This window comes from Streptomyces sp. NPDC039465, from assembly GCF_055639315.1.
Genome location: NZ_JBVKAP010000003.1, coordinates 115,344 through 171,935, shown reverse-complemented (window position 1 = coordinate 171,935; position 56,592 = coordinate 115,344). Strand labels below are relative to the sequence as shown.

The following is a 56,592-nucleotide window of genomic DNA, read 5'->3' as shown; positions in this document are numbered from 1 at the left end:
GGTCGCCGCTCGCGTCGGCGGTGTGGTTCATGGAGACGAACCGCCACCGGGCGGCTGTCATGCCCCGGGCGTCGCCGCCCATGGCCCGCACGTACTCCTCGTACGGGGCGCCGCGCCCGAGCAGCTCCAGGCCGGTCTCCCGGCGGCGCAGCGCCGCGGCGACTTCGGCCCCTGAGGCGCCGTCACGGCGCAGCTCCTGGAGGAGGTGGTAACGGCCCTGCTGATGCCAGTTGACGGCCGGTGAGACGGCGATCGCGAACCGCACTCCGCGGTCCTTGGCCGCGATCTTGGGCAGCACCCAGCCTGCCTGGCTGGCGCCCCACAGCCCGATCCGCCGCCCGTCGATGTCCGGCCGCTGACGGGCCCACGCGATGGCATCGACGGCCTCCGCGGCCCGGTCGTCCATGGTCTGGTCGAGCCAGTCGCCCGGCGAGCCGCCCACACCCGGCTTGTTCCAGGACAGCGAGGCGTATCCCGCGCGGGCGAAGGACTCCCAGATCGGCCGGTAGAAGGTGTCGTGCGTGGCGTCGACGGGCCCGTCCCCGTGCACGAAAACCACCAGCGGGAAGGGTCCCTTCCCCTGCTCGGGCAGGGCGAGTACACCGTCCAGGGTCCGGCCGCCGTGCCGGACCGTCACCGCCTCCTCGCGCAGGTCGTAGGTGTTCTGCCAGACCACAAGCCCGCCGAGGCCGGCCGCCAGGACCGCCATCGCGGCCAGCGTCCCGAGCACGGCCCGCACCACCCTCCGGCCACGCCCCGTTCTCGTGCGTATCGCGCCCATCGGCATCCAACCCCCAAGGAACTATCATTTCTGAAACGCTCGTTTCTCATCCGACCGTACTATGCTTGTCCACACAACACGAGGAGCCATCGTGAACGCAGGAGTCGTCATCCAGCACGGCGTACCGCACGGAGCCGAGGCGCGGGTCGCCGAGCTGTACTGGGAGGCCTTCGGCCGCAAACTCGGTACCGCCCTCAACCCGCCCGAGCGCGGGCGCGCCTTCATCGCCCGCCACCTCCACCACGACCGCGCCGCCGTCGCCCTCGCGCCCGGCGGCGACCGCGTCGTGGGCGTGGCCGGCTACCAGCTCGGCGGACGCGGCCTGACCGGCGGTGGTGTGCGCGACATGCTCGCCGCCTACGGACTGTTCCGCGCCCTGCCCCGGCTCGCCGTGCTGGCGCTGCTCGAGCGCACTCCGCGGCCGGGGGAACTCGTCATGGACGGCATCGCCGTCGACCCCGCCCACCGGGGTTCGGGCATCGGGAGCCTGCTGCTGACGGAGATCGCGGCCGTCGCCGCCGAACACGGCTGTTCCCGGGTCCGCCTGGACGTCATCGACGTCAACCCGCGCGCCCGCGCCCTGTACGAGCGGCACGGCTTCAGCGCCGTACGCACCGAGCAGACCCCGTACCTCCGGGGCCTGATGGGCTTCGGCGCGGTGACTACGATGCATCGCGCCGTCCCGGCCCGCCCGGGAGACGACGTATCCGGCGCCGCCGAGGAGCAGCGATGACGACCAGCAGGCCTGCGGCGGAGCCCGCCGCGCCCGAGATCGGCACCCGGACCCTGGTGTTCGCCCTCGTCCGTGAAGACGGCACCGTCGACGCCGGCGAGTTGTACGCCGTCGCCGAGGCCCTCGGCATGACCGACCAGCAGGTCCGGCTCTGCGTCAAACGGCTGGTCGCGGAGGGCCGGTTCACCCAGGAGGGGCGGGGCCGCAAGGCCCGGCTGCACGCCACCGCCGACGCCACCGGCGCCATCGCACCGGACGTGGAGTACGTCCGCCACGCCTACCGGCAGGACCAGGGACTCGCTCCCTGGGACGGCACGTGGCACGTGTTCGCCTTCGCCATCCCCGAGACCGCCCGGCAGGCCCGTGACGCCTTGCGCGACACGCTGCTCCACCTCGGCGCCGCGCCCCTCCAGGGCGGGCTCTACGTCAGCGCCAACGCGATCGGCGACATCGTCGAGGCCCACGCCCGCCACCTCGGCGTCCTGCCCTCCCTCACCCGCCTGACCAGCCGGGACCTACGGGTCGGGGACGAGGACGACCCGGCCCGGCTGGCCGCCCTGCTGTGGCCGCTCGGGGCGGTCGCGGAACGCCACGAGGCACTCGCCGCCCTCGCCGCGGCCCGGCTGTCCCAGCTGTCCGCACCGGCCCGGCCCACCGCAACCGAGCGGCTGACGTACGCGATCGAACTGGCGACGGCCTTCACCACCGCCATGGAACCCGACCCCCTGCTCCCCCTCGAACTACTCCCCCACCCCTGGCCCGGCACCCGCGCCCGCACCCTGGCCGCTCACTGCTGGCAGACCCTCACCGACGAGAACACCCAGCCCCCTGTCCGCCTGAGGCTGTTCCGCCTCTACGCCGACGCCCTCACCGCCACAGCGCCCGCGGACTCCCCGGCAGGGGCTCCCCCGGAGCCGGGCCGGAACTGACACACATAGACATCCTGGGGGCCGCTGACCGTGCGGCGCCGGTCTTTCCACGCCGTGGTCAGCGGCTCGACCAACCGCCCCTGCCCATCGGCACGTCGCCCGGGCATGGCTTGCGTTCAACACCCAAACGCTCACGGACCGCCCTCTTGACCTCCGCCCGCATGAACACCGGCCTGCCCTGGCACCGGCCTTCACCCTTTGCACGACCGAAGTTGACGGGTTCTCACCGGCCGTAGCAGGGCCAATTCGGCTCGTAGTAATTAGATGAATCCTCGACTGAATTGCCGTCAATAAGGGCTCAGAGCTTATCTCGATTCGATAACGAGATCACCTAAAAGGCCTGGACCATCCCCGGTGCAGTCGACTAACTCCCCTAATTTTAAAGGGAACTGACTGTTCATCAAATAGATAGGGCGAGGTAACGGTCAGATATCTTGAGCCTAATTCCCGTTTGCCCGAAATCTCCACCGCACCCGTCTGGCAGGCTTCCGCTCACCCACTCCTTCGACCAGGGATTTGAGGTGCACATGACGAGTCATCGTCGAAAGAGACGTGAACATCGGCGCAGACCGCGTAGGTTGATACTTCTCACCGCCGCCATGGCTTCGGCAGCGGTGATAGCGGGGGGTATCGCCTACTCCGGTCTTGGTGACCACGCCGAGGCGGGAACGCCTGCGCAGGCCAGACCTGCCGAGAACGCCCTGTCACCGGCCGCCGCACCGGCCCGTGAGGCGGAACCGGAGCCGATCGCGGGCAGACCCGCCAACGACACGGCGCGCGGCATGGTCTTCGACGGCCTCAAGGCCGCGCCGAAGGGCGATCATTGCGTCGGGGTCTACCGCACGGCGGCTGGGCACTGCAGCCACGGTCCCGACGCGCCGCCCAAGGGCGTCGACATCAAGAAGGACGTTCCCCCGGCTGTGAAGACCCGGGCCGTGGCGTCCGATCCGGCCAAGCCCGAAGGCGGCGCCGCGACGGCGGAAGGCAGCGGGCGTCCTCAGGACGCGCCAGCCGCCGACGCGAGCACCGCGAAGACTCCGGCCTCGAAGGCCCCGGCCCCCGCAAGCGACAGCCGCCAGGCCGTCGCCGCCGGGCCCGCAGGCCAGACCGTCCAGTGCGACGGTGACGGCAGCTCCGGCAACCGCGTCCAGGTGGTGTACGTCCACGGCCCCGGCCAGGACCGGTACGCCGAGTACGTCGCTTCGTTCCGCAAGTGGGCGGCCGACGCCGACCTCATATACTCGGCGAGCGCCCAGGAGACCGGCGGAGTACGCCACATTCGCTACGTCACAGCCGCGGACTGCACCCCCACGGTGCTCAACATCGAGGTCCCGGCCTCCGCCCTGGCCGAGTTCAGCGCGACCAACAACGCGCTCGCCGCCAAGGGCCTCGACCGCCGTGACCGCAAGTACATGATCTTCGCCGACAGCAAGGTCTACTGCGGCATCGGCACCTTCGCCGGCGACGAGCGTCCCGGTCAGGCCAACCAGAGCAACTTCGGCCCCTCCTACGGCCGTACGGACTCCGGCTGCTGGGGCGGCCACACCGCCGCCCACGAACTCGGCCACAACCTTGGTGCGGTCAACAACAGCGCCCCCAACACCAGCCGGGGCGCCCACTGCACCGACGAGTTCGACGTCATGTGCTACTCGGACACGCCGTACTACCCGCAGATGCGCAACGTCTGCACCAACAAGGCGTCCGAGAACATCCTGGACTGCAACCACGACGACTACTTCCACACCAGTCCCAAGGCCGGAAGCTACCTGGCCACGCACTGGAACATCGCCGACAACCAGTTCCTGATGAAGACCAAGGGCGGCGGCGTCGATCCGGGGCCCGGCCCCAACCCCAAGCCGACCCCCAGCCCGACCCCGACCAAGAAGCCCACCGACGGGCTGACGGTGACGGTCGGTCAGATCCAGTCGAACTCGGCCGTGGCCAGCTGGCCCAAGGCTGACGGCGCCGCCTGGTACCAGGTCCTGCTGAACGGCAAGCACCTGACGTGGGTTCAGTCGCAGGCAGTGCGCATCTACAACCTCCAGCCGGGCACGGAGTACAAGGTCGCCGTCTCCGTGCGTGACGCGTCCGGGCGCGACAGCGGACCCGGCAAAGCCACCACCTTCCGTACGGCGGGCGCCGACGACCGCACCACTCCTGGCGCCCGCTACACCCTCAGCAACGGCAGCACCGGCATGGCCGCCGAGCTGTGGGGCGGTCGCAGTGCCGACGGCACGGTGCTCGTCGGAGCGCGCGCCAACGGCTACGCCCACCAGCAATGGCTCTTCGAGGATGCGGGCGGCGGGCTGGTCCGCATCAAGTCCGCGGTCTCCGGCAAGTGCCTGCAGACGGGCGGCGCCCCGGCCCAGGGCACGTGGATCGCGCAGCAGCCCTGCGGCAACGGCTCCACCCAGCGGTGGAAGCTGAACACCAAGGGCGGCACGACCACCATCACGGACCCGAGTGGCGGATACGCCCTGACGGTCAGCAAGCGCCCGTACTACGGCGAGTGGCTGCTCGACCTCCAGCGCGCGGACGACCGCGCGACCCAGATCTGGACGGTCCAGAAGGTCGGCTGACCTTCCTCCGGCCGGCATCCCCACCGGTCGGCCGTCCACCGGCGGGCGGCTGCCCCAGGCAGCCGCCCGCCGGGCCCTCGGATCCCAGCGCACCAGGAAGCACACCACAACGATGCGTACACGCCACGCCTTTCCGGTCCGCACCGGACTCGGAGCCCTGTTCCTGTTCCTCGCCCAGCCGCTGGCCCTGGCCGTGCCGACGGCGGCCCACGCCCACGGCGACACCGTCAAGGTCGTGGTCACCGGGCAGCGGGAGGGCCACGTCACCACCGAGATCACCTGGGAGAACGACGGGGACCCCATCGACGAGGCGGTCGCCGGCACCGTGAACGCGACCAGTGTGGACGGCACCCGCACGATGGGGCCCTGGCGGCTGGTCCGCGATGCGGGCAGCAGCACGCGCAAGGGCTGGAGCACGACGGAGGTCCTACCGGCCGGCACCTGGAAGGTGCATGTTCACGTCGGATTCCCCTCGCTCGGACAGGGCGAGAGCGAGGTCGCCGTACCGGTCGTCGATCCGGTTCCGCCCACCGGACAGGTCACGCCCACCGCCCCTGCTACAACCGGCCCCTCGGCCGCAGTCGTGCCATCGGTCAAGGCCCCAGCGCCCACCGGCACGTCGGCGTCGCCTGCCCCGGCCGGCGACAGGAGCCACAGCACCTTCCCCTGGGTTATGACGGGCATGGCTGTGGCCGTCCTCATGGGGGCGGCCGCCGGGGTGGTGCTCATCCGGCGCGCCCGAGCCCGCCGGCCGTAACAAAGCGACGGGGCGGTCGAACCGCATCGAGCCGTGTGAACTTCGCCCGCTGCCCTGGAGTGACGGCGCACTTCAGGGGCGGACAGCGCCTGACTGACTGGCCATCAGTTATCGAATCAACGCCGAACCGAGGGGCCGCAGCCGCAGCCCCCAGCATCTGCGCCGCAGCCCCGGACGACCGGGTTGCTGGGCAAGCAGGTTCCCCCACATTTTCGGATCAAGGAGCATGATGCACAGACGTCGCACGTCCCGCCGCAAGAAGGCGCTGATAGCCGCGGTCACCGCCGCAATCTCCGGCGGTCTGCTGTTCGGCTTCGGTGCCCTCGCCCAGGCCGATACGGTCACCGGCACGGTCATCGGCGGGCCGAACAACTACAAGGCCATCAACCACCGGGCCAAGCCGTCCCTCTCGGCCCAGGTGAAAGGCTCCTCGAAGGTCGGCGACAAGATCCAGATGTCCTGCCGGACCACCGGCGACACCGTGGAGAACAACCCGCGGTGGATCTACACCGGCTCGTACTACATCGCGGACGCCTTCATCAAGGAGAACACCACCACCCTGCCGGTCTGCGGTTCGAGCCGACCCACCCCCACGACCGCGAAGACGATCAACATCGACATGCAGAAGCAGGTCAGGACCCAGTGGTGCTGGGACGCCTCCGGCGTGACCATCGCCAAACACTGGGGCTACACCGTCAGCCAGGAGCGGTTCTGCCAGCTCGCCGCCCAGGGCACCTGGGTGAACTGCAACAACCAGCCCGCGACGCTGGAAGACATGGCCAACGGTCTGGCCAAGCTGGGACTGGGCAACAGCGGCCGCAGCCTGTACCGCAACGCCTCGTTCAACGAGTCCGCCGCCGAGATCGCCGCAGGCCGGCCGTTCGCCGTCCGGTTCGGCTGGCGCACCGGCGGCGGTCACATGAACGTCATCTACGGCTACGACAGCGCCACCAACATGATCGCGGTAGGCGACCCGTGGCAGACCACCCAGACCTACACCTGGTGGAACTACTCCACTTACGCGAACAACAACTCGTTCCAGTGGACCCACTCCCGCATCGGGATCCAGGGCTGAGGAGAAGACCGACCATGCAGACCATGCGACGCACCAAGCGCGCGGCCGTCCGGGCCGCCGTCCTCGCCACGACCACGCTCGCCGCCGTCTTGTGTGGAAACGTTTCCGCACAAGGCGCGGAGGGCGACGGCATCGCGGGCTACCAGTCCGCCCAGCACACCCTCCGCAGCGACCAGCTCCGGGACACCGTCTCCCGCTTCCTGGTCTCGGCGCGACAGCGCGGCACTGCGGCCGCCGCGGACGGCGGCACCGTCGGCGCACCCAAGAACGCACCCGCCGCGGACTCCGCGCCACCCGGGTTCGAACTCAAGGACCCGGTGCCCATGTTCGAGATCAGCCCTGAGCTCGTGGCCGGCAAGACCCGGGCCACTCCGCAGACCGCGCTGCGGCTCTCCTACCTGGCCTCCCGGGTGACCGCCTCCGACGGCAAACACGCCGCCGTACTGCTCGCACCCAAGGGAAACGCCACCGCGACGGGAAGCGGCCCGCGGAACGTCGGCGCCGAAGGCTGGGAGCTGGCCGGCATCCGGGACGGGGATAACGATGTCAGCCTTGCCGAACGCGGCACCCCGCAGGCCCGCACCTTCATCGAACCGCAGATCCACGCCTGGTACCGGCTCACCGCCAAAGGCATGATCGAGCCGCTCAACAAGGAGGCGACCAGCGGTCTCGGCGGAAAGCGCTCCATCACCCTCGCCGCCTACCAGAAGCTGGTCACCGCCCGTTACGGTGACAAACTGCCCGGCTCGAAGTACGACCGCAAGGGCATGGCCGGCGGGTACGGCGGCCTCGTGGAGGACCAGCCGGCCCAGGCCGCCGCCGTGTCCGCGAGACCGGCAGCCGAGGCGTCCTGGCAGCCGATAGCCGGTACCGCGGCCGCGGCCCTGGCGGCGACCGGCGGTGCGGTGGTCTTCGCACGCCGCCGGAGGACTGCCGGCGTGCGCTGACCTGACCCCGTGAAAGGCCGGGCCCCTCCCGTGCACAGCCTGACGACTTCCCTCGTCGGATACGCATGGGCGCGGGAGGAGGCCCGGCCGTACGGTCCGGACGGCAACCAGACCCGTTGAGTTGCGAAAGGGCCTGATGAGACACAGAACGATCGAGCGCTGTCGCCGACAGGTCGCACAGCACCACAGCCTCGGTACCCAGGGAGCACGATGATGACGATCAAGCCCACGAGGGGCCCCGTGACCGGCAAGGTGATCGCCGTCTGGGTAGGAGCCGTGGCGGCAGCAGCGTTGCTGACGAGCGGGTGCAACGGCGGTGGCGAGTACGGGCGGGACGACCGGGCTGCCAAGAGCCCGTCGGCGCCGGCCTCGGCGACAACGGGTCCGGGCGGGATGGACGCTGACGAGACCCCGCCGGGCCCCAAGGTGCCGAAGCCCGAACTCACCCCCGCCACCGGGTCCTTCACCAAGGGACAGAAGGAGTACCTGACCGAGCGGGTGCCCGAGGGCACCGACCCGGCAGCCATCCTGGAAGCGGGCCAAGAGGTCTGCGAGCGCATCACCCTCACCACCAAACACGACCGCAAAGCTGCCATCGACGCAATCCGGAGTGGCGGGATCACCGGCGCCCGGGACGCCATCACTCACCTCTGTCCAGAGCACAAACCGCTCCTGGAAACAGCAGGGAAAAAGACCACGGGGTGACGGAACTCCCCATGGCCGTCGCGATACCGACCACGAACGAGGCCGAGAACATCGGGCATCGGTCGACGTGGATGTGCCGAGGCTTGAGACGAAATGAGCCGGGCTCCGTATCGACGGACGACCACTAACGATCAACTGGATGATTGGTGTAGGTGCAATGGTGCCGATCAGGTCACATGTGTTCGGGGCGGTAGCGCTACGCCGCCGTGACACAGGATGCAAGAAGAGGTCAGGGCGGCGTATTCGCTCGGTGGGGGCGTACACGGCCGCTCTGGCGGTAGCGGCCGGGTCGCTGGTCGGGGTGGCGACGGCGCCATCAGCGGCCGCGCGGACCGCGCCGGTTGCCATGACGGCGGACGAGCTGCCGGCGTGGCAGACCAACGGCATCGTGTGGGCGATGGCCCATGCCGACGGGGTCGTCTTCGCCGGCGGCACCTTCTCCACCATCAGACCGCCCGGCGCACCAGCCGGCAGCAAGGAACAGCAGGCGGTCAACTTCGTGGCACTGAACGCGGCGACCGGGAAGCCCACCTCCTGCAAGCTGTCGTTCACCGTCCGTTCCGGACTGGCGACGGTACGGGCACTGGCGGTGTCACCAGACCAAAAGACCCTCTACGCCGGCGGCCGCTTCGGCGCCGTCAACGGCGTCGGCACCAGCAACGTGGCCGCCATCGACATCGCCACCTGCAAACCGAAGACGAACTTCAGGCCGGTGATCAATGCCACTGTCCGAGCCCTGGCCGCCACCGACGACGCGGTCTACCTCGGTGGCGACTTCACCACCGTCGCCGGCCAGACCCGCCGCCACTTCGCCTCCCTCACCAGCGCATCCGCCGCACTGCGTCCCTGGACGGCGAACGCCGACGAGCCGGGCCGGGCAATCGAGGTCACCCCGGACGGCCGGAACATCATCCTTGGCGGCGACTTCTTCACCGTGAACGCGGCCGACTCCAAAGCCCTCGCCGTCGTCAACAGCAACAGCGGAACTCTGACCAAGGCTTACCCGCTGGGATTTCTTGCCGGCAACATGAGGGTGAAGGACATCACCACCGACGCCACCGGCTTCTACACCGCCATGGAGAACTACGCCATTCCACCGGGTGGCCGTCCCGCCAACGCAAACGACCCCATCGCATATGACGGCCGAATGGCCTTCGATCTCAAGGGCTTCAAGCAGCGCTGGCGGGACACCTGCTTCGGTGCGACCCAGGCGGTCGAGGTCTACAAGGGTGTGCTCTACTCGGCCTCGCACGCGCACGACTGCCGCGGCATGGACGAGTTCACAGAAATATGGGAGCGCCAGCACCTGCTGGCCCAGCCGGTGGACGCCCCCGCCCCCTTCTTCGGCTGGTTCCCTGACACCAACGACGGGCTCGGCGAGGGGATCGGGCCACGAGTGATAGCCACCGCCTCCAGGAACGGCACCGACTACATGTGGGTGGGCGGCGAGTTCACCAAGGTCAACGGCAAGCCGCAGCAGGGGCTGACCCGGTTCGCCGGCGCCCCGGACACGCGTGCACCCTCAGCCCCGCAGGTGACCGCCGCCAGCACCACGCCCGGCAAGATCGATGTGCGCTGGCAGTCCAGCCTCGATCTCGACGACAGCAAGCTGACCTATCGCGTCTACCGCAACGGCTCCAGCACCCCCATCCACACCGTCACCGGCTCCTCCCTGCTCTGGAAGCGCCCCCAGCTGACCTTCACCGACACCAACGTCACGCCCGGGTCCACGTATACGTACCGGATCACGGCGAGTGACGGCAGCAACAGGAGCGCGCTGTCCACGCCCGCCAAGGTCACCGCGACCGCACGAGCGAGCCAGTACGCGCAGCGCGTCGTGGCCGACGGCGCCAACCTGTACTGGCGGTTCGAAGAGACCGCCGGCACCTTCGCCGCCGACACCACTGGCACCAACAACAGCGGCATCCACAAGGGCGGCCCCACCCGCGGCGTGACCCCCGGCGCGGTACCGGGATCCACCGCGGCCATCGGCTACCTCGGCATCGACGAGTACACCTACGGCGACCGCCCCAGCCGCACCCCTTCCGCATACTCAATCGAAACCTGGTTCAAGACCACCACGACCTCGGGCGGCAAGCTCATCGGCTTCGACAGCAGCAACTTCATGCTGGGCCGCGCCTACGACAAGCACATCTACATGGGCAATGGTGGCCATCTGTGGTTCGGGGCGTACAACGGTGCGGTCCAGACCATCCACAGCAGTGCGCCCCTCAACGACGGCAAGTGGCACCACGTCGTCGCCACCCAGGGCCCCGGCACCGGAATGCGTCTGTACGTGGACGGAACCCTGCAAGCGAGCAACCCGCAGGTGACCACCAGCGCTGACTACACCGGCTACTGGCACGTGGGCGGAGGCAGGCCGGGCGGACTGGCCGGCTGGCAGGTCGGTTCCGGTAACCCGTCGAGCGAGTCCTTCAACGGGCAGATCGACGAAACGGCCATCTACCCACACGTGCTGTCCCCCGCACAGGTGGCACAGCACCACAGCCTCGGCACCCAGGGGGCACCATGACGAGGTCAAACGCCCCGGAACCCAGCCTTGGGCGATTGCGCCGTCCGTAGAAGAAGGTCAGGTTCTCGTGGTGGGCGTCCGTCAACGCTCTTCGCCCGCCTCTTGTCGCGGCAAACAGGGCCGCCACCGGGCTGCCCACCCCGGCACCCGATCCGCCGGGAACGCCCCGTTTCCGAGAATCGCTCACAGTCGGGCGGGTGACTCCAGCGACTTGTGCGACATCTGGTGAGTTCCCCTGAGGCCTCGCCCCCGTGGCGCGGCGGATCTTCCTCAGTCGTTGAGTAGCCGCCATGCGGTGAGGGCGAGCCTGGCCCGTGTCAGTCCGGTGGGGTCGGTGAGTTCGATGCCCAGGGTCTGTGTGATCTGTTCGAGTCGACGGGCGACGCTGCTGTGGTGCAGGTGGAGGAGGTCGGCGGCCTGGCGTAGGGAGCCGGTGGCGCAGTAGGCGTCCAGGGTCTCCAGGTCTTCCGGGCTGCCGGCAGTGCGGGCGATGGCGGCCACGTCGGCGTTGTCGCGCGAGGCGTCCTGGGGTATCTCGGCCAGCAACGCCAGCGCGCCCAGGTCGTCGTAGGAGACGACCGTCTGGTACGGGGTGGTGAAGCGGAGGGCGGTGCGGGCCTGCCGCCAGGAGCGGTCAGGGCTGTCGGCGGCACCGATGCCCGCGCGTACGCCTGCCGGAAACCGGGCAGAGTCGATGGCGGTGGCCAGGATGACGCCCACGTCGGCGAGCGCTGCCGCCTTGACCAGGCGGGCCGGGCAGACCAGGCCGCCGACTTGGTCGAGCGGGAGCTGCGAGCGTACGGCGACGACGCGGACCTGCAGGTCGGCGGCGAAACCCAGGAGTCGTAGTGCTCGGGCTCTGGCCGCCTCGTCGCTGTCGGAGCTGATCACCAGTTCGACGAGGGCGGGGTCGGCCATGGTGGTGAGGGCCGGGCCGTACCGCTCGGCGACGGCCGCGGCGGCGATGGCGAGCCGGTCAAGCAGCACGTCGTCGAGTGCATTCGGCAGATCGGGGCGTTCCAGCCACACTGTGCCGATCTCCTCCGCATCGAGCGTGATCGGCACAGTGGTGGACGCGGGTGCCGGCGGGGCGGACGCTTGCCGGCCGTCGGGCGAGACGCGGATCACCCGCCCCGTGCTGTGGAGGCGGATCCCTGCCACGCACTCGGCCAAGCCCGCCGAGGCCCGGGCGAGGGCCGGGAGATCCACCCGACGGCGCATCAGCGTGTCGTAGAACGCGACGATGCGCATCGCGCCGTCGACGTACGGATCCAGTCCCGACAGCCGTACGGCCAGTGCTTCCATGGCCGAAGGATAGACGGACAGGGGCGCGCCGAGCGGTGCGTGATCAGGCCGGGATGCGCGACGAATGGCGGACGATCCCTTGGGTCGCGGCCGTGAGGATGGTCGTCATGGATCCCGAACTTGAAGCATTCATCCCGTTCCTCCCGAAGATCGACATGAACGACCCGGTCACCGCGCGCAAGAACTTTGCCGAGCGTGCCGCGGCGGCGCCGGCGCCGGACACCACGAACCTGGAGGTCGAGGACCGCACGGTGTCCGCCGATCCGGACGTGCCGGTCCGGGTCTACCGTCCGCGCCAGGCCCAAGGCGCCATCGTCTGGCTGCACGGCGGCGGCGGAGTCTTCGGTGACCTGGACACTGAGCATCCGTGGGCCGCCCGGATCGCGGACTTCTCCGGGGCGATGGTGATCTCGGTGGGCTACCGCCTGGCACCCGAGCACCGGTTCCCGGCCGCCCTGGACGACGCGTACGCGGTACTGACCTGGACGGCCGAGCACGCAGCCGAGTTCGGCATGGACCCGGCGCGGATCGCGGTCGGAGGGCACAGTGCCGGCGCGAACCTCGCGGCTGCGGTGGCCCTGCGGGCGCGTGACAAGCAGGGGCCGCCGATCCGCTTCCAGCTGCTCAACCAGCCGGGACTGGACGACCGGCAGAGGACGTGGTCGGCGCGGAACTTCACCGATACCCCCTGGATGACTCGCCAGCAGATCGCCGCATCGTGGCGGCACTACTTGGGCTCCACGCCCGCCTCGCAGTACGCCGCCCCGTCCCATGCCGCCGATCTGTCCGGGCTGCCACCGGCCTACATCTCCACCGCGGAGTTCGATCCGAACCGCGACGAAGGCATCGAATACGCGCTGCGCCTGATGCGGGCGGGTGTGTCGGTCGAACTGCACCAGTGGCCTGGCACCTTCCACGGATCGCAGGCGATCCTGTCCGCCGAGGTCTCGCAGCGGCAGAACCTCGAACTCGGCGCCGCGTTGCGCCGCGCTCTGGCCGAGTGACCGTGGATACCCAAAGGGCACGGGGAGAGTCCCCGTTGCACTCATCGATCACGAAAGGACGGATGTCATGAAGATCCGACTGATGTTAGGTGCAAGCGTGGCCGCGCTGAGTGTGTGCGCCGGCACGGTGGCGGCAGCTCCCGCGCTCCCTGAGACAAAGGCCGTGCCGGCCGGCAGCACGAGCCCGTCGACCGGCTTCGATCCCGCGGAGCTGAAATCCGCTCTGGACGGTGTCCACCGCGCGGGCATACCGGGGGTGTACGCCGAGGTGCGCGAGGCCGGCCGGACGTGGCGCGGCGCTTCCGGGGTCGCCGACGTCACCACCGGCCGTCCCGTCACACCCGACATGCGCCAACGCGTCGGCAGCATCACCAAGACCTTCACCGCCGCCGCGGTCATGCAGCAGGTGGAACAGGGCCGGGTCCGGCTCGACGCACCGATCGGCGGCTATCTGCCGCACCTGGTGCCGGGAGAGCGCGGCATGAAGATCACGGTCCGGATGCTACTCAACAACACCAGCGGCATCCCCGATTACATCCCCTACGCCTTCCCGTCCCTCCAGGCGTTCCCTTCCCTGCCGGACGTCTCGCCCAAGAGCCTGGACGACAACCGGTTCAGGCAGTTCCGCCCGGCCGAGCTGATCGAGATGGGGCTCGCGGCGCCTCCCGCCGGCGAGCCCGGAGCCCCTACAGGGGTGTACTCCAACACCAATTGGCTGCTCCTCGGCCAGCTACTGCAGCAGGTGACCGGTACTCCGGCCGAGGAGTACATCACCCGCAACGTCATCGAGCGTGCCGGCCTCCGCCACACCGGGTTTCCGACCGGGCCGCGCATCAGGGGACCGCACTCGCGGATGTACGAGGCCTTCTACGGATTGATAGACCCGCCGCGCGACTACAGCGTCTACAACATGTCCTGGACGGGGACGGGGGCCGCTCTCGTATCGACCATGGAGGATCTCAACCGTTTCTACACCAAGCTGCTCGACGGCAAGATCGTCAACCGGTCGTCGCTGGCGCAGATGCAGCGCACGGTCCCGGTCCGCGCCCTGGACGGCACGATGATCGAATACGGCCTTGGCCTGCACAAGGTCGGCACGGCCTGCGGCACGTTCTGGGGCCACGACGGCACGGTCTGGGGGGCCGGGACGATGTCCCTGACCCGGGCCGACGGCAAGCGCCAGATGTCCGTCGCGGTCAACCTCCAGAGGTGGAACAAGCCGGACTCCTCGGGGAAGCCGCAGCCCCACCCCATCGACTACGCGCTGAAGGCGCTGTACCGGCAAGCAATGTGCGGTGAACGAAACGCCGAGGCCGAGAATGCCTCGCAGGTCCCGGCGTTCGTCCCTTAGCCGGAGTGCCGCACGCCCGCTGACCAAGGGCGCTGGATGAACGGCGGCAAAGTCGCCGCGGTGTGGCGGCACTACCTGGACTCCGCGCCGGCCTCGCCGTGCGCCGCTCCGGCTCGGGCCGCCGACCCGTCCGGCCCACCTCCCGCCCTACGTCGCGACCGCGGAGTTCGACCCGAACGGCGACGAAGCATCGACTACGCGCTGCGCTTGCTGCGCCCTCTGTCCACCTTCACCAAGGCGGAAAAATTCATGCCGAGAAAAGAACAATGGGCTCCGACCATGACGGCGGGCAGCTGATGGCCTTCCATGCGAAGAGCGACGTCCACGCCAACCACTGGCAAGTCCGCCCCGAGGCCGACGCGGTCGTGTCCTGCCTCATCGGGACGGTATCCCTCTCCCTCCGTCCGGAGCGGCCGGGACAAATGGAGGAAGAGATCTGGCCGGCGGCCAGAGCCGCCGCCATCGTCCCGCGCGGGCGATGGCAGTGCATCAAGCTGGACATCCCCAGCACCATCATGGCCGTCACGCTGCCGTGTGGCAGCCGGCTGGAGAAGCGGCTGGAAGGTCACAGGGCACGATGAAAACGGAGCAGGCGGAACCTTCGGACGCCGTAGGTCTCGGGGAGTTGCTGCGCCCCGTCCGGCCGCAGCTGGGCACGGCGATCGGCCTGCAGGCTGTCGGGGCTGTGGTTGCCGTAGTGCCGTTCGCCGCAGTGGCAGAACTGGCCAGGGTGCTCATGGTGGATGGCCCAGTCAACGAAGGCCCGGCATGGACGGTTGCCGCGTTCGCGGCGGGCGCGCTGGTGGTGTGGCTGGCGCTAACCACCGCGGCAGGAGCGATCGCCCATGCCGCGGATCTGGATTTCCAGTTGTCGGTGCGGCGACGCCTGGTCGACCGGCTCGGCCGGCTGCCACTGGGGTGGTTCACCGACCGCGGCGCGGGCGGTATCGGTAAGGCGGTCCAACACGATGTGGACACGATGCACCACCTGGTGGCGCACTCACTGCTGAACCTCACCGCGAGTGTGGTCACGCCGCTCGTGACGCTCGTCTACCTGTTCTGGGTGGACTGGCGGATGGCGTTGATCCTGATGATCCCGCTGGTGATCGGAATCTCGCTCTTCATCAGGATGGCCATGAGCCTGGATGCGGAGACTGCCGCCTACGAAGCGGCCCAGGAGCGCATCGTCGCGAGTGTCATCGAATTCGTCGAGGGCATCGCCGTGGTCAAGATGTTCGGGCAGGCCAAGCGCGCGCACCGGCAGTACGCGCAGGCCGCCGACGACTTCACGACGTTCTTCATCGCCTGGATCTCGAAGGGCTACCGGGCCACCGCCGCCTCGGCGCTGGTGCTCGGGCCGGTCACCATTCTGCTCACAGTGCTGGTCGGGGGCACGGCGCTGGTCTCGTCCGGGTCGCTGGACGCACTCGATCTGCTGCCGTTCGCGATCCTCGCTCTGGGCGTGGCCGCGCCCCTGCAGGCGCTGGACTTCCACGGCCACGACATGGAGATGGCCGGTGCGGCGGCCAAGCGCGTGGGCGCGCTGCTCTCGGCGCCGGAACTGGCGGTCCCCGCCGAACCGCGACGGCCGGAGCTCGACGGCGGCGTCCGCGTGGAGTTGTCAGGTGTCGAATTCGCCTACGACGCGAACCGGCCCGTGGTGAGCGGCATCGACCTGGCACTAGAGCCGGGAACGGTGACGGCCCTCGTGGGTACGTCGGGTTCGGGCAAGACGACACTGGCGAAGCTGTTGCCGCGGTTCTTCGATCCGACCGCGGGCACCGTCACGATCGGCGGCGTCGACCTGCGCCACATCGCGCCGGACCAGCTGTACCGGCTGGTGTCGTTCGTCCTGCAGGACGTGCAACTGCTGGACGCCAGCGTGCGCGACAACATCCGCCTCGCCCGTCCCGACGCGGACGAGGAAACGGTGCGCAGCGCCGCTCGGGCGGCGGCCATCGACGAGCGCATCAGTGCGTTGCCGCGCGGCTACGACTCGCTGGTCGGCGGTGATGTCCGCTTCTCCGGCGGTGAGGCGCAGCGGCTGTCCATCGCACGGGCGATCCTCGCGGACACTCCGATCGTCGTCCTCGACGAGGCGACCGCCCACGCCGATCCCGAGTCGGAAGCGCTGATCCAGGACGCACTGTCGGAGCTGGCGGCCGGGCGGACCGTGCTCGTCGTCGCCCACCGGCTGGCTTCGGTGGTCGGCGTCGACCGCATCGTCGTACTCGAACAGGGCCGGATGGTCGAGCAGGGCACGCACGAGGAGCTGCTCGCCGCCGACGGACGGTACGCGCGGATGTGGCAGCTGCAGGATCAGGCCGGACCCCCGGACGCAGACGACCACGATGCCTACGCCGGAGCCGGCACGGCGAAGGAGGAAGGCCGATGATCCGCCGACTGTTCACCGCACTCGGCTCGCAGCACGACCGAGCCCTACGCCGACTGCTCAAACTGTTCATCGTTGCGGCGCTGCTGCAGGGCGTGGCGTTCGTCCTGCTCGTCCCGGTCCTGCGCGAACTGCTCGGCGACGAACCGGAACAGGCCTGGCCGTGGGTGATCGCGCTGGCCTTGCTGTGGGCCGGTTTCGCGGCAGTGAGCTATCCGGCGACACTGGCCGGCTACGGGACCGGGGCCGACATGAGCCGCGATCTGCATCACCGGATCGGTGACAAGGTCGCACAGCTTCCGCTGTCCTGGTTCACCCCCGACCGCGTCGGCGGACTCGGGCGCCTGGCCTCGCAGCGCGTGGTCGACATCATGGGCGTGCCGGCGCACCTGCTTCGGCAGTTGGTCGACACCTTCGTCACACCCCTGGTCGTGGTGGTGGGGATGTTCCTGTTCGACTGGCGGCTTGCCGTTTCGCTGGCCTTCGCCGCGGTCGCGGTGGCGCTGGTGTACCGAGTGGCCGGCCGCGGCATGGCGGCCGCCGACCAGGAGGCAGACCGTATCCACGCCACCGCCGCCGGACGGATCGTGGAATTCGCCCGCGCCCAACCGGTTCTGCGCGCCTTCGGCCGCACGGTGCAAGGGCATGCCCAGCTCGATCAAGCGCTCACCGCACAGCACGCGGCCGGCCGCCGGATGCTGCGCGCCAGCATGCCGGGCCTCGTCTCGCTCGCCTTCATCGCGCAGGCGTCCTTCATCGTACTGCTGGCTCTGGGCACCAACCTGGCCCTCGACGGCTCGCTGGAAACAGCCGAGCTGATCGCGTTGCTGGTGCTGGCGGCCCGGTTCGTCGAACCAGTCATGCTCACCGCCGAACTCGGTGGCGCGATCCGTGTCGCCGAGAACGCGCTGACCGAAATCAACGAACTGCTCGCCACCGAAACGCTGCCCGAACCGGAGACGCCACGGCGGCCGGACGGCGCCGACATCGAACTCGACGACGTGCGCTTCGGCTACGGGGGCTCCGCGGTGCTGGACGGATTCTCGATGCGGGTGCCGCAAGGCCGGATGACCGCACTGGTCGGTCCATCCGGTGCCGGCAAGACGACCGTGATCAAGTTGATCGCGCGGTTCTTCGACCCCGACGCAGGCACGGTCCGGGTCGGCGGCGTGGACGTCCGCGAGATGCGGACGGAGGAGCTGACGTCGGCCATCTCCGTGGTCTTCCAGGACGTCTACCTCTTCGACGGATCCATCATCGACAACGTGCGCCTCGGCAGGCCCGACGCCACCGACGACGAGGTCTACGCCGCGGCCCGCACGGCGCGAGTCGACCAGATCGCCGACCGTCTGCCGGGCGGCTGGGACGCGCCGGTAGGGGAGGGTGGCAGCCGCCTCTCGGGCGGTGAGCGACAGCGTATTTCCATCGCGCGCGCCCTGCTGAAGAACACCCCGATCGTGCTGTTCGACGAGGCAACCTCAGCGCTGGACGCCGAGAACGAGCACGCGTTGCAACAGGCGATGGCGGCCTTGTCGCAGGAGCGCACCGTTCTGGTGATCGCGCACCGGCTGAACACCCTGCGCGAGGCGGACCACATCGTGGTGCTCGATCAGGGTCGTGCCGTGGAAGAGGGTGTCCACGACCGGTTGCTCAACCGCGATGGCCGATATGCCCACTACTGGCGGGAACGCCGCCGGGCGCACGGTTGGCGCCTGGCCGCGCCGGCCACGGTTCAGGGCACCCTCGGATAGGCGCGGCGCCATGCTCTGCGCCACCGCCCTCGCCCAGCCGGGCCGCGTCACGATCCTGACGTCCGACGTCGAGGACATCACCATGCTCACCACCGACCATCCACGCGTGACCGCAGAGAAGATCTGACTTGCGACACCAAACCGGGCTCTTGCGCCGCCTGTTTCCCGGCACCTCCGCCTGGGTCTGTGACGGTGGGGGTCGCCCCCGCGAAACAGGCGCACGCCCTCGCTGCCCAAGCCTTCGGCCAACGCAGAGAACCGTTACTGCGCCGCGCGGTCAATCACGGAGCGTGTCCGACCTGGGGCTCGCTGGCACGGTCATGGGTGCTGAGCACTCGGTCTTGTCTCTCTCCCTCCGCGGACAGAGGGGGACCAGTCGCCGCTCGGGCAAGCGGTGCTGCCGCCTCCACGTGGCCCCGGCTCGCGGCTCCGCTTCTCAGCGGAGCGTGCGGCTGTGGCGGCCGGAGCGCCGTAGATGCATCCCCAGATACACCAGGGCCGCGACGAACACGACGATGCCGATGATAAGGAGGTAGAGCAGTCCTTCGGCGACGGCGCCGATGATGCCCAGCACGATCGCGGCGATGACGAGTATCAGGAAGAGCGTCATGACGTGGGCACCTCCTCGGTGGGTGGGTCAGCGGCGGGCGAGCTGCCGCTCGCTGTTCGCGCCGGGCTGGTAGGGCAGGCCGTAGTGCGCGAAGACCGCGGCCTCGTCCTCGGCGGGCAGGACATCGTCCGTGCCGATCGCGGGGCACTTCTTCACCAGCGACTTGTCGTAGTCGACCTTGACGTACCCGGGCCCCACGGTCGCGCCGTTCAGTGGGACGAAGACCAGGTGGTGGCGGGTGGGCAGGCCGACCTGGACGGTTGCCATGGCCGGCTCGTCGGTGCTGGTGTCCACGTATACGGCTTCCAGCGTGCCGATCTTGTGGCCGCCCGCGTCGATGACGTCGTGGGTCCGCCACTCACGGATGTCTGCGGTTCGGATCATCCCGGGTTTCCCTTCGCACGGTGGTGCGCCCGAGCTCGTGCATTTCTCAGCCTGCCTCGCCGAGCCGGCCCGCGCCAGCCTGGAGATGCGTCTCTGCATCCCCCGCGGCCGGTCGCGATGGTGCTGGGGTGATGGTGCTGCAGGTGTTGGGGCCCGCGGGCCGGCAGGCGGAGCGGGGCCCCAACAGTCCTCTTATCCCAGGAGGACGCTCGAGGTTCCACGCGCGCACTGAAAGACCCCCCGCGTGGCCGCACGCACGGAGCGTCGCGGTCGCCGCGATCACCGCGGTCCTCTTCACGCTGGTCGCGGTGATCGGACCGATCCTCACCGCGCTCCTGGGTGCCCCGTCATCCCCGCCGCCCGGGAGAGGACACAAGACCCGCCTCCCCATCCGGCGCCCTCCTGAGACTCCTGCAGCGCGGTGACACCAGGGGCTGCACACGTTCGGTACGGGGCGGGTGACCAGCGCGTCAGTGGGCTGTGCGACGGCGGCGGGCCACAGAGCGCACGCCGAGGTAGAGCACGTCGGCGATGAGGAGCAGTACGCCGGCGGACAGCAGGTACATCGTGCCGTCGACGGTCGCGCCGACGACGATCAGCACGATCGCGACCATCAACAGGGCATAGAAGAGGAGCATGGTGTGATGCCTCGGTTCGCGGGTGCGCGCGCCGGAGGCACGGCACGACGGATGTGACGGCTGTGGCGCACGCACTCCCATCGTCGGAGGGGCATGCGGGTCCCCTGCTTCCAGGGTAGGTCCGCCCTTGGGTGGTGCCTTCCGGGCGGGACAGTCCTACCGTGGGGAGAGAACAGACCTTTCCGTCGCCCTGCTCGGGCTGAGGCTTCTTCATCGGCGCTCGACGTACCCCTCGCCGCGGCCACGATGCCCACGACTGACGAGGGTGGCCCACCGAGCGTCGGCCGAGTGGCCTGCGCGCCTGCAGGTCGGAGGCCGCGATGTCCAGGCCAGGGGCAACACCGAAGACGCGCGGCGAGGCCAGGCACGGCTTCGAGCGACCACGGCGCCGTCTTGGCCCCGGGCGGGCTGTTCGGTGTGATCCGGCACACGGAGGTGTCAGGTATGGACATCAGCAAGGGCGGTGCCGCAGAGCCCAAGTCCAAGGGGAAGCGTGTGGCCGACAGCCGCGCGGTGGAGGTCGCCTCCAGGGTCGGGCTCTGCGCCCGGGGAGTGATCTACGTGCTGGTGGGGATCCTGGCCGTGCGGATCGGTCTCGGCGGTGACAGCGGCGAGGAGGCCGACCGGTCGGGCGCGGTGCAGACCCTCGGCGAGCAGCCGTTCGGCCGGGTGCTGCTGTGGGCGCTGGTGGTGGGGCTCGCGGCGATGGCCCTGTGGCGGCTGTCCGAGGCCGCGTTCGGGCAGACGGTGGCAGGCGGGGAGAAGTGGACTCGTCGCCTGGGTTCTTTGGGGCTGGCGGTGTTCTACGCCGTGATCTGTGTCGGCGTGGTGCAGACGGCGCTGGCCGGCGGTTCCCCCGGTACCCGCCCCGGCGACGAGACATCGAAGGAGTACACCGCGCGCGTGCTTGACTGGCCGGGCGGGCGGGTACTCGTCGGCGCGTTCGGAGCCGTCCTGGTCATCGTCGGCGTGGTGATACTGGTGCGCGGCCTGATGCGGAAGTTCGAGAAGAATCTCCGGACGGACGAGATGAGCCCGGCGACACGGCGGGTCGTCGCGGTCCTGGGCGTCGTCGGCAGCATGGCGTGCGGAGTGGTCGCGGCGGTGACCGGCCTGTTCGTCCTGCTGGCCGCGGTACGGTTCGACCCCAGCGAGGCCAAGGGCCTGGACGAAACGCTGCGTTCGTTCGCCGAAACCCCCGCCGGACCCGTACTGCTCATAGCCGCCGCGGTGGGCCTCGTGCTGTTCGGCCTCTACTCGTTCTGCGAGGCCCGCTGGCGCGAGGCCGCTGAGCACGGGGAGCCGGCGGAGCGGCCGGCCGGGGCTGCGGGCTCGGGGACACGCCCCAGTGCGCCCTAGAAGGGGAAGCTCGTCCGGCGCCGCCGTGAGCGGTTCGTCTCTGTTCGGGCGGCTGCGCCGCGTGATCCGCCGTGTGCGGGCCGGGCGCTGGTGGGGGCGGGTCGTCGATCTCGACCTGTGGCAGCGTTCGCTGGGCTTCGCGGCGCTCGGTTTCCTGACCCTGGTGCCGCTGCTGATCGTCGTGTCCGCGGCGGATCCGGCGAGCGGGCGGGGGTTCGCGCAGTGGCTGGGGGACGGCCTCGGCGTATCGGAGGCCGCCAGGGAGGACATCGAGCGGTTGTTCGCTCTGCCGGGCCAGACGCTGCGGACGACAACGGCGTTCGGCCTCGCGGTTCTAGCCGTGTTCGGGGTGTCGTTCGGCGCGACGGTGCAGAGCGGCTACGAGAAGGTCTGGGATCTGCCCCCGGCCCGCTGGTGGGCTCGGTGGCGGCATGTGGTGTGGCTCGCCGTCCTGATCGGAATCCTCTTCCTGTCCGCGGTCACGCCGCTGTGGCGCACGGCCCCGGCCCGCGGGTTGATCACGGTGCTGGCCGGCGTCCTGTTCTTCTGGTGGTCCCAGCGGATGCTGCTCGGCGGCCGGGTCCCCTGGCCCGCCCTGCTGCCCGGTGCGGTGACCACCATGGCCGGGCTGCTCGGCCTCCGGGTCTTCTCCCGGCTCGTCTTCTCACCGCTGATCGCATCCAGCGCCGTCACGTACGGCCCGATCGGAACCGTCCTGGTCATCCAGTCCTGGCTGGTCGGGGTCGGCGTCGTCTTCTTCGGCGGCGCGCTGGCCGGCCGTCTCCTCCACGAGCAGCTCCCCCGCGTGGCACATGCCCTGAAACGCCGAGGATGAGGGCCGTCCCGCAGCCGGACGGACAGCCCTGCTGCGCGCTTCCGGCAGTTGCGGACGATCCGCGGAACGGTGACCTCACCGCTCGCGCAAGGGAACTTCTGCGGCGCGTTCACGGGAGCCATCCCGGCCCGCCGCCCCCCTCGTACGCGCCGCAGGCGATCTTCGACTACCCCGGTCCCGCGCTGAGCGTGCTGTACGGCATGACCGGCTTCGAGATCGAAAAGATCGAACCGGCCCAGGACAAGACCAAGTCCCGATCCCCGGCCGACCAGTAGCCACTGCCGCAAGGGATCGAGCTCGTCTACGAGGTACGTCATGCCTCAAGCAGATACCAATGCCGACACCACGCCGGGCAGCGCCACACCGGCGGCCATGCGGCGTGGCCGGGCGCCGACCGGCCGGGACGATCACGGACCTTCCGGAACAGGTCGCCTCGCGCCGCACGGAGTTCTCCCGCTCCCGCACGTCCCAGCCGCCTCGACCCCCTGCTGCCGGGTTCCCCGTCTACAGAGATGTCCTCGACTACATCCAAGGCCACCGCCCTCGCCATCGCCGTGGGAGCCAAAGCCGGCGGGAGAAGCGGCCCGGCTCACCCGTCACGTCCCCCGTCCCGGCCGCACACGGTGGGCGGCCGGGACCGGGGAACGCTGGGCGTCCGAGCGACGGCCGGACCCGCTCAGGACACGGCCAGACCCGGTACGACTCTTCCGAGCTTCCCTGCGGACAACACGCCCTCCCGTACAAGGGCCGGGGTACGGCCGGTCAGGTCGACGATCGAGAACGACACCGGCCCGGAGGTACGTCCACCGTCGAGGTACACCGACACGGAGTCCCCCAGCATGCGGAGGGCCGCGTCACAGTCCTGCGGCGAGGGCTGGTCGGTGAGGTTCGCGCTGGAGACGGCCATCGGGCCGGCCGCGCCCAGCAGTTCGAGCGCGAGGGGATGGTCGGGCATCCTCACCGCCACCGTGCCCCCGTCTCGCCGAGGTCCCAGGAGCGTATGTGCTCGTCGATGATGTCGCTGTCGTCGGTCAGGCCCGCGGCTCGAGCGGCCAGGATGCTCGGCGTGACGCGTTCGACCACGTCGCGGACGAATCCGTTCGTCGACAGCCCGTCATCCACGGCGGCGCGGGCCGCCGCGACCGGGATCAATGCGGTTCTCATCGTCCACGTCCGCCGGGCCGACCATGAGGCGCGCCCGGCCGGCGCCACCCAACGGATGGGGGTGGCACGGAAGCCCTCTGGCCCGATGACCACGTCGGCATCGCTGCAACACCACGCGGCCTCGCCGAACCACTGGGAAGACATCCTGCGGGATGCGGCCCCTGAGGCTGTCGGCGGACGAGGGGCCACTCACGTCGTACGTCACACCTGCCCTTCGAGCGAATCCCGTCGCAAAGCGCCCGTCGTCGACTGCCAAGGCTGACAGCATCCGTTCGTCGAACGTCAACCACCCGTCGAAGGGAGGCCATTGGAGCGGCAGGTCAACGAACGTCAGCTTGCGGTGCTGCAGTGGGTGGGGGCCGGGTGCCCTGCCGGCGTCTGGGAGTCCAGCTCCTACAAGACCACCTGTCAGGCACTGCAGAACCGGGGCCTGGTCACGGTCTCCCGGAAGGCCGGGCGGTGGAGCGTCGCCCTGACGAGTGCAGGCCAGCACTACCTGGCGCACGGCACGTACCCTCCCCGCGGATCGCGCCCGCTGAAGAACAAGGCCGCCGCTCCACGACCCCAGTCCACCCGAGCGCAGGAGACCCCGGCCGCCGGGCGGAAGCCAAACCCTCCATCACAGCCTCGCGTGACGTTCACGGAACAGCTGCTGCAAGAGCTCGCGGAGGCGGGCGGCAGGATCGTCAAGAGTGGCAGCGGTCCGGACTTGGAGAAGTGGCCGTCCCGCGTCGCCGCCGCACGCAGGTCCGGAAGGATCCCGAAGACGAAGGAGCTGTAGGGGGGCTGGTGCCGTGGCGGTTACGAGATCAAGCTCGTCGACATCCCCGCCTGGCGCCTTGCCAGCCTCGAACCCGTCCCTGTCCCGGCCCGGGCCGACACCTCCACACGCCCGCTCGAAGACCAGCTCGCCGAGATCGCCCAAGAGGTCACTCTCCGCGGCGAAGCCGCCGAACGCAGACACCTGGACGAGATCGAAGCGGCACGCCAGAAGCGCATCCGCTGGGAAGACGCCATGGAAGAAGCCCGAATCCGGAACGCCGAGGCGTACCGCGTCAGGCACCTCGAGGCGCAGGAAGCGGCATGGCGCCACGCCACCCGCCTGACCGAGTACGTGGGCGCCGTACGCACGCGAGTCAAGGCCATGCCTCCAGGGAAAACCAGGACCGAAGCCGAAGCATGGATCAGCTGGGCAGCAGCCACCGTGGAGCTCGACCCACTGAACACACCGCCCAGGCTGCCCGAGATTCCCGAACCACGGGCCGAAGACTTGAAGCCCTTCCTCGGCGGCTGGAGCCCCTACGGGCCCTGACACACCGCTCGGCTGAACGGACCCCGTTCCGACTGAGCCCCGACGCTGCCAACGGCCCCCGAATTCACACCAAGAGACGGTAAAGCAGATCCCTGTGCAGGCAGCGCTCCACCCACCGCCACCTGCACGAAAATCGACCTGACGATCCATCAGAACCAGCGTCATTTGAGCGTCACGAGCGTCATTTCAGCGTCAAGATATCGCCCGTAACGCCCACACCGCACATATGGCGCACGCACAAAACGGCAGGTCAGGCGTCCTTCTTCACCGGCTCCAGAATCGCCACGCACTCCACATGATGCGTCATCGGGAACAGGTCGAACGCCCGCAGCGTCCGCGGCTTGTAGCCCGCCTCGCGGAAGTACGCCAGGTCCCTCGCCAGGGCCGCCGGGTCGCAGGCGACGTAGGCGATGCGGCGGGCGCCCAGGGTTGCGAGGTGGTGGACCGTCTGCTTGCCGGCGCCCGCGCGGGGTGGGTCCAGGACGATCAGGTCGACCTCGGTGATGCGGGTCCGCGGGAGGACCGATTCCACCTTGCCCTGTTCGATGCGGACGCGGTCGAAGTGCTGGAGGTTGTGGCGGGCGTCCTCGACGGCGCGCTTGCCGGATTCGATGCCGAGGACCGCGCCCGCGTCGCCGACCCGGTCCGCGAGGGCGCCCGCGAAGAGGCCGACGCCGCAGTAGAGGTCGAGGGCCGTGTCGCCCTTGCGGGGCAGCAGGCCCTGCATGACCGCGCGGACCAGGGTCTGGGCGGCCTGGGGGTGGACCTGCCAGAAGCCACCGTTGCCCACGCGGTACGTGCGGTCGTCGGCGCGTTCGCGGACGAAGGGGCGGCCGTGGACGCGGTGCACGCCCCCGTCCTTCTCCTCCACGCGCAGCACCGAGACCGGCTTGTCGAGCTCGACGATCGGGAGCCGCGCGCCGGGGCGCGGGGTGAGGATGACCTGGCGGTCGCCGGAGCCGGAGGCCGCGATGGCCTCGATCGACGCCATGCCCGGCCAGGTGCGCTTCTCGATGCCGAGCTCGGAGACGCCGGGCGCGGCGATCATGCAGTGGTCGATCGGCTCGACCTCGTGCGAGCGGTGACGGCGCAGGCCCGCGTGGCCCTCGGCGTCGACGGCGTACTGGACTCGCGTCCGCCACGCCGGCACCTCACCGGCGGGCAGCTTGTCGCCCTCGGCCGGCATGACCGTGCCGTCCCAGCCGGCCTCCTCCGGGGTGAGGCCCGCCAGGCGCTGGAGCTGCTCGGCAATGACCTCGCCCTTGAGCCGGCGCTGGGCGCCGGGCTTGGCGTGCTGCCAGTCGCAGCCGCCGCACTTGCCCGGGCCGGCGAAGGGGCAGGGCGCCGCCACCCGGTCCTTGGACGCCTCCAGTACGGTCACCGCGTCGGCGCGCAGGAAACGGGAGGTCTCCTCGCCCTCGGTGACCCGGGCCACGACCTTCTCGCCGGGCAGCGCGTGCCGTACGAACAGCACGCGCCCCTCCTCCGTGCGGGCGATGCAGTGGCCGCCGTGGGCCACGGGGCCGACCTCGACCTCGTACTCCTCCCCGATCAGCGAAGACTCAGACGCGTTCTGCATGACGGGGTGGCTCCAGAGAGATCGAGAGAGGTGAGGTGGTGAGGTGAGGCAAGGTGAAACAGCAGCCCACCAGTCTACGTGCTCCGCAGAGCCCCGGAGGCCTCAGCTCTTCGCCGTCGGCTCCTTGGGGCGCTCGTTCACCGGGCCGCGGCGGACCGAGCCGGGCGCGTTCCACTCCTGGCGCTTCCTGGCCCGCTTCTTCGCGAGCTCGGAGGACTGGAGCTGGTACGGCACCGAGGTGACCATGACGCCCGGGGTGAACAGCAGGCGCCCCTTGAGGCGCAGGGCGCTCTGGTTGTGGAGCAGATGCTCGTACCAGTGGCCGACCACGTACTCCGGGATGATCACGCTGACCGCGTCGCGCGGGCTCTCCCGGCGCAGGTTCTTCACGTAGTCGATGATCGGCCGGGTGATCTCGCGGTAGGGCGAGTCGAGGATCTTCAGCGGGACGTTGATGCCGCGCCGCTCCCACTCCGCCTTGAGCGCCTTGGTCTCGGCCGGGTCCACGTTGATGCTGAGCGCCTCCAGCTTGTCGGAGCGCATCAGCTTGGCGTACGCGACGGCCCGCAGGGTCGGCCGGTGGACCTTGGAGACCAGGACGATGGAGTGGACGCGGGACGGGCGGACGGTGTCGTCGCTGGGCTCGTCGGGGGCGGCGATCTCTTCGGCGACCCGGTCGTAGTGGCGGCGGATCGCGCTCATCGTCACGTAGAAGATGACCATGCCGAGCAGCGCGACCCAGGCCCCGTGGGTGAACTTGGTGACCAGCACGACGACCAGGACGAGGCCGGTGAAGAAGGCGCCGAAGGTGTTGATCGCCCGGGAGCGGATCATGTGGCGGCGCCTGGCCGGGTCGGTCTCGGTCCTCAGGTGGCGGTTCCAGTGCCGGACCATGCCGGTCTGGCTCAGCGTGAAGGAGACGAAGACACCGACGATGTACAGCTGGATCAGCTTGGTGGAGTCGGCTTCGTACAGCCAGACCAGGAGGATCGCGGCACCGGCGAGCAGCACGATGCCGTTGGAGAAGGCGAGCCGGTCACCGCGGGTGTGCAGCTGCCGGGGCAGGTAGCGGTCCTGGGCGAGGATCGAGCCGAGCAGCGGGAAGCCGTTGTACGCGGTGTTGGCCGCGAGGAAGAGGACGAGCGCGGTGGCCGCGGCGAGGACGACGAAGAGGAACGTCCCGTCGCCGAAGACGGCGGCCGCGACCTGGGAGATCACCGGGTGCTGGACGTAGTCGCCGCCGACCGGGACGCCGTTCAGCAGCAGGTCCTGGCCGGGCTTCTCGGCCATCTTCACGTCGGTGGCCATGGCCAGGCCGATGATGCCGCAGAACATCGTGACGGCCAGGCCGCCCATGAGGAGCAGGGTCGTCGCCGCGTTCTTGGACTTGGGCTTGCGGAAGGCGGGGACGCCGTTGCTGATGGCCTCGACGCCGGTGAGCGCCGCACAGCCGGAGGAGAAGGCGCGCAGCAGGAGGAAGAGCAGCGCGAAGCCGGCCAGGCCCTCGTGCTCGGGCTTGATCTCGAAGTCGGCGGTGGGGGCCTTCATGGTCTCGTCGAGGACGATGCCCTTGAACGCGCCCCAGGCGATCATGATGAAGACGCCTGCGACGAAGACGTAGGTCGGGATGGCGAAGAGCTTGCCCGACTCCTTGACGCCGCGCAGGTTCATCAGCGTCAGCAGCACGATGATGCCGATGGCGCACATGACCTTGTGCTCGACGACGAAGGGGATGGCCGAGCCGAGGTTCTCGACTCCGGAGGAGATGGAGACGGCGACGGTCAGGACGTAGTCGACGAGCAGGGCGCTGGCGACGGTGAGTCCGGCCTTCGGGCCGAGGTTGGTGTTGGCGACCTCGTAGTCGCCGCCGCCGCTGGGGTACGCGTGCACGTTCTGCCGGTACGACGCCACGACCGTGAACATCAGGACCACGACGGCGGCCGCGATCCAGGGACTGAAGTGGTACGCCGACACACCCGCGATGGAGAGGACCAGCAGCACCTCGCCGGGCGCGTACGCCACCGAGGAGAGCGGGTCCGAGGCGAAGACGGGGAGCGCGATGCGCTTGGGGAGGAGGGTTTCTCCCAGCCGGTCGCTGCGCAGAGCCCGTCCGATGAGGATCCGTTTGGGCACGTCGGTCAGTTTGGACACGCAGAGGATCGTAAGCCGTTCATATGTCCGGCGCTGACGCACCACCCCCATCATCACCGAATCTCCCGTCGATGGATCCCTGGCCGTCGTCCGCCCGCGGCAGGCGGGCCGGGCCGCATCGGCATGGAGCGCCCCACCTACCGATCGTTCGTGATGTGAAGCTTCCTTCACCGCGCTGTAGGCTACGGACGGCGCCGCCACCCGCCGCTGTCCTCCCTCCCCGGAGAGCCCATGCCCCCGCCCGGACCAACGAAGGCACCGTCGAAGGCACCGACAAAGGCATCGACGACGGCCTCGACGGACGCGCCCGCCGAGGCGGTCACCCCGCTCATGCGCGGCATCGGTGTGCTGCGCCGCCTTACCGACGCCGGCGGCACCCTCAGCCTCGGCGACCTCGAACGGGCCACCGGCCTCGCCCGCTCCACGGTCGACCGGGTGACCGGCACCCTCTCCCGGATGGGCTACCTCCGGCTCGACGGCCGTGACGCCACCCTCGCCCCCCGGCTCATGGAGCTCGGCAACGCCTATCTGGCGTCGATCCGGCTCCCCGGGCTCCTCGGCGGGCTCGCCGACGCCCTCGCCGAGGAGCTGGACGAGTCGGTCTCCCTCGCGGTGCCCGACGGGGACGGCATTCGCTTCGTCCAGCAGGCGACCCGCCCCCGCGCCATGTCGCTGAGCTTCCGCATCGGCGATCTGCTGCCCGCCGAGCGGACCGCGCCCGGCGCCCTGTTCGCCGCCGACTGGCCCCCAGAGCAGTGGGAGCGCTGGGAGCGGCGGATCGCTGCCGACCCGGACGACAGCGGCTTTCCCGCCGTACCGCCGCGCGCCGGCCCCCGCCGGGGTACGGACTTCCGCCGCTGCGCCGCCTACGCGGCCCGGCACGGCTGGGCCGTCGACGACCAGCTCATCGAGCCCGGCCTGATCGCCCTCGCCGTCCCGGTACGCGACGCGGCCGGGCGTACCGTCTGCGCGGTGAGCGTGGTCAGCCACACCAGCCGGCACAGCGCCACCTCCCTGCGCACAGCGGCCCTGCCCCGGCTGCACCAGGCCGCCCGGGCCATGGAGAGCCGGCTGCGGCAGGCCGGTCCGCCTGCCGACCGGGACCGGCCCACCGCTCTCGCCGCCTGGACGGCCGCCTCCAAGCAGGAGCTGGGCCGGGAGTTCATCGAGTCGCTGGCGCGCGGGCTGACCGTGCTGACCGCGTTCGGCGAGGGCCGCGACGAGCTCACCCTCAGCGCTGTCGCCGAGGCCACCGGCCTGGCCAGGGCGACGGCCCGGCGCGCCCTGATCACCCTTGAGCACCTCGGGCTCATCAGCTCGTACGAGCGCAGCTTCCGCCTCACCCCCCGCGTCCTGTCGCTCGGCTTCGCCCCGCTGTCGCGCACCACGCTGGAGCAGATCGCCGCGCCCCATCTGGCGGCGCTCACCAGCCGGGTACGCGACTCGTCCTCCCTCGCGGTGCTCGTCGGCGACGACATCCAGTACACGGCCCGGGTCGCCACGGGCAGGATCATGAGCGCCGACATCGCCGTGGGCACCCGCTTCCCCGCGTACGCCACCTCCATGGGACGGGTGATCCTCGCCGATCTCCCGGCCGGCGAGGGGGCCCGGTACCTCGCCCGTACCGAGCGGACGCCGCTGACCCCGCACACCGTCACCGCGGCGGCGGAGCTCGCGACCGTCCTGGAGCGGGTGCGGCGGGAGGGGTACGCGCTCGTGGACGAGGAGCTGGAGGAGGGCCTGCGGTCGATCGCCGTGCCGGTACGGGACCTCGGGGGCAAGGTCGTGGCGGCGCTGAACGTGGCGATGCACAGCACCCGCCGCGGGATCGAGGAGTGTGTCTCCGAGGTCCTGCCCGAGCTGCGGGCCACGGCCGCCCGGATCGAGGCCGATCTGCACATCGCCGGCCGGTTCACCCGCGTCGGCCGGTGAGGCTCACCCGGGTCGGCCGGCGACGGTTCACTCGTGTCGGCATGTGACGGTTCGCCCGGATGGCCCGGCCGGCCCGGTGAGCGTGCGGTGAACACTCCGTGAGACGCAAGTGAGGAACCGGCCAGGCCGCTCCGGCCATCCCTACGGATGAGGGCAACGGCCCCTTCGCGGCTTAAGCTCGTGTCCGGGCAACACCGCACACTGTTGCCTTCAGGATTGCCCATGCGGCCGGGCGCAGGCTGAGAGAGAAGAGTGAGCAGGGTGTTTTCGCAGGTCAGCGGGGCGACCAGGAGCGCGGGGTAGGTTCAGGTGCATATCGTCATCATGGGCTGCGGCCGAGTGGGAGCCGCTCTGGCGCAGACCCTGGAGCAGCAAGGCCACACCGTCGCCGTCATCGACCAGGACCCGACGGCTTTCCGCCGTCTGGGCTCCGGCTTCGGCGGACGCCGCGTGACGGGTGTCGGTTTCGACCAGGACACCCTGCGTGAGGCGGGCATCGAGGACGCCGGCGCCTTCGCCGCCGTGAGCAGCGGCGACAACTCCAACATCATCGCGGCCCGGGTGGCGCGCGAGATGTTCGGCATCGAGAACGTCGCCGCCCGGATCTACGACCCGCGGCGCGCCGAGGTCTACCAGCGGCTGGGCATCCCCACGGTCGCGACGGTCCGCTGGACCGCCGACCAGATGCTGCGCCGGCTGCTGCCGTCCGGCGCCGAGCCGCTGTGGCGCGACCCGAGCGGCGGCGTGCAGCTCGCGGAGGTGCACACCTCCCCCGCCTGGATCGGGCACAAGGTCAGCAAGCTGCAGGACGAGACCGGGGTGCGGGTCGCCTTCCTCACCCGGCTGGGTGAGGCGATGCTCCCGACGTCCCAGACGGTGCTGCAGGAGGGCGACCTCGTCCACGTGATGATGCGTACGGACGAGATCGAGAAGGTCGAGGCGGCCTTCGCCGAGGGCCCCGAGGAGGGCGGTCACTGATGCGGGTCGCGATTGCGGGCGCGGGTGCGGTGGGCCGTTCCATCGCGGGCGAGCTCCTGGAGAACGGGCACGAGGTGCTCCTGATCGACAAGGCGCCGACCGCCATCTCGGTGGAGCGGGTGCCGCAGGCGGAGTGGCTGCTCGCCGACGCCTGTGAGATCACCTCGCTGGACGAGGCCGCGTTGCAGCGCTGCAACGTGGTCATCGCGGCGACCGGTGACGACAAGGTCAATCTGGTCGTGTCGCTACTCGCCAAGACCGAGTACGGGGTGCCGCGGGTGGTCGCCCGGGTGAACAACCCCAAGAACGAGTGGCTGTTCAACGAGGCCTGGGGCGTCGATGTCGCCGTCTCGACGCCGCGCCTGATGTCGGCGCTGGTCGAGGAGGCGGTGAGCGTCGGCGACCTGGTCCGGCTGCTGCGCTTCAGCCACGGCGACGCGAACCTGGTCGAGCTGACGCTGCCGCCGGAGTCGGCGATCGCGGGCACCCAGGTCGGCGCGGTGGAGTGGCCGCAGGACACCTCGCTGGTGACGATCATCCGCGGTTCGCGGGTGCTGACGCCGAGTGCCGAGGAGACGCTGGAGGCGGGCGACGAGCTGCTGTTCGTGGCGGCGCAGGCGCGTGAGGAACAGCTGGAGGACCTGCTGTCGGTGCGTCGCGAGGACGCGACGAGCTGACCTCTTCCTGGTACGGCGCGGGGCCCGGAGCCGGGGACGGCGCCGGGCCCTTCCTCGTCGGACCGGGCCGTACGGCGCCGGCCATACATACGAACGCGGGGCCCGGAACCTGAAACGGTTCCGGGCCCCGTTGCGTCCGGTACGGCGTACGGGCGTCCCTACGGCGTACGGCGCCGTCGGAGAGGACGAGGGTCGGGCTACGCCTCGCGCTGCCGCGCCGCGGCGTTGCGCTCCTTCTCGGCCCGCTCCTCCGCCTCCATCTCGGCAAAGACGTCGATCGGCGGCGGGGCCTTCGCCAGGAAGACCCACGTCAGATAGACCGCCAGCAGGAACGGCGGGATCTTCAGGGCGACCAGGACCCAGCCGAGCTGGGTGGTGTCGGCCCACCAGTAGAGCGGGAAGAGGATCGCGCACTTGCCGAGGAGGATCAGGCCCCACGCCCAGCTCGCCTTGGCGTAGGCCTTCTTGCGGCCGGGGTTACGGGTGCGCCAGGAGAGGTTCTCCTTGAAGACCGGACCGAGGAGCAGACCGATCAGCGGGACTCCCGCCAGGGTGGTGGCGATGTAGGCGACTGCGAGCCCGAGGGTGTAGAGCATGCCCGGCAGGTAGAAGTCCTTGGCGTTGCCGGTCATCATCGCGAAGACCACACCGAAGGCGACGCCGAAGACCCCGCTGAAGGCGTGCTTGACGGTGTCGCGGCGGATCAGCCGGACGGCGACGAGGAGCAGGGAGACCGCCAGGGCCGCGATGGCCGAGATGTGCAGGTCCTTGTTGATCGTATAGATCGTCACGAAGAGCAGGCCGGGGAGGACCGTCTCCACCATGCCGCGCAGCCCGCCGAAGGCCTCGAAGAGGGCGGCCTCGGTGACCGCCTTCGTGTCGTGGTCCGGCTGCTGGGTGTCGTGCTCGGTGGTCGGCTTGTCGAGTGACGTCACCGGCTACTCCTGTCCGAGGGGTCGGAGCTCGTATTTGGGGTTGAAGAGGACCCGGCGGCCGTGGCTCAGGGAGATACGGCCGGAGGCGATGAGCTTACGGCCCGGTTCTATGCCCGCGATGGACCGCCTGCCCAGCCACACCACATCGAGGGGGGCCGTGCCGTCGAACAGCTCCGCCTCCAGCGCCGGCACACCGGCACGGGGACGCAGGGTGACCGTGCGCAAGGTACCAGTCACCTTCACTATCTGGCGGTCGTTGCAGTCGGAGATCGGGGTGCACCCCGACGCCTGCGCGTCTTCCTGGAGCTCTTCGGACTCCAGGTCCTCCTGGGAGGACGACAGGCGGTCGAGCATCCGGCGGAAGCGCCCGGCCGGCTTCTCTGTACGCGGTGCAGCACTCATACAGAAAGCGTACCGGGCCCCTCTGCCATGGGATCCGTGCCGTGTGACCGGGCCTCGGACGCCGTTCACCGCACGGGCCGAGGGGGCTCGGTCGCGGGGCCGAGGGGACTCAGTGTTCGAAGCGGTAGCCCATCCCGGGTTCGGTGACGAAGTGCTTCGGGTGCGAAGGGTCGACCTCCAGCTTGCGCCGCAGCTGGGCCATGTAGACGCGCAGGTAGTTGGTCTCGGTGCCGTAGGAGGGGCCCCACACCTCCTGGAGGAGCTGCTTCTGGCTGACGAGGCGGCCGCTGTTGCGTACGAGCACCTCGAGCAGGTGCCACTCGGTGGGGGTGAGGCGGACGTCACGGCCGTCGCGGTGGACCTTCTTGGCGGCCAGGTCGACGGTGAACCCGTCCGTCTCGACCACGACCACCCCGTCCTCGCCGCCGCCGACGGGCTCGGCGCGGCGTACGGCGGCCCGCAGCCTGGCCAGCAGCTCGTCCATGCCGAAGGGCTTGGTGACGTAGTCGTCGGCCCCCGCGTCGAGGGCCTCGACCTTCTCGTCGGAGGTGTGGCGGGCGGACAGGACGAGGATCGGGACGCGGGTCCAGCCGCGCAGGCCCTTGATCACCTCGACGCCGTCCATGTCGGGCAGGCCCAGGTCGAGGACGACGACGTCGGGGTGGCGCTCGGCGGCGAGCTTGAGGGCGGTGGCGCCGTCGGCCGCGGCGTCCACCTCGTACTTACGTGCCTTCAGGTTGATCACGAGGGCGCGTACGATCTGCGGCTCGTCGTCGACCACGAGAACCCGGGTCATGGTTGCGGACCTGCTTTCTGTCGGGGCGGAGGGGTCATGAGCCGGCTGGAGGTCATGACGTGACCTGGGCGGGGAGAGCGGCGGAGGCCGGCGGGGCGTGGCCGGAGGCCACGCGGAGGGTGAGGACCATGGTGAGACCGCCGCCGGGGGTGTCCTCGGCGGTGATGGTGCCGCCCATCGCCTCGACGAAGCCGCGGGCGACGGCGAGTCCGAGGCCGACTCCGGCGCCGCGCGGGGCGTCCCCGTAGCGCTGGAAGGGCTCGAAGATGCCTTCCTTGCTCTCGTCGGGGACGCCGGGGCCGCGGTCGACGACCCGCAGCTCGACGCGGTCGCCCAGCGCGCTGGCCGCGACCACGACCGGGACGGGCTCGGGGCTGTACTTGACGGCGTTCTCGACGATGTTGGCGACGGCCCGCTCCAGCAGGCCCTTGTCCACCTCGACCATCGGCAGTGTCTCGGGGATGTCCAGTTCGGCGCTGCCGTCGGGGACTCCGCCGAGCGCCAGGGGGACGACCTCGTCGAGGTCGACGGCGCGGATGAGCGGGGTGACCGTGCCGGTCCGGAGCCGGGACATGTCGAGGAGATTGCCGACGAGCAGGTCGAGGCGGTCGGCGCCGCTCTCGATCCCTTCCAGCAGCTCGGCCCGGTCCTCGTCGGACCACTCCACGTCGTCGGAGCGCAGCGAGGAGACGGCGGCCTTGATGCCCGCGAGCGGTGTACGGAGGTCATGGCTGACGGCGGCCAGCAGGGACGTACGGATCTGGTTGCCCTCGGCCAGCTTGCGGGCCTCCTCGGCCTCGTCGACCAGCCGTCGGCGGTCGAGGACGACGGCGGCCTGGGCCGCGAAGGCGCCCAGCACGCGCCGGTCCTCGGCGGGCAGCACCCGGCCGGAGAGGGCGAGGGCGAGCCGGTCCCCGACCGGCATGTCGACGTCGGCGTCCTCGGGGCGGGTGGCCTGCCCGGGCCCGACACCGGCCACACACGTCCAGGGGTCGACGTCGCTCGCCCGCTCCAGCAGGGCGACGGACTCCATGGAGAACGTCTCGCGGACCCGTTCGAGCAGGGCGTCCAGGCTTGTTTCGCCGCGCAGCACGCTGCCCGCGAGGAAGGAGAGGATCTCCGACTCGGCGCGCAGCCGGGCGGCCTGGTGGGTGCGGCGGGCGGCCAGGTCGACGACCGAGGCGACGGACATCGCGACGCCGAAGAAGACGGAGATCGCGACGATGTTCCGGGGGTCGGAGACCGTGAACTGGTGCAGCGGCGGCGCGAAGTAGTAGTTGAGCAGCAGCGAGCCGAAGGCGGCGGAGGCCAGCGACGGCAGGAGCCCGCCGAGCAGCGCGGAGGCCACGGTGAACGACAGGAACAGCAGCATGTCGTTGGCGAGGCCGAGGTCGGCGTCGACATGGGTGAGCAGCAGCGTGAGCAGCGCCGGGCCGACGACGCCGACGAACCAGCCCCAGATGACCCGGGGCCGGCCGAGCCGGGTTCCCCGGGCGACCGGCAGTCCCCGCCCCTTGGCGGCCTCGTCGTGGGTGACGATGTGGACGTCGAGGTCGGGCCCCGACTCGCGGGCGACGGTCTGGCCGACGCCGGGGCCGAGGACGTACTGCCAGCTCTTGCGGCGCGAGGAGCCGAGGACGATCTGGGTGGCGTTGACGCCGCGCGCGAATTCGAGCAGCGCGGAGGGGATGTCGTCGCCGATGACGTGGTGGAAGGAGCCGCCGAGGTCCTCGACCAGGGTGCGCTGAACGGCGAGCTCCTTCGGGGAGGCGGCGGTCAGGCCGTCGCTGCGGGCGACGTAGACGGCGAGGACCTCACCTCCGGCGCCCTTCTCGGCGAGACGGGCCGCGCGCCGTATGAGGGTGCGGCCCTCGGGGCCGCCGGTGAGACCGACGACGATCCGTTCGCGGGCCTGCCAGGTGGAGCGGATGTTGTGCTCGCCGCGGTACTGCTGGAGGTATTCGTCGACCCGGTCGGCGGTCCACAGCAGGGCCAGCTCCCGCAGGGCGGTGAGGTTGCCCGGCCGGAAGTAGTTGGAGAGGGACGCGTCGATCCGGTCCGGTGTGTAGATGTTGCCGTGGGCCATCCGGCGGCGCAGCGCCTGGGGCGACATGTCGACCAGCTCGATCTGGTCGGCGCGGCGGACGATCTCGTCGGGGACGGTCTCGCGCTGCCGGACGCCGGTGATGGACTCGACGACGTCTCCGAGTGACTCCAGATGCTGGATGTTGACGGTCGATACGACGTCGATGCCGGCGGCGAGCAGCTCCTCGACGTCCTGCCAGCGCTTGGCGTTGCGGGAGCCGGGGACGTTGGTGTGGGCGAGCTCGTCCACCAGGGCGACGGCGGGGTCGCGGGCGAGGACGGCGTCGACGTCCATCTCGGTGAAGGCGGTGTCGCGGTACTCGATCGCCCGGCGCGGGACCGTCTCCAGGCCGTGCAGCATCACTTTGGTACGCGGTCGGCCGTGGTGCTCGACGAAGGCGACGACGCAGTCGGTGCCGCGCTCGACTCGACGGTGTGCCTCGGAGAGCATCGCGTACGTCTTGCCGACGCCCGGTGCCGCGCCGAGGTAGATCCGTAGCTTGCCGCGTCCCATGGGCACGACCTTACGTCCAGCGAAAAGGACATTCCGTACGTGGGTTCGGGGTCCAGGGCTGTCTTGACGGGATTCTGATGAGCCCCGTCCCCCGGGACCAGTGCTCGATCCGGTGCTCGATCCGGTGCTGGCTGATCTCGCTCTAGTTCTCGATGATCTCGCCGTCGCTCAGCTCGAGGACGCGGTCGGCGAGGCCGAGAAGCTGGGCGTCATGGGTGGCGACCAGTGCCGTGACGCCCTCCCCGCGCACCACCGCGCGCAGCAGCTCCATCACGGCGAGACCGGTCTCCGCGTCCAGCTGGCCGGTCGGCTCGTCGGCGATCAGCAGGGCGGGCCGGTTGGCCAGGGCGCGGGCGATCGCCACCCGCTGCTGCTGGCCGCCGGAGAGCTCGCCGGGCCGCTGCGCGGCGTGGTCGGCGAGGCCGACCATGGCGAGGAGCAGCGCGACGCGCTCCTCGCGCTCGCGCGGATCCGTCTTGCGCAGCCGCATCGGCACGCCGACGTTCTCGGCCGCGGTCAGGATCGGGATCAGCCCGAACGACTGGAAGATGAAGCCGACGCGGTCGCGGCGCAGTGCGAGCAGCCCGTTCTCGCCGAGGCCCGCGAGGTCGGTGCCGTCGACGGTGATGGTGCCCTGGTCCGGTGCGTCGAGTCCGCCGACCAGATTGAGCAGGGTCGTCTTGCCCGAGCCGGAGCGGCCCTTGAGGGCGACGAGCTCACCGCGGGCGATCTCGAAGGAAACCCCGCGCAGGGCGTGGACGGCGCCGGGACCCGTACCGTACGAGCGGCGCACGTCGGCGACCTTCACCATGGGGCCCTCGGAGAGTGGCTCGACGAGGGCCGCCCCGGGCTGGGTGCTGCTGCTCCGGCTCATTCAGATCCCCCGTCGCCAGTCCGTCGTCGATCTTGTGCCGCGCCAGTATCCGTCACGTACGCCCGGCGGGACAGCCCTGTGTAAAACGCCGACGGGCCGCACCCCGTGCGGGAGTGCGGCCCGTCGGACCGAATGCGGCGACGGCCGGGTCAGCGGACCTCGGTGATCTCCGGGCCGCGCTGGAGCTGGCCCATGCCTCCGGAGAAGCGCGAGCCTTCCTGCTCCTCCTGCTGGACGCCCTCGGGGACCATCTGGGCGTCGTTGGGCAGCTTCAGGACGATCGGGTCGCGCGGGGCCATCGGACCCTCGCCGCGGACCACGACGGTGTCCCGGACGATCTGCTCCAGGAGACCGGCGGCCTCCGGCTGGACCGCGCCCTGGCCGGAGATGACACCGCGCAGGAACCAGCGCGGTCCGTCGACGCCGACGAAGCGGACCAGCTGTACGCCTCCGGTGCCGTCGGGCAGCTGCACCGGGACCTGGGCACGCAGCTCCCAGCCCAGCGGACCCTCGACCTCGTCAATGATGCCGCCCTGCTGGGTGATGCCGGAGGCGATCTCCTCGCGGACCTCGCCCCAGATACCTTCCTTCTTCGGCGCCGCGAACGCCTGGAGCTGTACGGCGCTGTCGCGCAGCACGACCGTCGCGGCGACGATCGCGTCGCCGGCGACCTCGACCCGCAGCTCCATGCCTTCGACGCCGGGCACGAACATGCCGCCCAGGTCCACGCGGCCTTCTTCGGGCCTGGTGACCTCGGAGATGTCCCAGGGACCGTCGGGCCGGGGCGCCGGCGGAAGGTTCACCCGGCGCGGCTGGTCCGCCGCGTCGGTGCCGGTCTCGTCGACGACCTGCTCGGCCTCGCCCGCTGCGTCCTCAGCGGCACCGCTCTTCTTGCGACGTCCGAACACGTCACTGTCCTTCCCGGTCGGATACGACCGAAGCGTATCGATTCCCACCCGTAGAGCCGTCCACGGCGGCATGACCGCCGGTGGACCCGAAGCCCCCCTCGGCCCGCGCCGAGCCGGGAAGCTCCGCCACCTCGTGGAAGCGCACCTTCTCGACCTGCTGGACAACCAGTTGGGCAATCCGGTCGAACCGTTCGAACCGCACACTCTCGCGCGGGTCCAGATTGACCACGATCACCTTGATCTCTCCACGGTACCCGGCATCCACCGTCCCCGGGGCATTCACGAGGGCGACGCCGCAGCGGGCGGCGAGACCGGAGCGCGGGTGCACGAAGGCCGCGTAGCCGTCGGGCAGCGCGATCGACACCCCGGTGGGCAGCACGGCGCGCTCGCCGGGGGCCAGCTCGGCGGCCTCGGTGGTCACCAGATCGGCGCCCGCGTCGCCGGGGTGGCCGTAGGCGGGCAGCGGCACCTCCGGGTCCACGCGGCGGATCAGTACATCGACAGGGGTACGCATCAGGGGTTCACCTCGAAGGCGCGGGCGCGCCGGACCTGGTCGGGGTCGGCCATGGCCGCCTGGATCTCCTCCGGGCGTCCGTTGTCGATGAAGTGATCGACCTTGACCTCGATGAAGAGGGCGTCCGCGCGGACCGCGACGGGGCCGTCGGGCCCGCCGATCCGCCCGGTCGCCGTGGAGTAGATCTTGCGCCCCGCCACCGCGGTGACCTCGGCCTCCAGGTGCAGCACCGTTCCCACGGGCACCGGGCGGGCGAAGTCGGTCTCCAGCCGGCCGGTCACCGCGATGACCCGCAGCAGCCAGTTGAGCGAGCCGAGCGTCTCGTCGAGCGCCGTGGCCAGCACGCCGCCGTGGGCGAGACCGGGCGCGCCCTGGTGGTCCGGGGTCACCGTGAACTCGGCCGTGACGGTCACGCCCTCGCCGGCCCGCGCCGCCAGGTGCAGTCCGTGCGGCTGGCCCCCGCCGCAGCCGAAGCAGTGCGCGTAGTGCGCGCCGAGGAGCTCGCCGGGGGCGGGCGCGTCGGGGTGCCGTACCGGCCGTATGGCGTCGGAGGGGGGCGTCAGAGCAGTACTCACAGGCGCAGACCTTACCCGCGGGACAGTCCGCAGGTCGCGCCGTGCCAAGCTTGGATCCATGCAGTCTTACGAAGAGCGGCTGACCGTTCCCGGTTCCTGGTGGCTGATCGCGTTCGCGGTGGGGATCTCGGGCGGCCTGATCCTGCTGCCGCTGGGGACGGTGCCGATGCTCGGCGGGCTGATCGGCGCGGCTGCGCTGGCGGCGGCTGCGGTCAGTTCGTACGGCTCCGCCCGCATCCGGGTCGTGGCGGGCTCGCTGGTCGCGGGCGAGGCCCGGATCCCGGTCTCGGCGCTCGGTGCGGCGCACGAGCTGGACGCCGAAGAGGCCCGGGCCTGGCGGACGCACAAGGCGGATCCGCGGGCCTTCATGCTGATGCGCAGCTATGTGCCGACGGCGGTAAGGGTCGAGATCACGGACCCGGCCGATCCGACGCCGTACGTCTATCTGTCGACGCGGGACCCGAAGGGTCTGGTGGAGGCCCTGGAGGCCGTGAAGGCCTAGGAAGCCCTGGGGGCCCCGGACGGGGAGACCTAGAAGCCGATCTGCTTGGGGTTCTCGGGCTGCTCCAGCGGGGGCAGCTCGGTCAGCGCCTCCCAGGGGATCTGGCGGCTGCGCAGGTCCTTGCGGATGCGCTCGGCCAGTGCCTTGGTGTCGCGCCGGTTCATGACGGCGCCGACGGCCGCTCCGACCATGAACGGCATCAGGTTGGGCAGGTTGCGGACCATGCGCTTCGTGATCTGCTGGCGCAGCTGGCGCTTGAACTGTCCGCCGAGGGCGGCGTTGATCGTGGTGGGTCGGGTGAGGTCGATGCCGCGCTCCTCCGTCCAGGAGGTCAGATAGGCGGTCGACCGCTGGGTGAGCGTGCCGGGGGGCCGCATGCCGTAGACCTCGTGGAGCTCGGCGATCAGCTTCAACTCGATCGCGGCCACGCCGGTGATCTCCGCGGCGAGCTCGGCCGGCATCGCCGGCGGTACGGGGAGCATGGCGGCCGCGCCGATGCCCGCGCCGACCGTGGAGGTGGCGTTGGCGGCGCCGGCGACCAGCTTGTCGGCGAGCTGCTCGGGGCCGAGGCCGGGGAACTGGGCGCGCAGGGTCGCCAGGTCCCGGACCGGGATCCGCGGGGTGCTCTCGATGATGCGGTCGGCGAGATACGCGACACCTGCCCGGGCGCGCTCGCCGCTCTTGCGCAGGCCGCGCCGGACTGCGGCCAGTTTGGTGGACCGGCCGGGCTCACCCGCGGCTTCGAGCGAGGCCGGTAGGCCTCGCTCGTCGTCACGTACGCCGGGGGAGGGCAGGAGGGCGGAGTCCTCGGCGTCAGGGGCCTGGTGGGCACCCTGCGCCGGGTCCGGACCGCCCTGGTGCGTCTCCGGCGTCCTGGGGAGCCGGAAACGCCGCTTCCTGAACGGGTTGTCGCCTGCCACGGCCTGCCGGACCTAGTCGCAGTCGCGGCAGATCGGCTGACCGTTCTTCTCCCGGGCCAGCTGGCTGCGGTGGTGCACCAGGAAGCAGCTCATGCAGGTGAACTCGTCGGCCTGCTTCGGCAGGACCCGTACGGCCAGTTCCTCGTTGGAAAGGTCCGCGCCGGGCAGCTCCAGGCCCTCTGCGGCCTCGAACTCGTCGACGTCCACCGTGGAGGTGGACTTGTCGTTCCGGCGGGCCTTCAGCTCTTCAAGGCTGTCCGAGTCGACGTCGTCGTCGGTCTTGCGTGGGGTGTCGTAATCCGTTGCCATGTCGCTCTCCCCCTCTGGGTGGTTGCGGTGTCTCCAGCGCACGTAACGCGTGAGAGGCCGGACTTGTGCCCGACCCGAGGCGGAGATTTTGCCTCACATCAAGGTCTGTTACTCAATCGACACCCAACCGGACCCCTCAAGAGTGATCGAGTTTGGGTGGCGAACGGGACCGTACACGGTCCGTTGCCGCACTTCACGGGCGTCACCCCGTGTACTTCCCGTGATCCGGACCCCCGGAAACCCGGACTTTTACCGGTTTTCCGACTGGTTCGTGATCACGGAGAGTATATGGCCGGAAATTCGCTCTTGTGATCGATCACACACGGAAAACCCAGGACCAGGTCCTGAAAATTCCGCGCAAGGCAAACTTCTCGGACGGTTCGGGCATGCGTGGTCACACAGGAAGGGTGACACGCATCACGAGTCCGCCGCCCTCGCGAGGCTCCGCGATGATACGGCCCCCGTGGGCCCTCGCGACCGAGCGGGCGATCGACAGGCCCAGTCCGACGCCCTTGTCGCTGCCGGTCCGCTCCTGCCGCAGCCTTCTGAACGGCTCGAAGAGGTTGTCGATCTCGTACGCGGGAACCACTGGTCCCGTGTTCGAGACCACCAGGACCGCCTGGCCGTGCTGGGTCTCGGTGGTGACCTCCGCCCAGCCGCCTTCGGGGATGTTGTACCGCACGGCGTTCTGGATCAGGTTCAGCGCGATCCGCTCCAGCAGGACGCCGTTGCCCTGGACGACGGCGGGTTCCCGCTCGCCGCGGATCTCGACGCCCTTCTGCTCGGCCTCGCTCCTGACCTGGTCCAGCGCGCGCGAGGCGACCTCGGCGAGGTCGACGGGCTTGCGCTCGACGATCTGGTTGTCGCTGCGGGCGAGCAGCAGCAGGCCCTCCACCAGCTGCTCGCTGCGCTCGTTGGTGGCCAGCAGGGTCTTGCCGAGCTGCTGGAGCTCCACCGGGGCGCCCGGGTCGGAGAGGTGCACCTCCAGGAGCGTGCGGTTGATCGCCAGCGGGGTGCGCAGTTCGTGCGAGGCGTTGGCGACGAACCGCTGCTGGGCCGTGAAGGCCCGCTCCAGCCGCTCCAGCATCTCGTCGAAAGTGTCCGCGAGCTCCTTGAGCTCGTCGTCCGGGCCGTCCAGCTCGATGCGCCGAGCGAGGTCGGACCCGGCCACCTGCCGGGCGGTGCGGGTGATCCGGCCCAGCGGGGACAGGACCCGGCCGGCCATCCCGTAGCCGAAGGCGAAGGCGATGATCGACAGGCCGAGCAGGGCGAACAGGGAGCGCCGCAGGAGGTCGTCCAGGGCCAGGTCGCGCTGGTGCTGGAGGCAGATCGACACCGCGCGGTTGAGCTCTTCGCCGGTGCTGGAACCGGGCAGCCGGCACCATTCGGTGGTCGGCTGGACCTCGCCCCTGACCACCTTGAACGGCAGCTCGGAGAAGTTGTTCATCACCTGCGCGGTGAAGAGGTAGATGATCGACAGCAGCAGGATGCCGGCGATCAGGAACATCCCGCCGTACAGCAGCGTGAGCCGTATGCGGATCGTCGGCCGCAGCAACGGCCGGACCGGGTCCCTGGGATCCCAGGTGGGTTTCGGGGGCGCCTGGGGGTGCGGCGCCGGAGTCGCGGCCACCGGCGTCAGATCCGGTAGCCGGAGCCCGGGACGGTGACGATCACCGGCGGCTCGCCCAGCTTGCGGCGCAGGGTCATGACCGTGACCCGTACGACGTTCGTGAACGGATCGGTGTTCTCGTCCCACGCCTTCTCCAGGAGCTGCTCGGCCGAGACGACAGCGCCCTCGCTGCGCATGAGGACCTCCAGGACGGCGAACTCCTTCGGCGCGAGCTGGATCTCCCGGCCGTCGCGGAAGACCTCGCGGCGGTTGGGATCGAGCTTGATCCCCGCGCGCTCCAGGACGGGCGGCAGCGGCACCGTCGTACGCCGTCCGAGGGCCCGCACGCGGGCGGTGAGCTCGCTGAACGCGAAGGGCTTGGGGAGGTAGTCGTCGGCACCCAGCTCCAGGCCCTCGACGCGGTCGCTGACGTCGCCGGAGGCGGTCAGCATGAGGATCCGGGTGGGCATGCCCAGCTCGACGATCTTGCGGCACACGTCGTCACCGTGGACGAGCGGCAGGTCACGGTCGAGGACGACGACGTCGTAGTCGTTCACCCCGACCCGTTCCAGAGCGGCGGCGCCGTCGTACACGACGTCGACGGCCATGGCCTCCCGGCGCAGTCCGGTGGCCACCGCATCGGCGAGCAGCTGCTCGTCCTCGACGACGAGTACGCGCACGTCGCTGTTCCTTCCTACGGGCCCGGTTCCGGGCAGATCCTCGGCACTGACTGTGCGTGTCCATCCTGCCCTTTACGGCCGTAAACCGGCTGTAAGACGGCGGTGCGGGGGCCTTCGGCGGCGCCGGGCCGGGGCGGGCGGCGCCAGGAATTCATCGGGAATCCGGGTCACTTGAGGTTTCCCTGAGGAAAGGTCTGGGGAGGACGACTGCACACCCGAGATCACGCCCTGTATGTGGCACGCCACCAACCGCTCTGTCCCCCCACAGGTTGCGGTGCGTGATCGACCCCATCCTCGGCACACCCCCGTGCCACCGACCCACGACGAGGGGGCGCACGATGGACGCTTTCACCGCAGGACTGCTGCAGCGCATAAGGACCACCGAGACCGACCTCACGCGGGCGCGCGACGAGGGCGACGACTTCCTGGCGGAGGTGGAGCAGGCGGAGCTGGAAGACCTGCGCCGGCTCGCCGCCGAGCACGGCGTGGAGGTCGGCGTCGCGAGCGCCTGACAGGACGTTGAAGGGCCCCGGCGCCATCCCATGGCACCGGGGCCCTTCTGCGTGTCCGGAGCCCTCCCAGGGCCCGTCAGGGCCCGCCGGAGGTGGTCCGGGGCGGCTGTCAGTCGTGCCAGGCGCCGAATTCCTCCAAGAGGGCCTGGAGGGGCTCGAAGACGCCCGGCGAGGCGGCCACCGTCAGCTCCCGCGACGGGGGCTCGCCCGGCCGGCCGCCGGTCAGGGCCCCGGCCTCGCGCGCGATGAGGTCGCCCGCGGCGAGGTCCCAGGGGTGCAGCCCCCGTTCGTAGTAGCCGTCGAGGCGGCCCGCGGCGACGTCGGCGAGGTCGACGGCGGCCGAGCCGCTGCGCCGGATGTCGCGCAGCTTCGGGATGAGCCGCTGGGCCACGTCCGCCTGGTGGGCGCGGACCTCGGCGACGTAGTTGAAGCCGGTGGAGACCAGCGCCTGGTCCAGCGGCGGGGCCGGGCGGGCGCTGAGCCGCCGGTCACCTTGGAAGGCTCCGGCGCCGACGACGGCGTGGTACGTCTCGCGGCGCATCGGAACCTCGACGACCCCGACGACGGTGCGGCCCTGGTGCTCGGCGGCGATGGAGACCGCCCAGGTCGGCAGCCCGTAGAGGTAGTTCACGGTGCCGTCGAGGGGGTCGATGACCCAGCGGACGCCGGAGGTGCCGGAGGCCGATGCGCCCTCCTCCCCGAGGAAACCGTCCTCGGGGCGGTGCTCGGCGAGGAAGCCGGTGATCAGCTTCTCGGCGGCGAGGTCCATCTCGGTGACGACGTCGATGGGGCTGGACTTGGTCGCGGCCACGGCGAGGTCGTCGGGGCGGCCGTCGCGCAGCAGCGCACCGGCCCGGCGCCCGGCCTCCAGGGCGAGATCGAGCAGCTCGGCGTGGAGGGGGTCGGTCACGGCGTCCTGGGGGACGTACGGGTGGTGGGTGCCGCTGACACGGCCGGCGCGGCTCATGCGTACGGGCTGTCGGCACCGGCGGCGGCCGGGCGCTCCGTGCGCGCGGGGCAGCAGCCGATCGGACAGAGGTCGTGGGAGGGGCCGAGGGAGCCGAGGGCGCAGCGCTCGACGACGGTGCCGCGCTCGGTGGCGGCCCGCTCCAGGACGAGGTCGCGGACGGCCCGCGCGAACCGGGGGTCGGCGCCGACCGTCGCCGAGCGGCGGACCGGCAGCCCGAGCTCGGCGGCCTTGGCGGTGGCCTCCGTGTCCAGGTCGTACAGGACCTCCATGTGGTCCGAGACGAAGCCGATCGGGACCATGACGACCGCGGGCGCCCCGGCGGCGTGCAGCGTCTCCAGGTGGTCGCAGATGTCCGGCTCCAGCCAGGGGATGTGCGGGGCGCCGCTGCGGGACTGGTAGACGAGCTCCCAGGGGTGTTCGACACCGGTCTCGCGGTGGACGGCGTCGGCGATCAGCCGGGCCACGTCGAGGTGCTGCCTGACATAGGCACCGCCCGCGCCGTGCTCCTCGGCGGGGCCGGAGGAGTCGGCGGCGGAGTCCGGGATGGAGTGCGTGGTGAAGGCGAGGTGCGCGCCGGCGCGGACGGACTCGTCGAGCTCGGCGAGGGACTTCAGGACGCCCTCGACCATCGGCTCGATGAAGCCGGGGTGGTTGAAGTAGTGCCGGATCTTGTCGACCTTGGGCAGCGGCAGGCCTTCCGCCTCCAGCTCGGAGAGCGCGTCGGCGAGGTTCTCGCGGTACTGCCGGCAGCCGGAGTAGGAGGCGTAAGCGCTGGTGGTGAGGACGGCGATGTGGCGGCGGCCGTCCGTGACCATCTCCCGCAGGGTGTCGGTGAGGTACGGCTCCCAATTCCGGTTGCCCCAGTGGACCGGCAGGTCGAGACCCGCCTGGGCGAAGTCCTTGCGCAGCGCGTCGAGGAGCGCGCGGTTCTGGTCGTTGATGGGGCTGACGCCGCCGAAGAGGAAGTAGTGCTGCCCCACTTCCTTGAGCCGCTCCTTGGGGATGCCTCGGCCGCGGGTCACGTTCTCCAGGAACGGCACCACGTCGTCGGGCCCTTCCGGACCGCCGAAGGAGAGCAGCAGCAGAGCGTCGTACGGGGCGGGATCGCGCTGATCGGACATGGCTCGATCCTCCCACCCGGCACTGACACACGGCGGCCGGGCCCGGCGCCGAATCCCGGTCCCGATCGTCCTCCCGGGCGCCCGTGGGAAAGCCGTGGCGGCGTTCACTTCAAAGCCGTAGGCTTTACCTATTAATTGACACGTGTTGAACTGACGCCGGAGAGCTCCTTGCCCAGTCCCTACCGCGCGATCTTCGCCGCCCCCGGCACGAAGGCGTTCTCCTTCGCCGGCTTCATCGGCCGGATGCCGCTGTCCATGATGGGCATCGGCATCGTCACGATGATCTCGCAGCTCACCGGGCGTTACGGGCTCGCCGGCGCGCTCACCCTCACCCTCGCACTGTCCGCCGCCGTGCTCGGCCCGCAGATCTCCCGGCTGGTCGACCGCTACGGCCAGCGCCGGGTGCTCCGGCCGGCCACGCTGGTCTCCGTCGCCGCCGTGTCGGGCCTGCTGCTCTGCGCCCAGCAGGGCGCCCCCGACTGGACGTTGTTCGTCTTCTGTGCCTGGGTGGGCTGTGTGCCGAGCGTCGGCGCGATGACCCGGGCCCGCTGGGCGGAGATCTACCGCGGCTCTCCGCGCCAGCTGCACACGGCGTACTCCTGGGAGTCGATCGCCGACGAGGTCTGTTTCATCCTCGGCCCGATCATCTCCATCGGGCTCTCCACCACCTGGTTCCCGGAGGCGGGCCCGCTGCTCGCCGCCGTCTTCCTGGTCGTGGGCGTCTTCACGCTGACCGCCCAGCGCTCCACCGAGCCGACACCGCATCCACGCGAGGAGCACGGCGGCGGCTTCGTGCTGCGCTCCCCCGGGCTCCAGGTCCTCACCCTGGCCTTCGTCGCCACCGGCGCGATCTTCGGCTCGGTGGACCTGGTGACCGTCGCCTTCGCCGAGGCGGAGGGCGAGAAGGCGGCGGCCAGCCTGGTCCTCGCCGTGTACGCGCTCGGCTCCTGCCTGGCCGGAGCGGTCTTCGGCCTGCTGCACCCCAAGGGCGAGCCGTCGCGCCGGTGGCTCCTGGGTGTCTGCGCGATGGCCGTGAGTATGATCCCCCTCCTACTGGCCGGGAACCTGCTGTTGCTGGCCGTGGCGCTCTTTGTCGCGGGCCTGTCCATCGCACCGACGATGGTGACCACCATGGCCCTCGTCGAGACGCACGTACCGCGCACCAAGCTGACCGAGGGCATGACCTGGACCGGTACCGGCCTCGCGATCGGCGTGGCGCTCGGCTCCGGGGTCGCCGGCTGGGTCGTCGACGCGCACGGGGCCGCGGCGGGGTACGCGGTGCCCGTCGTTTCGGGAGCGCTCGCGGTCCTGGTGGGGATCCTGGGGTACCGCCGGCTGCGCAGGCCGGCGCCGACTCGGGAGGGGCAGCGTGAGCACGAGCACGAGAGCGGGGAACAGCAGCACGTGGCGTAACTGGTCCGGTACGGTCACGGCCCGGCCGGTACGTGAGGCCACGCCGGCCTCCGTCGACGAGCTGGCCGAGACCGTGCGCCGGGCCGCCGAGGAGGGGCTGCGGGTCAAGACGGTCGGTACGGGGCACTCCTTCACCGCGATCGCGGCCACCGACGGCCTGCTGATCCGCCCCGAACTGCTCACCGGCATACGGCACATCGACCGCGACGAGATGACCGTGACCGTGGAGTCCGGCACTCCGCTGAAGCGGCTGAACATGGCACTGGCCCGGGAGGGCCTGTCGCTCACGAACATGGGCGACATCATGGAGCAGACGGTCGCGGGCGCCGTCTCGACCGGCACCCATGGCACCGGCCGTGAGTCGGCGTCGATCGCCGCGCAGATCCGGTCCCTGGAGCTGGTCACGGCGGACGGCTCGCTGCTGACCTGCTCGGAGAAGGAGAACCCGGAGGTCTTCGCGGCCGCCCGGATAGGCCTCGGCGCGCTGGGCGTGATCTCGGCGGTCACCTTCGCCGTCGAACCGGTCTTCCTGCTCACCGCGCGCGAGGAGCCGATGAGCTTCGACCGGGTCACCTCCGAGTTCGACGCGCTGCACACGGAGAACGAGCACTTCGAGTTCTACTGGTTCCCCCACACGGGCAACTGCAACACCAAGCGCAACAACCGCAGCGCCGGTCCCGCCGCCCCGCCCGGCCGCGTCAGCGCCTGGATAGACGACGAGCTGCTCTCCAACGGCATCTTCCAGATGGCCTGTTCCCTCGGCCGTGCCGTCCCGCGGACGATCCCCACGATCGCCAAGCTCTCCAGCCGGGCCCTGTCGGCCCGTACGTACACCGACATCCCGTACAAGGTGTACACGTCACCGCGCCGGGTCCGCTTCGTGGAGATGGAGTACGCCGTGCCGCACGAGGCGGCCGTGGCGGCGCTGCGCGAGGTGAAGGCGATGATCGAGCGCTCACCGCTGAAAATCAGCTTCCCGGTGGAGGTACGGACCGCGCCGGCCGACGACATCACGCTCTCGACCGCCTCCGGCCGCGAGACGGCGTACATCGCCGTGCATCTTTACAAGGGGACGCCTTACCGCGGGTACTTCACCGCGGTGGAGCGGATCATGACCGCGCACGGCGGCCGACCGCACTGGGGCAAGGTGCACACCCGGGACGCCGCCTACCTCACCGAGGTCTATCCGCGCTTCGGCGAGTTCACGGCGCTGCGCGACCGGCTCGACCCGGACCGGGTCTTCGGCAACGACTACCTGCGGCGGGTGCTCGGCGACTGAGACCGCTCACGGCGCCGCCTGCCCGCTGCCCTGAACACCCTGGGCGCCCGCGCCCTGTTCACCGCCGCCGGTGGACGGGGTGGGGGTCGGTGTAGGAGTGGGCGTCGGGGTCGGGGTGGGCGTCGGGTCGTCGCCGTCGGACCGGGACGGGGACGGGGACGGATCGGGATCCGGCGAGTGACCGCCCCGGCCATCGCTCGGGTCGGGATCGGGGGAACTCCCGTCCCCCGGGTCCGTCGTGGCGCCCTGCCCGTCCCGGGTGCCGCCCTGCTGCTTGTCGCGTCCGCCCTGGCCGTGCCCGGGCGGGTCGTCCGACGGCTTGTCCGCGCCGGAGTCGCCGCGTACGACCGAGGAGATCGTCGTTCCCCTGCCTCCGCTGAAGTCCTGACCGGAGATCAGTTCGTAGCCGGTGATGCCCGCCATCGTCACCAGGAAGACCACCCCGGCGGCGACGGCCGAGCGCTTCCACCCCCGTACGCGCGTGCCGTGCGTGGTCGCCTCGCCGAACTCCCCGTCGAGAGTGGCGACGCCGTCCGCCGACGGCCTGGGGCCGTCCCCCGGGGCGGCTGAACGCGGGGGTATCTGGCGGCCCTTCGGGCGCGCGGCCTGGACCGTCACCTCGCGTATCTGTTCACCGGTGCGTCTGAACACGTGCTGGAAGACCGAACCGCCGCAGGTGCGATGACACTGATCACGCCCGCGCCCAGGATCGTGCCGTACACCCCGAAACTGGAGGCGAGTTTGGCGGCCACAACCGCGGCGACGGCGCTGCCCGAGACCTGCGCCATGCTGAGATCGAGCCGTTTTTTCTTTTTCTCTTCTGTCCCGGCGTCCGGCTTCCGATCCATCCCCAGCCCCTGCATACCCATCTGTCCCACTGTGCACCCAGAAGGGACATATAGACGAAGGAAATGGTTCCGTTTCTGTCGATTCTGTGAAGGACGACACGTGCCACCGACACGGGGGCCCGTCCAACTCCCGTACCCCCGGAGAAGTTGGGCGGCGCGGCGGTCCACCCGGGTGGCCCGAATGGAGTACTGTGGCGAGCCCTGGGTCCGGACTCCCTCACGGGTGCCCGGGACGACGGGAGGGGGCCGAAAGCGGCACTCGAACCGGCGGCGCCGCGGCATCGCACGGACGCCCGCTGCTCAGAGTGACGGTCGGTCACTCTGCGTTGCAAACAGGTAACCGTGCCATAACGGCGTTCCAGGGTCCATGCCCGACACGCCGGGCAACTCGGCAAGGTTGTGGCAGGCTGCACCCGGGCAGGCCACACTCGACTAGCGGAAGCAGCGACGCACGTGACGTCGGCAGGCACCACCCGGGAGGTCCCCATGCCCGAACTGCGTGTCGTGGCCGTCTCAAACGACGGCACACGACTGGTGCTGAAGGCTGCTGACAGCACGGAGTACACGCTTCCGATCGACGAGCGGCTGCGCGCCGCCGTGCGCAACGACCGCGCGCGTCTCGGTCAGATCGAGATCGAGGTGGAGAGCCACCTCAGGCCCCGGGACATCCAGGCGCGGATACGTGCGGGCGCCTCCGCGGAAGAGGTCGCCCAGCTGGCGGGCATTCCTGTGGACCGGGTGCGGCGTTTCGAGGGCCCGGTGCTGGCCGAGCGCGCGTTCATGGCCGAGCGCGCCCGTAAGACCCCCGTGCGCCGGCCCGGCGAGAACACCGGGCCGCAGCTCGGTGAGGCGGTGCAGGAGCGGCTGCTGCTGCGCGGCGCCGAGAAGGACACCGTGCAGTGGGACTCCTGGCGCCGCGACGACGGCACCTGGGAGGTGCTGCTGGTCTACCGGGTCGCGGGTGAGGTGCACACGGCGAGCTGGACGTACGACCCGCCGCGGCGGCTCGTCCAGGCCGTCGACGACGAGGCGCGCGCGCTGATCGGCGAGACCGACGACACCCTGGCGGCGGCGCCGGAACCGAGCTTCCCGTTCGTGCCGCGGATCGCCCGGCTGCCCCGCGACCGGCCGCTGGACCGCGCCCTCGACCGGCAGTTGGAGCGTCCGGCGTCTCCTCCTCCGGAGGAGGAGACGAGCGAGCGGGACTCGCTGACGAGCCTGCTGGAGGCGGTGCCGAGCTTCCGGGGCGACATGGTCGTACCGGACCGCCCGACGACCGAGCCGTCGGCGGAGCCCGACCAGGACCCCGAGGCGGAGGAGCCCCCGGCCCCGGCCGCCTCGGCGGGCGCGGGCGCGGCGTACGCGGACGTCCTGATGCCCCGCGCGGTCAGCGGCCACCGCGACCGCCTGACCGGCACGACGGACCGCCAGGCGGAGGCGGACGGCGTCCGCCCGGGCCGCCGGGCGGCGGTGCCGAGCTGGGACGAGATCGTCTTCGGGACGCGGCGCAAGAAGCAGGAGTAGGCGACGCGTGTCCGTGCCCCCGGTGTTGGGGGCGCGGGGCGCGTGTCCGGGCGCTCAGGCAGGCGTGAAGCGGGTGTGCCGGTGCGCGGTCGCCACGACCGGATGACCGGCTGACTGGCACGACGGACCGCCAGGCAGAGGCGGTCCGCCCAGGCCGCCGGGCGGCGGTGCCGAGCTGGTACGAGCTCGTCTTCGGGACGCGGCGCGACGCGGGGCACGGACGGGCGCCGTCGCGTCGCGTGCTCAGCATCGCGCCTGCGGACTTCACGCGACAGGCGCGGGCGCGGGTCCCGCCGGCTGGGCCGCTTGATGAACCAGCCCGGCTCCTGGGCCCCAGCGCGCGCCTCGCGTGGGGGGACTCCAGTCGGCAGGGGTGCGCCCCGGCGGCTGCGCGGCGCCACACACCCAGCCCCGCTCCCAGGCCCCAGCGGCGCACCACGCACGAGGGGCACCTCTCCCCCACGGCGGCGCCCGCCACCACCCGCTTCGGAGACGCCCGCACGCTCGCGACGCTCCGACACCGGGATCCCGAGGACCACAGCCCCCGGGGCACGCCGCGCCGCATGGCTTCGCCTCGGCCTCCGGGTTCCTGGGGCCCGCGCCCGGACGCGGCCCTGCACCGCCCTCCGGCACCCCCCGCGCAGGCCCCGCCCCGGCCGCGCACCGCGCCCGTGTCCGGCCGCCCCGGCGGCGCGCCGCCCTCGTCCCTACTGCGGGTCCGGGCCCGTCGCCACCGGGCGGGATTCGTCCTGGGTCCATTCCGACCAGGAGCCCGCGTACAGCGACGCCGGGATGCCCGCCACCGCCAGGGCCAGCACCTCGTGGGCGCCGGAGACGCCGGAGCCGCAGTAGACGCCGACCTGGGTGTCCGGGGAGGCGCCCAGGGCGCGGAAGCGGTCGGTCAGGGCCTGCGGGGGCAGGAAGCGGCCGTCGGGGGCCACGTTCTCCGTCGTCGGGGCCGAGACCGCGCCGGGGATGTGGCCGCCGACGCGGTCGAGGGGCTCGACCTCGCCGCGGTAGCGCTCCCCCGCGCGGGCGTCGAGCAGCAGACCCGAACGGGCCAGCGCCGCCGCCGCGTCGGCGTCGAGCAGCCCGGTGCCCGGTACGGGCTTGAAGTCGCCCTCCTCGGGCGTCGGGATGTCCGTCGACAGCGGGCCGGTCCAGGCGGCGAGGCCGCCGTCCAGGACGCGTACGTCCTGGTGGCCGGTCCAGCGCAGCAGCCACCAGGCCCGCGCCGCCGCCCACCCCTGACCGCCGTCGTAGACGACGACCGGCACGTCCGCGCGTACCCCGGCCCGGCGCATCACCGCGCCGAAGGCGTCCACGTCCGGCAGCGGGTGGCGGCCGCCCGCGCCGGGGGTCCCGGCGAGCTCGGCGTCCAGGTCGACGAAGACCGCGCCGGGGATGTGCCCGGCCTCGTACGCCGCCCGCCCGTCGAACGGCGCGGCTCCGGCCGCCTTCGCCGTGCTGAGCTGCCAGCGGATGTCGAGCAGGACCGGCGGCCGAGCCCCGGCCGACTCGCTGAGGAGTTCGTCTGCGGAGATGATGAGGTTCATGGGTGCCATCCTCGCGCAGTGAGGCCAGTGAGGGACCGCGCCGGCCGGGGCGTCAACACCGCCACCGGCACTGTCACCGACGCAAAATCGGATGGATCTTGACTTTACGGGCAACAACTCCGCTGGATCGCGCCAAAAGCGGCGCGGCCGGGGAGCGGTTGGCGCCGGGTGGTGGAAGCATCTGCTCGGGACACGCGCCGTGCCGAACGACGGCGCGGTCCGGTCCCCCCGCACGGCCACCACGATGGTCCGAGGAGAGTGACGAATGACCGAGGCGACTCGGCGCGCGCCCGGCACCCCCTGCTGGGTGAGCCTGATGGTGCACGGACTTGAGGCGACCCAGAACTTCTACGCGCAGCTCTTCGGGTGGGAGTTCCGCCCCGGGCCGCAGCAGCTGGGCCCGTACGTCCGCGCGCTCCTCGACGGCCGGGAGGTCGCCGGGATCGGTCAGCTGCCGCCGGACCAGCATCTGCCGGTGGCCTGGACTCCCTATCTGGCCTCGGACGACGCCGACAAGACGACGGAGGCGATCCGGGCCTGCGGCGGCACGGTCGCGGTCGGCCCGCTGGACGCGGCGGAGGCCGGCCGGATGGCGATCTGCTCCGACCCGACGGGTGCGGTGTTCGGGGTCTGGCAGGCGGCCGAGCACACCGGCACGGCGGTGGCGGGCCTGCCCGGCACCCCGGTCTGGAACGAGCTGCTGACGCACGAGACCTCGATGGTCTCCACGTTCTACGAGACCGTCTTCGGGCATGAGGCCGAGGCGGTCGTCTCGGCCGACTTCGACTATGTGACCCTGCACGTCAAAGGACGCCCGGTGGCCGCCCTGCACGGCGTGGGTCACGCGGTGCCGCACGACCGGGGTGCCCACTGGATGACGTACTTCGAGGTGACCGACCCGGACGCGACCGTCACACTCGTCGAGGAGCTGGGCGGTCAGGTGCTGAAGCCGCCCCGGGAGGGCACCAGCGGCCGCGTCGCCACGGTGGCGGACCCGGAGGGCGCGGTGTTCACGATCGTACGGTCGCTGCCCTGAGCGTCGACGAAGCCGACGTCAGGCCGAGGTGACCGGCAGGACGTCCGGGGAGAGGGCGCCCGCGTGGGCGGCGGCGCTGGTCATGCGGCGGCGGTGGTGGCGCCGGCACAGCACCTCGTAGCCGACCTCCTCCGCGGGCCGGTTGACGTCGCCGACGACGACCTGCTCGCCCTCGACGACCATCTCGCCGCCGACCGTACGGGCGTTGTGCGTGGCGCGCGCCCCGCACCAGCACATGGCCTCCACCTGGAGCGTCTCGATCCGGTCCGCCAGCTCGATCAGCCGCTGCGAGCCCGGGAAGAGCTTGGTGCGGAAGTCGGTGGTGATCCCGAAGGCGAAGACGTCGAGACCCAGGTCGTCCACGACCCGCGCCAGCTGGTCCACCTGCCGCGGGGCGAGGAACTGCGCCTCGTCCACGATCACGTAGTCGACCTTGCCGCCCTTCGACATCCGGTCGACGAGGTAGCCGTACAGGTCCATCCCCTCGGCCGCCTCGACCGCGTCGGTGACCAGGCCGAGGCGGGAGGAGAGCTTGCCCTCGCCAGCCCGGTCGTCGCGGGTGAAGATCATGCCCTGCAGGCCGCGGGCGGAGCGGTTGTGCTCGATCTGAAGAGCGAGGGTGCTCTTTCCGCAGTCCATCGTTCCGGAGAAGAACACCAGCTCGGGCATGGGAAGGTGACGGCCTTTCGGGTCTGGTCGGGTGGAGGGTGCGAGTGGAGTGTGCTCGGTGTCAGGAGCGTACTTCGAGCAGGGGGACGAGCTGCTCGGCGGGCGTCATGGAGCCGTGGTTGCCGACCATCTGCGACTCGTTCGGCTCGTTGACGGAGGCGATGATGACCACGTCGTCGCAGGCCGCGGCGACGACGTCGCCGATCCGGCCGTGGACGCGCTCGTCGACGGCCTCGCCGAACCAGCCGAGGGAGATGGCCTCCTCACGGCTCGCCACCCAGAACTGCTCGCCGAGCACCTCGCGCCAGCAGGTCAGCACGTCGGCCTCGGCCCCGGGGACGGCGTAGACATGGCGGGCCCGGCCCTCGCCGCCCAGCAGGGCGACCCCCGCGCGCAGCTCCCAGTCCTCGTCGAAGTCGATCCTGGACTGCTCGTCGAAGGGGATGTCGACCATGCCGTGGTCGGCGGTGACGAAGAGCGCGGAGCGCGGGGGGAGCTGTTCGGCGAGCCGCTGGACGAGCCGGTCGACGTGCATCAGCTGGCCGCGCCAGGCGTCCGAGTCGACGCCGAAGCGGTGGCCCGCGCCGTCGAGTTCGCTGTAGTACGTGTAGACCAGCGAGCGGTCGGCGGCGGCGAGCTGCTCGGCGGAGGCGTCCATCCGCTCCTCACCGGAGAGCCTGCCGTGAAACGTTCCGCCACTCAGCGCGATCTTGGTGAGCGGGGTGTCCCGGAAGGCCGGGGAGGAGACCTGCGCGGTGTGCACACCCGCGTCATGGGCCAGCTGGAAGACGGTCGGGTACGGCTGCCAGACCTTCGGTGACGTCCAGGGCCTCCAGCGGAGCTGGTTCATCAGCTCGCCGGTGTCGGGGTTGCGCACGGTGTAGCCGGGCAGGCCGTGGGCGCCGGGATGGCGGCCGGTGCCGACGGAGGCGAGCGAGGTCGCGGTGGTGGCCGGGAAGCCCGCGGTGATGGGCCGGCCGGTGCCGCCGCGCGAGGTCGCGAGGAGCGAGGTGAGGTACGGCGCCTCGTCGGGGTGCGCCTTGATCTGGTCCCAGCCGAGACCGTCGATCAGGAAGACGCAGTTGCGCTCGGCTGCGGTCAGCTCGGCGATCCGCGAGCCGCCGAGTTCGACGCCCTGGCCGGCGACGAGCGTCGGCAGCAGTTCGGCGAGGGATCCTCCGGCGTATTCGGGGACGGGTGCCGTGCGGAGGTCGAGGGGCTCGGGGTCCTGCCAGGCAGCGGGCTGCGCCATCAGCGGCCGGCTGCCGTCGCCGCGGTGGCCTCGGAGAGCGCCTGCGCGAAGGCGAGCGTCTGGCGCACGGTGTCGGGGCCGTCACCGGCCTCGCTGACCCGCAGGCTGAGGTCGTCGGCGGTGGAGTTGCCGGTGTAGCCGTGGTCGGCGTCGCAGTTCGGGTCGCCGCAGGCGGCGGGCTCCAGGTCGATACGGGAGACGGCGCCCCAGCCGATGGTCAGGACGACCTCGCGGGGCAGGGTGCCGGGGGTGTACGACTCCGGGTTGGCGACGACCCGGCTGACCACGACGGAGGAGATCCGGTCGAGCTTGACCGACTCGGTGGAGG

General features: G+C 70.8%; 53 protein-coding genes and 2 pseudogenes (2 of these 55 running past the window's edge). 27 read left to right on the top strand and 28 right to left on the bottom strand.

The features are described from left to right. Positions 1-730: the 5' portion of an alpha/beta hydrolase family protein gene (locus ACZ7LT_RS11290; protein ID WP_471235761.1), read on the bottom strand. 290 nt of this gene lie to the left of the window's left edge; 730 of the gene's 1,020 nt are visible here — the first part of the coding sequence; it begins with the start codon at positions 728-730; its stop codon lies off the left edge, out of view. A gap of 142 nt (positions 731-872) precedes the next feature. Between ACZ7LT_RS11290 and ACZ7LT_RS11285 the strand changes: the two genes are divergently transcribed. The 8 genes from ACZ7LT_RS11285 to ACZ7LT_RS11250 all read left to right on the top strand — a co-directional run bounded on the left by ACZ7LT_RS11285 (position 873) and on the right by ACZ7LT_RS11250 (position 11,039). Continuing rightward, positions 873-1,514, top strand: coding sequence for a GNAT family N-acetyltransferase (locus ACZ7LT_RS11285; protein WP_471235760.1), 642 nt, complete (start codon positions 873-875; stop codon positions 1,512-1,514). Continuing rightward, a complete protein-coding gene (locus ACZ7LT_RS11280; protein ID WP_471235759.1) occupies positions 1,511-2,443 on the top strand; it encodes a PaaX family transcriptional regulator C-terminal domain-containing protein in 933 nt (310 codons plus the stop codon). The genes ACZ7LT_RS11285 and ACZ7LT_RS11280 overlap by 4 nt, the downstream gene beginning before the upstream one ends. 599 nt (positions 2,444-3,042) lie before the next feature. Continuing rightward, positions 3,043-5,022, top strand: coding sequence for an RICIN domain-containing protein (locus tag ACZ7LT_RS11275; RefSeq protein WP_471235758.1), 1,980 nt, complete (start codon positions 3,043-3,045; stop codon positions 5,020-5,022). A gap of 112 nt (positions 5,023-5,134) precedes the next feature. Continuing rightward, complete coding sequence (locus ACZ7LT_RS11270; RefSeq protein ID WP_471235756.1) at positions 5,135-5,779, top strand: hypothetical protein; 645 nt, start codon at positions 5,135-5,137, stop codon at positions 5,777-5,779. 226 nt (positions 5,780-6,005) lie between these two features. Further along, positions 6,006-6,854, top strand: a complete 849-nt coding sequence (locus ACZ7LT_RS11265; RefSeq protein WP_471235755.1) for a papain-like cysteine protease family protein — start codon at positions 6,006-6,008, stop codon at positions 6,852-6,854. A 14-nt stretch (positions 6,855-6,868) separates the two neighbouring features. Continuing rightward, positions 6,869-7,801, top strand: a complete 933-nt coding sequence (locus ACZ7LT_RS11260; RefSeq protein ID WP_471235754.1) for a hypothetical protein — start codon at positions 6,869-6,871, stop codon at positions 7,799-7,801. Between the two features lie 240 nt (positions 7,802-8,041). Further along, positions 8,042-8,506 (top strand): hypothetical protein, encoded by a 465-nt coding sequence (locus tag ACZ7LT_RS11255; RefSeq protein WP_471235753.1) that lies wholly within the window; start codon positions 8,042-8,044, stop codon positions 8,504-8,506. A gap of 250 nt (positions 8,507-8,756) precedes the next feature. Further along, a complete protein-coding gene (locus ACZ7LT_RS11250; protein WP_471235752.1) occupies positions 8,757-11,039 on the top strand; it encodes a LamG domain-containing protein in 2,283 nt (760 codons plus the stop codon). A gap of 270 nt (positions 11,040-11,309) precedes the next feature. Here ACZ7LT_RS11250 and ACZ7LT_RS11245 read toward each other — a convergent pair whose 3' ends face one another. Continuing rightward, on the bottom strand, positions 11,310-12,344 hold the full coding sequence (locus ACZ7LT_RS11245) for a PucR family transcriptional regulator (protein ID WP_471235751.1): 1,035 nt from the start codon (positions 12,342-12,344) through the stop codon (positions 11,310-11,312). Between the two features lie 107 nt (positions 12,345-12,451). Between ACZ7LT_RS11245 and ACZ7LT_RS11240 the strand changes: the two genes are divergently transcribed. The 6 genes and pseudogenes from ACZ7LT_RS11240 to ACZ7LT_RS11215 form a co-directional block, all read left to right on the top strand. Continuing rightward, the gene (locus tag ACZ7LT_RS11240) at positions 12,452-13,348 is read left to right on the top strand and encodes an alpha/beta hydrolase (protein WP_471235750.1); all 897 of its coding nucleotides are present in this window, start codon (positions 12,452-12,454) and stop codon (positions 13,346-13,348) included. 67 nt (positions 13,349-13,415) lie between these two features. After that, positions 13,416-14,699 (top strand): serine hydrolase domain-containing protein, encoded by a 1,284-nt coding sequence (locus ACZ7LT_RS11235; RefSeq protein WP_471235749.1) that lies wholly within the window; start codon positions 13,416-13,418, stop codon positions 14,697-14,699. Positions 14,700-14,965: 266 nt separating this feature from the next. Next, a complete protein-coding gene (locus ACZ7LT_RS11230) occupies positions 14,966-15,280 on the top strand; it encodes a cupin (protein WP_471235748.1) in 315 nt (104 codons plus the stop codon). Further along, positions 15,277-17,094 (top strand): ABC transporter ATP-binding protein, encoded by a 1,818-nt coding sequence (locus ACZ7LT_RS11225; protein WP_471235747.1) that lies wholly within the window; start codon positions 15,277-15,279, stop codon positions 17,092-17,094. Before ACZ7LT_RS11230 ends, ACZ7LT_RS11225 begins: the two co-directional genes overlap by 4 nt. Then, the gene (locus ACZ7LT_RS11220) at positions 17,091-18,842 is read left to right on the top strand and encodes an ABC transporter ATP-binding protein (protein WP_471235746.1); all 1,752 of its coding nucleotides are present in this window, start codon (positions 17,091-17,093) and stop codon (positions 18,840-18,842) included. The genes ACZ7LT_RS11225 and ACZ7LT_RS11220 overlap by 4 nt, the downstream gene beginning before the upstream one ends. Before the next feature lie 7 nt (positions 18,843-18,849). Then, positions 18,850-18,969: pseudogene (locus tag ACZ7LT_RS11215) on the top strand (DNA-binding protein); the annotation flags it as partial. 309 nt (positions 18,970-19,278) lie between these two features. Here the strand turns inward: ACZ7LT_RS11215 and ACZ7LT_RS11210 are convergent. The 3 genes from ACZ7LT_RS11210 to ACZ7LT_RS11200 all read right to left on the bottom strand — a co-directional run bounded on the left by ACZ7LT_RS11210 (position 19,279) and on the right by ACZ7LT_RS11200 (position 20,474). After that, a complete protein-coding gene (locus ACZ7LT_RS11210; RefSeq protein ID WP_471235745.1) occupies positions 19,279-19,452 on the bottom strand; it encodes a hypothetical protein in 174 nt (57 codons plus the stop codon). A 27-nt stretch (positions 19,453-19,479) separates the two neighbouring features. Continuing rightward, positions 19,480-19,836, bottom strand: coding sequence for a PRC-barrel domain-containing protein (locus ACZ7LT_RS11205; RefSeq protein ID WP_471235744.1), 357 nt, complete (start codon positions 19,834-19,836; stop codon positions 19,480-19,482). A 470-nt stretch (positions 19,837-20,306) separates the two neighbouring features. Beyond that, positions 20,307-20,474 (bottom strand): hypothetical protein, encoded by a 168-nt coding sequence (locus ACZ7LT_RS11200; protein ID WP_471235743.1) that lies wholly within the window; start codon positions 20,472-20,474, stop codon positions 20,307-20,309. A 444-nt stretch (positions 20,475-20,918) separates the two neighbouring features. Between ACZ7LT_RS11200 and ACZ7LT_RS11195 the strand changes: the two genes are divergently transcribed. The 3 genes from ACZ7LT_RS11195 to ACZ7LT_RS11185 are packed head-to-tail and all read left to right on the top strand — an operon-like array spanning position 20,919 to position 22,943. Further along, on the top strand, positions 20,919-21,833 hold the full coding sequence (locus ACZ7LT_RS11195; RefSeq protein ID WP_471235742.1) for a DUF1206 domain-containing protein: 915 nt from the start codon (positions 20,919-20,921) through the stop codon (positions 21,831-21,833). A 25-nt stretch (positions 21,834-21,858) separates the two neighbouring features. Next, on the top strand, positions 21,859-22,668 hold the full coding sequence (locus tag ACZ7LT_RS11190; RefSeq protein WP_471235741.1) for a YhjD/YihY/BrkB family envelope integrity protein: 810 nt from the start codon (positions 21,859-21,861) through the stop codon (positions 22,666-22,668). Further along, positions 22,665-22,943, top strand: a complete 279-nt coding sequence (locus tag ACZ7LT_RS11185) for a hypothetical protein (RefSeq protein ID WP_471235740.1) — start codon at positions 22,665-22,667, stop codon at positions 22,941-22,943. The genes ACZ7LT_RS11190 and ACZ7LT_RS11185 overlap by 4 nt, the downstream gene beginning before the upstream one ends. Positions 22,944-23,344: 401 nt before the next feature. Here the strand turns inward: ACZ7LT_RS11185 and ACZ7LT_RS11180 are convergent. After that, positions 23,345-23,661: pseudogene (locus ACZ7LT_RS11180) on the bottom strand (L-threonylcarbamoyladenylate synthase); the annotation flags it as partial. Between the two features lie 802 nt (positions 23,662-24,463). Here ACZ7LT_RS11180 and ACZ7LT_RS11175 point away from each other — a divergent pair. Further along, complete coding sequence (locus ACZ7LT_RS11175; RefSeq protein ID WP_471235739.1) at positions 24,464-24,613, top strand: hypothetical protein; 150 nt, start codon at positions 24,464-24,466, stop codon at positions 24,611-24,613. A gap of 781 nt (positions 24,614-25,394) precedes the next feature. On the opposite strand, the gene ACZ7LT_RS11170 is transcribed toward ACZ7LT_RS11175, so the two are convergent. After that, positions 25,395-26,723 (bottom strand): class I SAM-dependent RNA methyltransferase, encoded by a 1,329-nt coding sequence (locus tag ACZ7LT_RS11170; RefSeq protein WP_471235738.1) that lies wholly within the window; start codon positions 26,721-26,723, stop codon positions 25,395-25,397. Positions 26,724-26,825: 102 nt separating this feature from the next. Beyond that, positions 26,826-28,874 carry an APC family permease gene (locus tag ACZ7LT_RS11165; protein WP_471235737.1) on the bottom strand — a complete coding sequence of 683 codons (2,049 nt, stop codon included), beginning with the start codon at positions 28,872-28,874 and terminating at the stop codon, positions 26,826-26,828. 231 nt (positions 28,875-29,105) lie between these two features. On the opposite strand from ACZ7LT_RS11165, the gene ACZ7LT_RS11160 reads away from it, so the two are divergent. The 3 genes from ACZ7LT_RS11160 (at position 29,106) to ACZ7LT_RS11150 (ending at position 32,461) form a co-directional block, all read left to right on the top strand. Then, positions 29,106-30,806, top strand: a complete 1,701-nt coding sequence (locus ACZ7LT_RS11160) for an IclR family transcriptional regulator domain-containing protein (protein WP_471235736.1) — start codon at positions 29,106-29,108, stop codon at positions 30,804-30,806. 309 nt (positions 30,807-31,115) lie between these two features. After that, a complete protein-coding gene (locus ACZ7LT_RS11155) occupies positions 31,116-31,784 on the top strand; it encodes a potassium channel family protein (protein ID WP_028798073.1) in 669 nt (222 codons plus the stop codon). Beyond that, entirely contained in the window at positions 31,784-32,461 is a 678-nt protein-coding gene (locus ACZ7LT_RS11150) for a potassium channel family protein (protein ID WP_471235735.1), read from the top strand. The genes ACZ7LT_RS11155 and ACZ7LT_RS11150 overlap by 1 nt, the downstream gene beginning before the upstream one ends. Positions 32,462-32,658: 197 nt before the next feature. On the opposite strand, the gene ACZ7LT_RS11145 is transcribed toward ACZ7LT_RS11150, so the two are convergent. The 8 genes from ACZ7LT_RS11145 to ACZ7LT_RS11110 all read right to left on the bottom strand — a co-directional run bounded on the left by ACZ7LT_RS11145 (position 32,659) and on the right by ACZ7LT_RS11110 (position 40,064). Continuing rightward, positions 32,659-33,396, bottom strand: a complete 738-nt coding sequence (locus tag ACZ7LT_RS11145) for a DUF3159 domain-containing protein (protein ID WP_471235734.1) — start codon at positions 33,394-33,396, stop codon at positions 32,659-32,661. A gap of 3 nt (positions 33,397-33,399) precedes the next feature. After that, the gene (locus ACZ7LT_RS11140) at positions 33,400-33,798 is read right to left on the bottom strand and encodes an OB-fold nucleic acid binding domain-containing protein (protein ID WP_078513428.1); all 399 of its coding nucleotides are present in this window, start codon (positions 33,796-33,798) and stop codon (positions 33,400-33,402) included. 109 nt (positions 33,799-33,907) lie between these two features. Then, positions 33,908-34,594, bottom strand: a complete 687-nt coding sequence (locus tag ACZ7LT_RS11135) for a response regulator (protein WP_471235733.1) — start codon at positions 34,592-34,594, stop codon at positions 33,908-33,910. 52 nt (positions 34,595-34,646) lie between these two features. After that, positions 34,647-37,193 (bottom strand): DUF4118 domain-containing protein, encoded by a 2,547-nt coding sequence (locus ACZ7LT_RS11130; protein WP_471235732.1) that lies wholly within the window; start codon positions 37,191-37,193, stop codon positions 34,647-34,649. A 142-nt stretch (positions 37,194-37,335) separates the two neighbouring features. Further along, positions 37,336-38,067 (bottom strand): ABC transporter ATP-binding protein, encoded by a 732-nt coding sequence (locus ACZ7LT_RS11125; protein WP_471235731.1) that lies wholly within the window; start codon positions 38,065-38,067, stop codon positions 37,336-37,338. Positions 38,068-38,216: 149 nt separating this feature from the next. Then, positions 38,217-38,975, bottom strand: coding sequence for a DUF3710 domain-containing protein (locus ACZ7LT_RS11120; RefSeq protein WP_471235730.1), 759 nt, complete (start codon positions 38,973-38,975; stop codon positions 38,217-38,219). A 1-nt stretch (position 38,976) separates the two neighbouring features. Then, entirely contained in the window at positions 38,977-39,489 is a 513-nt protein-coding gene (gene dut / locus ACZ7LT_RS11115) for a dUTP diphosphatase (RefSeq protein ID WP_019890020.1), read from the bottom strand. Then, complete coding sequence (locus tag ACZ7LT_RS11110; protein ID WP_471235729.1) at positions 39,489-40,064, bottom strand: PaaI family thioesterase; 576 nt, start codon at positions 40,062-40,064, stop codon at positions 39,489-39,491. Before ACZ7LT_RS11110 ends, dut begins: the two co-directional genes overlap by 1 nt. 58 nt (positions 40,065-40,122) lie before the next feature. On the opposite strand from ACZ7LT_RS11110, the gene ACZ7LT_RS11105 reads away from it, so the two are divergent. Further along, positions 40,123-40,566, top strand: coding sequence for a DUF3093 domain-containing protein (locus ACZ7LT_RS11105; protein WP_471235728.1), 444 nt, complete (start codon positions 40,123-40,125; stop codon positions 40,564-40,566). A 29-nt stretch (positions 40,567-40,595) separates the two neighbouring features. Here ACZ7LT_RS11105 and ACZ7LT_RS11100 read toward each other — a convergent pair whose 3' ends face one another. From ACZ7LT_RS11100 to ACZ7LT_RS11085, 4 genes are all read right to left on the bottom strand, one after another. Then, complete coding sequence (locus ACZ7LT_RS11100) at positions 40,596-41,486, bottom strand: hypothetical protein (RefSeq protein WP_471235727.1); 891 nt, start codon at positions 41,484-41,486, stop codon at positions 40,596-40,598. A gap of 12 nt (positions 41,487-41,498) precedes the next feature. Then, positions 41,499-41,795 carry a DUF4193 domain-containing protein gene (locus ACZ7LT_RS11095; RefSeq protein ID WP_003955561.1) on the bottom strand — a complete coding sequence of 99 codons (297 nt, stop codon included), beginning with the start codon at positions 41,793-41,795 and terminating at the stop codon, positions 41,499-41,501. A 394-nt stretch (positions 41,796-42,189) separates the two neighbouring features. Next, positions 42,190-43,425: a sensor histidine kinase gene (locus ACZ7LT_RS11090; protein ID WP_471235726.1), complete on the bottom strand. Its 1,236-nt coding sequence runs from the start codon at positions 43,423-43,425 to the stop codon at positions 42,190-42,192. A 5-nt stretch (positions 43,426-43,430) separates the two neighbouring features. Then, entirely contained in the window at positions 43,431-44,084 is a 654-nt protein-coding gene (locus tag ACZ7LT_RS11085; RefSeq protein ID WP_019890014.1) for a response regulator transcription factor, read from the bottom strand. A gap of 338 nt (positions 44,085-44,422) precedes the next feature. On the opposite strand from ACZ7LT_RS11085, the gene ACZ7LT_RS11080 reads away from it, so the two are divergent. Continuing rightward, positions 44,423-44,596 (top strand): hypothetical protein, encoded by a 174-nt coding sequence (locus ACZ7LT_RS11080; protein WP_471235725.1) that lies wholly within the window; start codon positions 44,423-44,425, stop codon positions 44,594-44,596. A 109-nt stretch (positions 44,597-44,705) separates the two neighbouring features. On the opposite strand, the gene ACZ7LT_RS11075 is transcribed toward ACZ7LT_RS11080, so the two are convergent. Together ACZ7LT_RS11075 and ACZ7LT_RS11070 are read right to left on the bottom strand one after the other, a co-directional pair. Further along, positions 44,706-45,506, bottom strand: a complete 801-nt coding sequence (locus tag ACZ7LT_RS11075) for an inositol monophosphatase family protein (RefSeq protein ID WP_471236326.1) — start codon at positions 45,504-45,506, stop codon at positions 44,706-44,708. A gap of 53 nt (positions 45,507-45,559) precedes the next feature. Further along, positions 45,560-46,687 (bottom strand): ferrochelatase, encoded by a 1,128-nt coding sequence (locus tag ACZ7LT_RS11070; protein ID WP_471235724.1) that lies wholly within the window; start codon positions 46,685-46,687, stop codon positions 45,560-45,562. A gap of 168 nt (positions 46,688-46,855) precedes the next feature. Between ACZ7LT_RS11070 and ACZ7LT_RS11065 the strand changes: the two genes are divergently transcribed. Together ACZ7LT_RS11065 and ACZ7LT_RS11060 are read left to right on the top strand one after the other, a co-directional pair. After that, on the top strand, positions 46,856-48,100 hold the full coding sequence (locus ACZ7LT_RS11065) for an MFS transporter (RefSeq protein ID WP_471235723.1): 1,245 nt from the start codon (positions 46,856-46,858) through the stop codon (positions 48,098-48,100). Further along, complete coding sequence (locus tag ACZ7LT_RS11060) at positions 48,057-49,379, top strand: D-arabinono-1,4-lactone oxidase (RefSeq protein ID WP_471235722.1); 1,323 nt, start codon at positions 48,057-48,059, stop codon at positions 49,377-49,379. The genes ACZ7LT_RS11065 and ACZ7LT_RS11060 overlap by 44 nt, the downstream gene beginning before the upstream one ends. Before the next feature lie 6 nt (positions 49,380-49,385). Here ACZ7LT_RS11060 and ACZ7LT_RS11055 read toward each other — a convergent pair whose 3' ends face one another. After that, complete coding sequence (locus ACZ7LT_RS11055; RefSeq protein WP_471235721.1) at positions 49,386-50,030, bottom strand: hypothetical protein; 645 nt, start codon at positions 50,028-50,030, stop codon at positions 49,386-49,388. After that, positions 49,994-50,248, bottom strand: coding sequence for a hypothetical protein (locus ACZ7LT_RS11050; protein ID WP_471235720.1), 255 nt, complete (start codon positions 50,246-50,248; stop codon positions 49,994-49,996). The genes ACZ7LT_RS11055 and ACZ7LT_RS11050 overlap by 37 nt, the downstream gene beginning before the upstream one ends. Before the next feature lie 465 nt (positions 50,249-50,713). Between ACZ7LT_RS11050 and sepH the strand changes: the two genes are divergently transcribed. After that, on the top strand, positions 50,714-51,751 hold the full coding sequence (gene sepH, locus ACZ7LT_RS11045; protein WP_471235719.1) for a septation protein SepH: 1,038 nt from the start codon (positions 50,714-50,716) through the stop codon (positions 51,749-51,751). Positions 51,752-52,458: 707 nt separating this feature from the next. On the opposite strand, the gene ACZ7LT_RS11040 is transcribed toward sepH, so the two are convergent. Next, positions 52,459-53,307, bottom strand: a complete 849-nt coding sequence (locus ACZ7LT_RS11040; protein ID WP_471235718.1) for a sulfurtransferase — start codon at positions 53,305-53,307, stop codon at positions 52,459-52,461. 265 nt (positions 53,308-53,572) lie between these two features. Between ACZ7LT_RS11040 and ACZ7LT_RS11035 the strand changes: the two genes are divergently transcribed. Further along, entirely contained in the window at positions 53,573-54,343 is a 771-nt protein-coding gene (locus ACZ7LT_RS11035) for a VOC family protein (protein ID WP_471235717.1), read from the top strand. 18 nt (positions 54,344-54,361) lie between these two features. Here ACZ7LT_RS11035 and ACZ7LT_RS11030 read toward each other — a convergent pair whose 3' ends face one another. The 3 genes from ACZ7LT_RS11030 to ACZ7LT_RS11020 form a co-directional block, all read right to left on the bottom strand. Next, a complete protein-coding gene (locus ACZ7LT_RS11030) occupies positions 54,362-55,012 on the bottom strand; it encodes a thymidine kinase (protein ID WP_471235716.1) in 651 nt (216 codons plus the stop codon). A 61-nt stretch (positions 55,013-55,073) separates the two neighbouring features. Beyond that, entirely contained in the window at positions 55,074-56,264 is a 1,191-nt protein-coding gene (locus tag ACZ7LT_RS11025; RefSeq protein ID WP_471235715.1) for an alkaline phosphatase family protein, read from the bottom strand. Continuing rightward, positions 56,264-56,592: the 3' portion of a DUF5998 family protein gene (locus tag ACZ7LT_RS11020; RefSeq protein ID WP_471235714.1), read on the bottom strand. Its footprint extends 265 nt past the window's final position; 329 of the gene's 594 nt are visible here — the last part of the coding sequence; its start codon lies off the right edge, out of view — the gene reads right to left on this strand; its stop codon occupies positions 56,264-56,266. Before ACZ7LT_RS11020 ends, ACZ7LT_RS11025 begins: the two co-directional genes overlap by 1 nt.

Bases quoted from the DNA above. Each gene is read 5' to 3' on its own strand.
- ACZ7LT_RS11280 (WP_471235759.1), top strand. From the start codon at position 1,511: ATGACGACCAGCAGGCCTGCGGCGGAGCCCGCCGCGCCCGAGATCGGC.
- ACZ7LT_RS11275 (WP_471235758.1), top strand. From the start codon at position 3,043: ATGGCTTCGGCAGCGGTGATAGCGGGGGGTATCGCCTACTCCGGTCTT.
- ACZ7LT_RS11270 (WP_471235756.1), top strand. From the start codon at position 5,135: ATGCGTACACGCCACGCCTTTCCGGTCCGCACCGGACTCGGAGCCCTG.
- ACZ7LT_RS11265 (WP_471235755.1), top strand. From the start codon at position 6,006: ATGATGCACAGACGTCGCACGTCCCGCCGCAAGAAGGCGCTGATAGCC.
- ACZ7LT_RS11260 (WP_471235754.1), top strand. From the start codon at position 6,869: ATGCAGACCATGCGACGCACCAAGCGCGCGGCCGTCCGGGCCGCCGTC.
- ACZ7LT_RS11245 (WP_471235751.1), bottom strand. From the start codon at position 12,344: ATGGAAGCACTGGCCGTACGGCTGTCGGGACTGGATCCGTACGTCGAC.
- ACZ7LT_RS11240 (WP_471235750.1), top strand. From the start codon at position 12,452: ATGGATCCCGAACTTGAAGCATTCATCCCGTTCCTCCCGAAGATCGAC.
- ACZ7LT_RS11235 (WP_471235749.1), top strand. From the start codon at position 13,416: ATGAAGATCCGACTGATGTTAGGTGCAAGCGTGGCCGCGCTGAGTGTG.
- ACZ7LT_RS11230 (WP_471235748.1), top strand. From the start codon at position 14,966: ATGGGCTCCGACCATGACGGCGGGCAGCTGATGGCCTTCCATGCGAAG.
- ACZ7LT_RS11225 (WP_471235747.1), top strand. From the start codon at position 15,277: ATGAAAACGGAGCAGGCGGAACCTTCGGACGCCGTAGGTCTCGGGGAG.
- ACZ7LT_RS11220 (WP_471235746.1), top strand. From the start codon at position 17,091: ATGATCCGCCGACTGTTCACCGCACTCGGCTCGCAGCACGACCGAGCC.
- ACZ7LT_RS11210 (WP_471235745.1), bottom strand. From the start codon at position 19,452: ATGACGCTCTTCCTGATACTCGTCATCGCCGCGATCGTGCTGGGCATC.
- ACZ7LT_RS11205 (WP_471235744.1), bottom strand. From the start codon at position 19,836: ATGATCCGAACCGCAGACATCCGTGAGTGGCGGACCCACGACGTCATC.
- ACZ7LT_RS11200 (WP_471235743.1), bottom strand. From the start codon at position 20,474: ATGCTCCTCTTCTATGCCCTGTTGATGGTCGCGATCGTGCTGATCGTC.
- ACZ7LT_RS11195 (WP_471235742.1), top strand. From the start codon at position 20,919: ATGGACATCAGCAAGGGCGGTGCCGCAGAGCCCAAGTCCAAGGGGAAG.
- ACZ7LT_RS11185 (WP_471235740.1), top strand. From the start codon at position 22,665: ATGAGGGCCGTCCCGCAGCCGGACGGACAGCCCTGCTGCGCGCTTCCG.
- ACZ7LT_RS11170 (WP_471235738.1), bottom strand. From the start codon at position 26,723: ATGCAGAACGCGTCTGAGTCTTCGCTGATCGGGGAGGAGTACGAGGTC.
- ACZ7LT_RS11160 (WP_471235736.1), top strand. From the start codon at position 29,106: ATGCCCCCGCCCGGACCAACGAAGGCACCGTCGAAGGCACCGACAAAG.
- ACZ7LT_RS11150 (WP_471235735.1), top strand. From the start codon at position 31,784: ATGCGGGTCGCGATTGCGGGCGCGGGTGCGGTGGGCCGTTCCATCGCG.
- ACZ7LT_RS11140 (WP_078513428.1), bottom strand. From the start codon at position 33,798: ATGAGTGCTGCACCGCGTACAGAGAAGCCGGCCGGGCGCTTCCGCCGG.
- ACZ7LT_RS11135 (WP_471235733.1), bottom strand. From the start codon at position 34,594: ATGACCCGGGTTCTCGTGGTCGACGACGAGCCGCAGATCGTACGCGCC.
- ACZ7LT_RS11130 (WP_471235732.1), bottom strand. From the start codon at position 37,193: ATGGGACGCGGCAAGCTACGGATCTACCTCGGCGCGGCACCGGGCGTC.
- ACZ7LT_RS11125 (WP_471235731.1), bottom strand. From the start codon at position 38,067: ATGAGCCGGAGCAGCAGCACCCAGCCCGGGGCGGCCCTCGTCGAGCCA.
- dut (WP_019890020.1), bottom strand. From the start codon at position 39,489: ATGCGTACCCCTGTCGATGTACTGATCCGCCGCGTGGACCCGGAGGTG.
- ACZ7LT_RS11105 (WP_471235728.1), top strand. From the start codon at position 40,123: ATGCAGTCTTACGAAGAGCGGCTGACCGTTCCCGGTTCCTGGTGGCTG.
- ACZ7LT_RS11095 (WP_003955561.1), bottom strand. From the start codon at position 41,795: ATGGCAACGGATTACGACACCCCACGCAAGACCGACGACGACGTCGAC.
- ACZ7LT_RS11080 (WP_471235725.1), top strand. From the start codon at position 44,423: ATGGACGCTTTCACCGCAGGACTGCTGCAGCGCATAAGGACCACCGAG.
- ACZ7LT_RS11070 (WP_471235724.1), bottom strand. From the start codon at position 46,687: ATGTCCGATCAGCGCGATCCCGCCCCGTACGACGCTCTGCTGCTGCTC.
- ACZ7LT_RS11050 (WP_471235720.1), bottom strand. From the start codon at position 50,248: ATGGGTATGCAGGGGCTGGGGATGGATCGGAAGCCGGACGCCGGGACA.
- sepH (WP_471235719.1), top strand. From the start codon at position 50,714: ATGCCCGAACTGCGTGTCGTGGCCGTCTCAAACGACGGCACACGACTG.
- ACZ7LT_RS11040 (WP_471235718.1), bottom strand. From the start codon at position 53,307: ATGAACCTCATCATCTCCGCAGACGAACTCCTCAGCGAGTCGGCCGGG.
- ACZ7LT_RS11035 (WP_471235717.1), top strand. From the start codon at position 53,573: ATGACCGAGGCGACTCGGCGCGCGCCCGGCACCCCCTGCTGGGTGAGC.
- ACZ7LT_RS11030 (WP_471235716.1), bottom strand. From the start codon at position 55,012: ATGCCCGAGCTGGTGTTCTTCTCCGGAACGATGGACTGCGGAAAGAGC.
- ACZ7LT_RS11025 (WP_471235715.1), bottom strand. From the start codon at position 56,264: ATGGCGCAGCCCGCTGCCTGGCAGGACCCCGAGCCCCTCGACCTCCGC.